This window comes from Acinetobacter sp. WCHA29 (assembly GCF_002165335.1).
Taxonomy (GTDB): domain Bacteria; phylum Pseudomonadota; class Gammaproteobacteria; order Pseudomonadales; family Moraxellaceae; genus Acinetobacter.
The window spans coordinates 115,343-172,720 of record NZ_NHRQ01000005.1; the positions used below are offsets into that span (position 1 = coordinate 115,343).

The following is a 57,378-nucleotide window of genomic DNA, read 5'->3' on the forward strand; positions in this document are numbered from 1 at the left end:
TCTACTTTGACCGTTTATTGCCACGTGCACAAGGTCACGCAGAATCAATGGTAACGACTTCACGTACTTTGACTTCACTTGCTCCAGAACACTTCAGCTTCGATTACTAATCGGAACTGACAAAAAAGAGCGCTTGATGCGCTCTTTTTTTATACTCATTTTTCTATTCCGCCTTTTCAAACACATAGGCTTTTTTAGGAAATGGATATTCCTTAAAGAACTTACGGTTGCGGCCCTGATCCCCATTCCAGATTTTATCCAGATCCATCACAAGATTCTGGTCCTGATTGATCCGATAATATAAATTCACATCCACCGCATCACAGCGCACAACGATCTCTTGTTCTGTGGGCTCAACATGCCACTGCACCTGCTTACAGGTTCGCTCTATTTTGGCCATATTGCGCGATGGATCTGAACCCAAACGCCCGAAACTGGTATTGGTCCAATAAACTGAACCATCTTCTAATAAATTTAAGATATATTCCGCTTCTTTTTCATCTTTGACACAACCAGCAAATGCATCAGTACAAGGAATACGAGCATGATAGCGCCCAACATATTGCATATCTTGTTGAGTCGGTTGCGTCATATGTTTAGAAGCAACATGAGGAACTGTTGCTTGTCCAGCAACCTCAGTCAGTGACATTCCTTCACTTGCACTTGTTCGTGCTTGCTCAGCATCTAACATGACTGGAATAGAACTTTCATCACTAGTTGGCTGCGCTTGGTTTGATGTTTTCATTGAATCTGGATGATAGCTATCACAAGCACTCAAGCCCAAACTCAATAAAAATCCTACACTAACATGCTGTAAGAAGAACCTGAACTGCATATCCACAAATCTCTAATATCAACATCGTTGTCACACTTTTTTCAAAAACATCCGATGGTTCTGCAAAATATAGGAAGCATTTGAATATTCGTCTATTCCCTCAAATGGGTAATTATGGCGGACGTAACTTGATGAAATAGCAAATTAACAAAGCAGTATGCTTTAGGTCGGTGCATTTTAGGCGATACTGTCGTTTTTTCCATCAGCCTTTTACACACCGTAACGATTCTCCCATCTGTTTAAACTTTAAAAAAACCAGTTCATCCCTATCTCATTATTAACAGCGACTTATCATGAATGAACCCTCATTCTGTTGCTGTATCAAATATTTTAGGAGAAAAATTAAATGACCAATTCTGGTTTATATCGCTCAAACCGACAAAGCATAATCGCTGGTGTAATGGGCGGTATTGCGGAACGTTTTGGTTGGAATGCAAATTTATTACGCTTGATCTTTGTAGTGATTTCACTCATGAGCGCAGCTTTCCCTGGTATTTTGGTTTACCTGATTTTATGGCTGGTAATTCCGAAACAGCAGACAGCACGTGTTGAACATGTTCAAGGCTATAATCAGCCCGTAAAAACCGTTTATGAAGACCAAAGCATAAAACGTTAATTTCTTTGCCTCTTTTGGTCGCTACGGTTGAATTCCCCCCTAATACAACCGTAGCTTTTTTTTATTCTGATTGAAGCTTTTGACGATTGAGTTGTTGTTGAAGCGCAGCGATCATATCCGCACGACTAATCATGCCAATCAAACGTTGATTTTCCACGACAGGAATATAATTAAAAGATTTTTCTACAAAATAAGGAATAAGATCTTGAATCGGTTGTAGCGGATCAACCGTTACTACGCGATGACTCATAATTTGATGGACATAGTGTTGCCATGAGTTTCTTGGATCTGTTGCACCTTTAAACCACTCCACAACCTCATACAAAGCAAGTGTCCCGACCAAATTATGCTCTGAATTTACTACAGGCAAACTCATTAAATTTACCGCTTTGAATTTATCTAAGGCTTGCTGAATATCATCATCCTCATGTAGCTTAATCACATCACGACTCATAATATCTTGGCAAACAAATGAATGATTCAAACGTTCATTGGCATGCTCTTGTGCCTCTAAAATGATCTTTTCCAAATCATACTGACTAATATCTAATAATTCCGTGTGGTGTGCTAAAGCATGTTTAATATCTTTCGGTTGAATCGAGACTTTTTGTGTCGGTGTCGGGTCTTTGGAACGCTCATTGACATGCGCTGTAATCGGATAATGACGTCCAATCAAACGATTGAAAAAGACAGCAATCAACAAAAGTAAAATTGAGTTGAGTAATACGGGATATAAAATAAAGTGGAATCCTAAACGGTGTACAGCATCACCGCCTAAAACCGCGGTAATCGCCACTGCACCGCTTGGAGGATGCAATGAATCAGTTGTCATCATCATAAAAATGGCTAACCCAACTGCGACACTAAAAGCAGAGGTTAAATCAGGTAATAACTGTGTGCATGTCACACCAATTAAACCAGCCAATATGTTGCCAACCACAACATTCCACGGTTGCGCTAAAGGACTATTCGGAACTGCAAAAAGCAGTACAGAAGAGGCACCCATCGGGGCGATATACCATGCATTCATACCGCCCAATACATACCAACTGATTAAAGAGGATATTGCTAAACCACAAAGCGCGCCAAATCCTGAAAGTAAACGTTCTTTCAAAGGTAATACTTTGTAATTCGGTTTTAAGAAATTTAGCCAGTCTGATTGGGTTAAGCTCACAATGCACCTTGCTGGAATAGTGTTGTTTCATTGGTTGCAGCAGTATACGCCGACTCAGACTGAAGATGTATTTAAATTACAGTTTTAAATAATAACGAAAACTGATCAAGGTTAATTTAAATACTCCTCCAATTGCTCCAATCGCTCTGCATATTTTTGCATGGGGCAAAACTCATACATCGGCGAACCGATATAAGCACCAGCATTACGGCACTCTTGATCGACAAAATTTTTCCAGAGCTGTTGTGATTTCATGATGTCCTGATAGCGTTCAAGCTGCTTGTATTCCTGACTCTGTTTTTTTATTTGATCCAATACCTGCACAATCTGCTTTGCATATAAAGTTTTGGTTCTGGTGCTACAGATCTCCACCACAGCATTATTGATATTCCCCAGTTTTAGCTGTTGAATGGTGTCATCGACACATTGGCTATAAGGATCTATCGCTTTATCTTGCGTTTTGGCAAATACAAAAGTACTCAAACAAGCCATAATCAGTACTGCTGTTTTTAAAACTAATTTCGTCATGAATGTGCTCTTTTGTTATGTTAGTATTTTTAAAATAATAATCAAAAAAATGCCTTAAACATATTTTTCATTCAAATAACGCCAATAGCGTTTAGGCAAATATTGCACATGCAATTTCACATTCTGACGCTCTTTAATATTGATACTATTGAAATAATCTTTCCAAAGCTGATCATATAATTCTTCTTGTTCATCTAATTCTAATTGAAAGTTTTGACTCGTCCCATTTTCAATATTACGGTCAATCTGATGAGCATCTAAAGACACCTCATGAATCTCGTGTAAGTCATAATACAATCCATATTTGCGTTGTTCGTCATAAATCAACCAACGTTGATCTTGATAACGACGCTTAAAATGCGGCTGTATCAAAGGTAATACATTAAAATCAGGTCGAACTAAACTTAAAAATAAACCATCTGTGGTTTTCTTAAACCGCACAAAAGCTTCCATACGATGCTTTTCTCGCCCGACCTTTTTCGTCCATTGCGATATCGCTAAAACACTAGGATGCGAATAATTCTTCTCAACTGAATGTTGATGTCGAAAGACATAGATACAGTAATTAAATAAATGCTGATAGGCATCCAAAGATTCAGATAAATAGGCAAAATAAAATTGTCTCAAAGATGAATGCGACAATTTCTGCTTTAAGGCTGACCAAACACGTGCTGCATGTTGCTCGTGATTTGGAATTTCAACTACCGTGGCAAATAAACCATGCTGTGCGCCTTGGTTTAAACACAATTGCACGTGGAATTCTTTAAATTGAAAAGCACGAAATACGCAGTTGAGTAAACCGACCATAGAGCCATCAAAATAGTAATAAACCACACCATCACTGAGCATGTTTAGAATCCTAAACTCAACTGAGGTGACAGTTGTTTGACGTACTTGGATGAACCCTGCGTTAATATTTGCTGACGAATATCAGTCGTAGAAAGTTCCTTTTGAAACCTTGGACTGTCTTCACAACGAATAAAAAACTGGGCACGTGAATATGCCACACCGAGTTGTTTCAATAAATCAGTATGTATCTTGCCAAAACGACGCGCTTGCACGATTTTCTTAGCTGACTTCACTCCGATGCCTGGTACACGAAGGATCATGCGATAGTCAGCACGATTTAAATCCACTGGAAACTGCTCAGGATGACGCAACGCCCAACTCAGTTTGGGGTCTACATCTAAATCAAGATGTGGGTATTTTTCATTGACGATTTCATTGACTTCAAAACCATAAAAACGCATCAACCAATCACTTTGATAAAGACGATTTTCACGCAACAAAGGTGGTGCTGAACCGACAGCAGGAAGATAATTATTTTCTGTGTTGATTGGAATATAACCTGAGAAATACACCCGTTTCAGTTTAAACTCCTTGTAATGTCGATCTGCCATTACCAACACATCTTGATCGGTTTCTTGATGCGCACCAACCACCATTTGCGTGGTCTGCCCTGCGGGTACATATTTTGGAACATGCTTAATAATTTGACGTTCATCTTTGAGTTGAATTAGTCGATCACGCACTAAGCCTAAGTCTTTTTGTACTTCTTGATGGGATTTTTCAGGAGCAAACGCTTTTAATCCGATCTCAGTTGGCATTTCTAAATTGATGCTCATACGGTCAGCATAAAGTCCTGCTTCATGAATCAGTTCAGGCGATGCTCCAGGAATAGTTTTGAGATGAATATAGCCATTAAAATTTTCCTCTAGACGTAGTTTTTTCACCACTTGAAGCATCCGCTCCATCGTATAGTCTGCGGATTTAAAAATACCTGAGCTAAGGAATAATCCCTCTATATAATTACGACGATAAAAATTAATGGTCAGATCAACCACTTCTTGTACGGTAAATGCAGCACGTTTGACATCATTAGAACGGCGTGACACACAATAAGCACAATCAAAAATACAGACATTACTGAACAAGATTTTCAGCAATGAAACACAGCGCCCATCTTCGGTATAGCTATGGCAAATCCCTGCCCGACTGGCATCACCTAAACCTTTGTCTTTATTTTTACGGTCACTACCACTAGAGGAACAGGACACATCATATTTAGCTGCGTCCGCAAGAATTTGTAATTTTTCACGAATGCGATCAGACATAGCAAACACCTCAGTGACAACATCATTTCAAAGCTAACATTTCATGATTTGAAAATTAAGATTGGTAAAGATGTTATGCGTCATGAGGTGACGTTTATGTGAATGGTCTTCCATTCAGAACTTTGCCAACTGGGAAAATATGTCGGCTATTGGGTCCGTTTTGAATTAACTCGAAAATTAAACAAAAGCGTTTAAATAATTTATTATCAGAACTTGTCGCTGAAACGCTTGAATCCTTTGCACTGCACCCGAAAATCCTTATACTTAACCACAATTTTTGTTTGATTCCAGTGGATGCACCATGAGTCGTGCTATATCGCATATTGATACATTTCAGGGCTTAATTCTTGCCCTACAAAACTATTGGGCGGAGCAAGGCTGCGTCGTATTACAACCATATGATATGGAAATGGGTGCAGGGACATTCCACACTGCAACTTTCTTACGCGCATTAGGTCCAGAAACTTGGAACGCGGCTTATGTTCAACCTTCACGCCGCCCGAAAGATGGTCGTTATGGTGAGAACCCAAACCGCTTACAACACTATTATCAGTTCCAAGTGGTACTTAAGCCAAACCCAGACAATATCCAACAGCTTTATCTTGATTCGTTAAAAGCGATCGGCATCGATACACTGACCCACGATATTCGCTTCGTAGAAGACAACTGGGAATCTCCAACACTAGGCGCTTGGGGCTTAGGTTGGGAAGTTTGGTTAAATGGTATGGAAGTGACTCAGTTCACTTACTTCCAGCAAGTCGGTGGTGTTGAATGCTACCCTGTTACTGGTGAAATCACATACGGTTTAGAACGTCTTGCAATGTACCTTCAAGGTGTAGACTCAGTTTACGATCTTGTTTGGACCAAAGGTCAATTCGGTACAGTCACTTACGGTGATGTATTCCATCAAAATGAAGTGGAACAATCGACCTATAACTTCGAATATGCGCCAGTCGATAAATTATTTGAATTATTCGATTTCTATGAAGCTGAAGCAGCTCGTTTAATGGATGCTGAACTTCCACTTCCTGCTTATGAGCAAGTGATTAAAGCATCGCATAGCTTTAACTTATTAGATGCGCGTGGTGCGATTTCCGTGACTGAGCGTCAACGTTATATTTTACGTGTTCGTACCTTAGCGCGTTCAATCGCTCAAAGTTATGTGGCTGCGCGCGCGAAACTCGGTTTCCCAATGGCAGAACCACATTTACGTGATGAAGTATTAGCACAGTTAAAAGCACAAGTTGAAGCAGAAGCAGCCCAAGCTGAAAAAGCGAAGGAGAATAAATAATGACAAAGCATACTGTTTTATTCGAACTTGGCTGTGAAGAACTTCCACCAAAAAGCTTAAAAACTTTACGTGATGCCTTAAAAGCTGAAACGGAAAAAGGCTTAAAAGATGCAGGCTTAAATTTTGCTGCGATCGAAGCTTATGCTGCTCCACGTCGTTTAGCGCTCAAAATTGTTGATATTGATGCTGCTCAAGCAGACACACAAAAACGTTTTGACGGCCCTGCTGTTCAAGCCGCTTATGATGCAGAAGGCAAACCAACTAAAGCACTTGAAGGCTTTATGCGTGGTCAAGGCATTACGGTTGATCAGCTTTCGACGTTCCAAGCAGGCAAAGTTGAAAAAGTTTGCTTTTTGAAAGATGTGAAAGGTCAAAGCCTTGATGCTTTACTGCCACAAATTTTACAAACTGCATTAGACAACTTACCGATCGCAAAACGTATGCGTTCAGCAGCAAGTCGTACTGAATTCGTGCGTCCAGTAAAATGGGTCGTATTGTTGAAAGATGATCAAGTGGTTGAAGCAATCATTCAAGATCATAAAGCAGGTAATGTGACTTATGGTCACCGTTTCCATGCACCTGAAGCCGTGACTTTGGCGCATGCAAATGACTACCTTGCTGCTTTAGAAAAAGCTTACGTTGTTGCGAACTTTGAAAAGCGTCAAGCAACGATTCAAGATCAAGTGAAACAGTTAGCTGATGAAGTTAATGCAACTGCGATTGTCCCAGCAGACTTACTTGATGAAGTCACCAGCTTGGTTGAATGGCCTGTTGCATTACGTGCAACTTTTGAAGAGCGTTATTTAGCTGTTCCTCAAGAAGCATTGATTACCACAATGCAGGACAACCAAAAGTATTTCTGTTTGATCAATGCTGAAGGTAAATTACAGCCTTACTTCATTACTATTTCAAATATTGAGTCGAAAGATCCGATTCAAATTATTGAAGGCAATGAAAAAGTTGTACGCCCTCGTTTGTCGGATGCAGAATTCTTCTTCCTACAAGATCAAAAGCAACCGCTTGCATCTCGTAAAGAAAAACTCGCGAATATGGTGTTCCAAGCGCAATTGGGTACGCTTTGGAACAAATCAGAACGTATTGCGAAATTAGCCGTTGCCTTGTCACCAATTACAGGTGCAAATGCAGTCGATGCTGAAAAAGCAGCGTTACTGGCTAAATGTGATTTGACCTCTGAACTTGTAGGTGAATTCCCTGAACTTCAAGGGATTGCAGGCACGTATTATGCTCGCCTTGAAGGTGAGAATCATGAAGTTGCTGAAGCTTTAGGTGAGCAATACTTACCTAAGTTTGCGGGTGATGTATTACCACAAACCAAGACTGGTACAACGATTGCGCTTGCAGATCGTTTAGACACGCTGGTTGGTATTTTTGGTATTGGTCAAGCACCAACAGGTTCGAAAGACCCATTTGCATTACGTCGTTCTGCAATCGGTATCTTACGTTTGATCATTGAAAATGAACTCGATGTCACGATTGAAGAACTGGTTAACTTTGCGCTTCAAGGTTATGGTGACGTGGTTAAAGATCATGACAAGACGCGTGCGGATGCCGTTGCGTTCCTTGAAGGTCGTTACCGTGCTAAGTATGAAGACCAAGGCGTAGCAGTTGATGTGATTCAAGCGGTTCAAGCACTTGCTCCAAAATCTCCTCTTGATTTTGATAAGCGTGTGACTGCGGTCAATCATTTCCGTACTTTACCAGAAGCGGCTGCATTAGCTGCGGCTAATAAGCGTGTTGCCAATATTCTTGCGAAAGAAGCAACACCTGAAGGTGCTGTGGTTGAAGCGAATCTCGTTGAAGCGGCTGAAAAAGCGCTTTATGCAGAGTTATCAGCTTTAACACCAGTGGTTCAGCCTTTACTTGCTGCGCGTAACTACACAGAAGCCTTGTCTAAGCTTGCTGCGCTTCGTGCACCAATTGATGCCTTCTTTGAAGGTGTAATGGTCATGGCAGATGATGCAGAGTTAAAAGCCAACCGTTTACGTTTATTGGCTCAGTTGCGTGATTTGTTCACGGCGATTGCAGATGTAAGTGTATTGCAGGGTTAAGTATTTATAATACTTGATCTTTCAAATAGACCCCGCTATACAATAGCGGGGTCTATTTCATTGAGTAATCATCAGCCAAATTTTAATAAAAATTTCCATTCTGTGATTCATCTGAATATATTACTGGTACTTAACGTTGGAAATCAGACATCCCTCGGCTAGAACGATTTACTAGGAGGCTGGGACCTTGTCCTTGTTGAAGTGCCAGTAGCCTCTGCTTTAACCAACCCACGGCTTGATGATTTGCCCATTCCAAGGAAGGAAAGCGTAGCCAGAAGAAGCATCTTGCAACGCACCTTGAACTTCCATCAGCGTATTGATTTCATCAAGTGCCATTTCTAGATCATCAATGGTTACCTCAAACCGAGCATCGCACAGACTGATGCTTTGTTCATATTCAGTTCCTTCAGCAATCTCTTGGGCCTCTTTGATAACGTGAGGCTCCCGAACCAGAACTATTTGAAATTTCGAAGAGCCGGAACGCTCCACCATCAAAGAGTTTCCATTCTGATGAACTTGCAGGTTGTACGCTCTCAGTTCTTGTTCTGCTCGCTCGAGGGTACAGCTGTCACTACGAAAGAGGATAAGGCACGATCCTTTCATTGGATACTCCAAAGAAGCCAAACTAAAAGCTTAACAGGCAATGCCCCGCAACAAAATCGAAATGTGCAAAGTTGCCAAAATAATCAAAAATTGCCCCGTAATTGGCTGGGGCATTGTCCTTGTTGAAGTGCGAGTTAGGCACTACACAACACAAAAAATTCTAAATTTAAAAACACTTGATATTTTAATAAGCAAAATTTATACATCTAATTCAAAGTTATTTTCTGAAATCCTTTTGATACAAATAGCATAGCAATCAGGTAAAGATGGTAGCTCCATTGTTATAGGATTTTCTTCCCAATAATCATCTTCTTTGTAAATAATATATTCATTATTGAAATCATGATTTTCTGCAATGTAATAACTGGGATACGTTTCGTACAAATTAAAATGTATTGAATAAACATCTAAGCGAAATCCTGACTTTCCACTTTTATCCTGAATTGCCCAATAATCTGGAATTTCACTCCGAGAAACAATCTCTGCAAATTTAACAGCACTTTCAATATCATTCCAAGCTTCCGTTACAACTTCTTGTGCTGCAATAAGATATTTTGTTGGCTGTTCATTTTTTGGATGTTGCACATATATCAATCGTCGCCCAAACTGGAACTCACATTGCGAAATATATTCATTTACATCCCAATGCCCAAGCATAGATTTCAAAAGAATATTAACAACCATTTTGATAACTATCTCACTGCCTAACTAAAAACTTAACAGGCAATGCCCCGCAACAAAATTAACATATGCAAGGTTGCCAAAATAATCAAAAATTGCCCCGTAATTGGCTGGGTGCATGTCGCACTTGAGCAAGAATTAGGCTTTTAATCTAGTTTTAAACTACTAAAATGCCCTTTCAAATCTTTCTTTAACACCACAATATAATGCCTGATATGCACTTTTGTAGATATTTAAATCTTCATGCGTGAAATCAGCATAATCGCTCTCCTGAGCAGAAATTCTAGTCATATTTGCAAGCATTAAAAAAATTAAATACCCATCAACACCATTTGGGAATTTGTTAATACTTCCATACTCTTTTGCTACTTTTAACAATTCAGACATATATTTTTCTAGGTCGCTAATATTAAATTCCGCAACAGAAGATTGATTTGGATAGTTTTCTATAAACTTATCAATATCAATTTTTATTAGAGTATCCATTTGAAGCCTCAATAGCCTTATACAGCAGAAGTAACACATAAGATTCCAAATCCTGCTGCATAAGACACCCAATTAATTAAAAATTAAATAAAATTTATTGATTTGTGTTGAATGAAAATTATCATGAGGAAAACAAGGCGTCAACGATCATAAAATGTCAGATTACCCCCTATCTTCTTGATTTGATGAAGCAGCGAATACGCTAAAGACTTAAGAGCTATAAACTGAATAGGCATAAATTTTACGCACTGTATTGATTTCACATCACCTACATTCTTTTCTTGAACTTGGCGATAAGCTATAAAACTTGAATTGCAACATTATTGCCAAAAGGATAAAAGATGATGAAAAAAATACCTGTACTGTGTTTTGCGACTGCACTGATCGCATCGTCTTCTCTCTGGGCAGCCGAAACAAATACAACTACGACGAATGCAAATACTGCAACGGCTGAAAAAACACTTCCTTATGGTGATAACCCTAGCCTTGGTCGCGTATTGCTATATAAAACAGGCAAAGGCATGCAAAACCTAGGTGAATCCATCCAAGGTGCATCTGAAAACACCTCACAAAAAATGAGTGAGAGGTGGAAAAACACCAAAGAATATACCGCTGAACAATCTGAAATCGTTCAGGAACAAACGCAAAAAGCCAAACAATACACTGCTAAAAAATGGCAAGACACCAAAGATGCTGTAGTAGGTACAAATAATGGAAATGTGCCAATCGAACGAGCTGAACTTAGTCAACCCTCATCAAATTAATACGATTGAACAAAATTTATAGGAATGAATGAAACAATGACAGTTATGCCTTTTAAAACCATTTTGCTTTGTTTAGTCAGTAGTATTGGCTTTACTGCGTGTTCAACGCTCTCTTCTCAAACCGAGCAGCCTTTACAGCAACTGCAACTGGTTCAGAACATTGATGCCCTACCCAATACCAAGACCAATGCGGCATCCTTAAATAAATACAAGAATCATTGCATGATCCAATTTACAGGTTATTTTGATGGTGGGCAGAGTACGGAATCATGGGAATTTAAAGGCAATCAGTTGAGTCGGGCTTTTTCTGAGACCTATCAATATGTGCCGAATCGTTTGTTCAATGCGGCCACTGAAAAACCTGTATTAGATCAGAAAACGCGAAAAACCACAGTATTTGACATTCAGAAACCTGAGGTAAAACATAACTTTGACAAGTTAAAAAGCTACTTTAACCAAACCGTTTTGGACCAATGTAGCTAAGTTTGCCATCTCCACAATTTCTATCCAAAGTGTTTTTAAGCTGTAATCTGGTTGTAAAGTTTTGCTGAAATGCATACATTTCTGCTTTTTGCCCGCTATGATGCAGTTGCGTTGATGAAGTACCCCAAACGGTACATCGCTTAAGGAAATCGCAATGAAGAAAATGATCAAAACAGCTATCGTGACAACAAGTATTCTCGCTTCTGCCTCTATTTTTGCACAAAATGTTGGGGTCAATGCCAATGGCTCAGCTCAGGTTAATGTCCAGTCTGGTGGCTTGATTAGCGGTGTTGCAGGTGCGGTCAAAAATTCTGCTCAGGGCGTAGGTCATGCAGCACATCATGTTGGCCATGCTGCTGTACACACAGGTGTAAATATGGGTTCACAGGTGGTAGACAAAACCACGAAAGTGGTTAAAAACACTAAGGATTATGCGGTAGAGAAAGCTGCTGATGGCAAGGAGTTTGCTGCTGAAAAAAGAGCAGAAGCAAAAAAACGTCATCAGCAACATCAGGCTGAGCAAAAGTCGATTGGCCTGAATACCCAAGCAGGCGTTAACGTTGGAAACTCATCCATTCAGGCACAAACGGGCTTGAATGCAGACAGGAAACAGGCTCAGGCAGGTGCAAATGTTGGCGTGAAAGTATTAGGTGTGAATGCGAATGTAAATACCAATGCAAAAGTGGGTACAAACTAATTTTCGAACCCATCGTAAAAAGCCCTTTGCTTAAGCAAAGGGCTTTTGATTATGTGATTTAATCTATCAATCGTAGTTTGGTCTGCTCATCTGCATGATCTTCAATAAAATGTCCCTGCCCATGATCATCACAACTCAAGGTCAAGTTTTTATAACTGAGTTGATAAAATTCAGGATAGCGTTTAAAAATCAATAAAGACTGATCCAAAGCCAAAGCTTCACCGACTTTAACTAATTTATGAATCCCACGATCATTCATCGTCAAAACATAAGATTCTGCATTTAACTCAAGTTCAACAACAGCATTCGCACTAGCTTTCAATGGCAACAGATATTGTTGATTCGCCTGAATTGCTTCAGCGTTATAAGCCTCTAGCTTTAAGCTAACTAAATTAAAAACTAACCATGTATTTTGAATCGTGCGAATGGTCGGCACTGAGCTGTCCATCTGTTGCATAAAATGCGGATGAATACCTAACTTCCGTAAATTTTGCTCAGTACTCTGTTGTAGATTAAATAATTGTTGAACCAATTTTTGCTTAAGAACAGCATCAAAATAACGTTCATCTAATTCAAAATTGTTATTTTGCAAGATTCGCAATAAAGCCTGATGATGTCTACTCAATAATGCATCTAGTACATGGCGATAGTAGAACTTACTTTGCTTTTTAACCTCTCGAACACGCTTATAAAAATAAGTAATCTCAAAAGGTTGCTCAATAAAATCATTGAGTAATTGCGAACTTGCCAAAACCGAGAGTGCTTCATGTCCTGTAAAAGGCAAATGAATCACATGCATCTTTGGTAATAAGGGCTGTATTTTTAAGAAATGTTCTTTATCTTCTGCATAATATGGATCATAGACAATGATGTATTCACGAGATGAATCCACTTCATCTGCCTGAATCTGCATATTTTGATGAATAGATGCATCAAAAAATTCTGCAAAACGGCGATCATGAACCACATCAGGGTCTATCGAATATTGTGGTACAAAAGCAACGATTTTATGCATATTCAATAAATTAGAATATTTAATCGCAGCATAGCCCCCCATTGATCCACCATAACCCACAATCTGCTCAAACTGTTGTAAGGTCGGTTGAATCTGTCGCTGCATCTCAAGCATGCTGCTTTTAGGAAACCAAGATTTTTGCTTCGGCATAATGCCAATCACATTGTATTGATATTTTATGAGTGATTTTTCAGCATTAATTGACATTCCTTTGGCACGACTAATCAAATCGCCAAACGAAACCACTAAAGTGTCACTTGAACCTTTTAAAAAAATAACGCGAATATGTTCATCTTCAAATATTATTTGCTTATCCATGCTCACACTGAAAAATTAATCCTAGGCTTGTCGCAAAAAGCCATCAAATGATATCTTTGCCAAACCCTATTTGCGGAGTATCTTATTTTATAGAGATAAGACAGATTAAAAAGCGCAAAAAATGACACAATCCTTACATCCTTCGGCTCAAAAAGGCTTTAGTTTAGGGGCTGAACTGTATCAACAAGTTCGTCCCAGTTACCCACCAGAAATCGTCGTTTGGCTGCAAGATCAGCTCAAAGTCGGTGAAAATTCCACTGTTATTGACCTCGGTTCAGGGACTGGCAAATTCTTACCTTTCCTGCTTCAGACACAGGCAAAAGTGATTGCGGTTGAACCTGTGACAGCGATGCGAGAACAACTGGAGCAACGCTATAACACAGTCGAATGTCTACAAACTTCAAGCGATCAACTTCTGGTGAAGGATGAATCCATTAACGCCATTATTTGTGCCCAATCTTTTCACTGGTTCTCAAATATCGAAACGCTCAAGGAAATGTATCGGGTATTAATTCCTACGGGGCATGTTGGACTGCTTTGGAATCAACGTGATATTACTGTTGACTGGGTCAAAGCGTTGGCCGATGAAATCGTACCATTTGAAGCAGATACACCACGTTATCATAGTGAGAAATGGAAACAGGTTTTTGAGCAACAACAGCTCTTTCAATTCAACGGTCTTCAGACCTTTCAACTCAAACATACAGGCACAGTAGAACAAGTGGTCAGCAAACGCTTACTTTCCACGAGTTTTATTGCAGCAATGCCAGAACATCAACAACAGCAATTAAAAGCAAGATTTGAACAAATTGTATTTGATTTTACAGGCCAAACTGCTCAAGATCAGATTGATTTTCCTTATACAACCTTTGCCTACCATTTCCAAAAAATAGCAAAGTAACAATAAATCAGGTGTTTCTATGACCTTTAAATTTAAAACCACGATTGCACTCAGTTGCTTGATCAGCTCTACACTATTACTGAGTGCTTGTAACAAAGATCCTAAAGCACCCTCTCAGCAAGAACAGCAAACTCAAAATTCTAATGATGCCATTGGTCAGCTTAAGCAAATCCCGATTAAGCAGTTCCCTACAACGGCTGACGATGCGCATGATATTGCGATTTTAGATGACTATGACCGTCGTTTTACCGAAATGAGCGACAGCATGGAAATAGAGCTGGCAAAGATGAAAGAAGCAAATACGCTCACTCCAGCGTTTGAACAGCAACGCCAAACAGATAATGTTCAATCGGCATTGAATATGCTGAAAGAGTTAGAACTCAAAACAGAACAAGGTCGATATATTCAAGGACTTTTATATGAATACTGGGATAATCAAGCCAAAGTACTTGAGCAAAGTACCTTAGCGAGTACCATAGAAAATACTGATACGGCCAAACAAGTTGATCATTTAAATGAATATCTACATGCGCAAAGCCAACTACACCATTGGAAAAGTTCTCAACCAACAGAAACTAAAAAGGCGAGCGAGTGATATAAAAAATTGAGGGTCATACGACCCTCTCTTGTTCAACAAGATTAGATTTTTTGTTTTTCTATCCACTGAATTGAATTAACACGGAATAACTCACAAGCACCATCACCCGTATCCGTAGGTGTTAAAGAAGATCGCCAAACCAAATCTTTATCCCGAATCTCAACCAACTCACCTTTCAACTGCACCAAATCCCCACGCTTCACTTGTTTGATTTGCTGGGCAATTTCAGGATTTGCGGGAATAATATGCATATTGGAAACCATTTGCATGGCTTGATTTGCAGGAACAGGTAGCTTATCTATTTTCCAATTCAAATAGCGGTCATATTGATTTACTGAGATTTTACGTGCGATCTCGGGCTTGGCAAACAAACCCCAACTCACGGCATAATCAATCGGAGAAAATTTTGCTTGTTCGTCATCTTGGTACATTTTAGAACCAAGAATACGGAAGTTGCCATAAAAAGGCTGTAACACCGAAATAGACTGATCCTTTGCGATCGGCGATAAACCATTGGCAATGTTATATTCTATTCCGCTGGTCGATGCATGTGTCTGCCCAAGCATAACCACCATGCCTAAACTCATCCATAGACGTTTTTTCATGGCTCATCACCCTCAAAATCTAACTAAATTCTTAGAAAAGCGTATCTCTTCATAGTATGCTTAGACGATGAAAAAAATTACTTTTTTTAGTAACAATCAAACTTACTTTAGTCATATTTTTGTGGCTTTGTTACTGATTTCTCTAATCTGAATCAACGAATGGATCTCTATGATTTATCAATTCTATCAACGTCGAGTTTTCCCACATTTACTCAATCAAGTCATGCAGACTGCAAGTTTGATGGATAAGCGTCGTGAATTATTGGTTCCTATCGAAGGTGAAGTCCTCGAAATAGGTTTTGGTACAGGTTTAAATATTCCTTTCTATGGCAATGTTGACTCACTTTATGCTTTGGAACCCAATCCAGACATTTATCATCTTGCCGTTGAACGAGTTCAGCATGCGCCTTTTTATATTAAGCATGTACAATCCAGCGCAGAAAAACTTCAATTTGCCGATGCAAGTTTAGATCATATTGTTTCCACATGGACTCTCTGTAGTATTCCAAAACTTGATGTCGCCTTAGCAGAAATTTATCGAGTATTGAAACCTACAGGCACCTTTCATTTAATTGAGCATGTGAAACATCCTGACTCGATCAAATTACAATCCTTACAGACCCTACTCACTCCGCTACAAAAAAGGATTGGAGATGGATGCCATCTCAATCGCGATATTGAACGACACCTTGCACAAGCTAAATTTAAATTTCTTGAAAAAGAATATTTTGATGCAGATGGTATTCCTGCGATTGCACAAAAAATGCTATTGGCTCGCGTGCAAAAGTTATAAATTCAAAGCAATCATTAATTTTCAAAATCAATTCTTAGCGTTTCAAAACGAATACGTCCTTGACGTACTGCTTGAGCAATTGCCTGCTGTCCTTTGCTCAAGCGCGCACCGCCACTTTTAATATCAAGTAGAATCACTTCAATATCGTCTGCAGTCCCATCACCATCACGAAAATCGGTATAGCCATCAAAAACCACGTAATCGACAGGATCACCGAGAAATTTTGCATCACTGGGTAAATACTGAAATTCAGGTAAAATCGGTGCAAACTGTTCTGCCATTTTTCCTTTTAACACCGCACGACTGGTATTTACACTACGTTTCTGTGCATCTAGCAAAGCTTGCTTATGTTCTAATTCTAATTCAGCAATATATTTTTCATATTCCGCCTGAATACGACCATTTCGCGTATTGGACAAAATCAGCGTGGTAATCACAACACCAATACAACCACCAATTAACATTGCAAGCCAAACTGACATAAAACTTTCCTTTTTCTGAATCTGCTATTTAACTGCAACATTAAACTTTTGTCATGTGTCACACACTCTACTGAAAAAGATGCTAAGGTATAGTTGAATACAAAATGCTTGTTAAAAAATCTAATTTCATGAAAACCATATTAATTGCAAATCAAAAAGGTGGCTGTGGTAAAACCATGACAGCCATTACGCTTGCCGCAGCACTGTCACAAAAGGGCTATAAAGTTGCGTTGGCTGATGCTGATAACCAAAAATCATCATTACAATGGTTAAAACAACGCCCTGAAACTGTTGCTGCCATTCAAAGCCTCGACTGGAGGCATGAGAAATCAATTGGTGATGCACCTAAACATCTCGATTATTTAATCATTGATGCGCCTGGTGCACTGTCAGGTGAGCATGCAGAACAACTGGTCAGCGAAGCCCATGCGATTGTGACCCCTTTACAGCCCTCGTTCTTTGATATTGATAGTACGCGTCGGTTCCTAAAACATTTACAAGACATCAAACGAATACGTAAAGGAAAAGTACAAATTCTGTTGATTGCCAATCGCGTGAAAGCGAATAGCTCTAGTTCAAAAGACATTCAAGACTTCTTTAAGAAGATTGAACAAGAGCCTGTCGCATGGATTTCAGAACGTAGTGCTTATGGCACGTTGGCTATGCGAGGTTTAAGTATTTTTGATAAACCACAGAAAAATTTTGTGAATATTCAAAGCCAATGGCAACCCGTTCTGAATCAGTTAGTCGATGATCCAAGTGAATGGTTTTAAGCCGCCTTGCTCCATTAGCAGGATGGAACAAGGCATGAGGCCATTGATGTAACTGCATTAATAAAACTTATCTTTATTTAGGTTCAATGAAAGGTGCGGGATTTTGGCTAGGTTGGTCTGTGTCATCACCCTCATCTTTCAGGTTATGCCTCATTTCATCACTATCGAGGTTTTCCATAGCTTTACGAATGGTCTCGTTACCGTGACTGCCATCATTTGACTGGATTGCCTGTTCACGTTCCGCACCTTGCTCCTGTAGTGCATTTTCAGGATTTTTAGGAATATCTTCCCTTTCTATAGCCTGCTGTAATTGATCACTGTCCGTCAGTCCTTCCACTTGCTGATAACTGAGTTTATCATCGTTCAAGAGGGTAGCCACTGCGCTTTCGGCTTGTGTACCATTGCTGTTATTCGGTTGTGAATGATGGTCCTGACCTGTTTTTGGAGAGGTATTGTCCTGATTGTTTGAATGTGTCATCGAACTGCTCCTTAAATTCACTTTATGGATGTGTGATGAATTCAATATAACAATACGCTTTGTAACTCTTTGCCAACTCTTGTATTAAACTCGATAGCAAATGTTGCTATGGTAAGTTGCTGTATTGCAGTCTTAAAAGTTTCGTAAATGCTGAGATATACATATTGCCGATCACGGGCCACTCCATTGAAAATAATCGGCTGGCTGAAACATGCCAGCGGTTTAGCCCCTGATTCCATTTAGAGATTTCAACGTGAAATTACTGAATGAAAATTTTACTGGACGCATTTTTCAGTTAATATGATTTTATTCAACTTTTAGCCCTAGAGACGGAAGCTTGTGCAACAATACGCTCCCACATTACAACGTGTTTTATTGTTTGGACTGTTCTTTGTCTTAATGTATTTGGGATTCAGCATTCTCAAATACTTTATCGTCCCTGTTCTTTGGGCAGCGATTATTGCTTATATGACATGGCCTGTTTATTTATGGGTACAACGTCGCTTTTTCGGTGAAAATCGACCAACGCTAAATGCAACGATCATGATTACGTTGGTCATTTTAGTGATTGGGGTTCCCTTTGTTTGTGCCATTTTCATGCTGCAACTCGAAGGCCGAAATTTATATTTTAATTTACAAAAACAATTATTTTCAGGTCATATTCAAGTCCCCGAATTTATAAAAACACTTCCGATTGTTGGTAAAGATATCAGTCGTACAGTCAATGAATTAAGTGCCGATCCGAATAGTATTGCGAAGAATGTTGCCGAATGGATACAAGGTCATTTGAGCTATGGCCGTTTTGTACTGAGCGAGATTAGTCGGAATTTAGTTAAACTGACCTTTGCCATCATGACGTTGTTCTTTTTCTATCGTGATGGGCAAATGATTTTATCTCAGGTGAGCCGCGCCTTAGAAAAGATCATTGGTCCTCGCGTACATCATTATCTAGAAACCATTTCAGAAACAACACGCGCTGTAGTGTATGGCGTGGGATTAACTGCTGTGGCACAAGCCATTTTAGCAGGTCTCAGTTACTTTGTAGCAGGTGTTCCTAACCCAATGCTACTCACCATGGTAACGTTTATTTTGGCCTTAATTCCATTTGGAACTCCCATCTCCTATTTGGGGGTTGGTTTATGGCTATTTGCTCAAGGCCAAACTGTCGAAGCCATTGGTGTGATTACATGGGGTGTCTTGATTGTAAGTAGTTCAGATAATGTGATTCGACCTTTAGTTATCTCAGGCGCAACTCAAATTCCATTCATTTTAATTATGTTTGGTGTGCTAGGAGGAATCGCAAGTTTTGGATTAGTGGGCTTATTTATTGGTCCAGTCATCTTAGCTATTTTATTGGCAATCTGGCGTGAATGGCTGCATGAGAATGTTCAGGAGCCAATCGCTGCCATTGAAGCGCCACCTGAAACAAAGTCGTAATCTATTTACACGATTTACCATTTAATCTTACTGACAACTTGCGAGTTATCCCATACTTTATTTGAATCAAACAAATAAAGCTGATAGATAAGGATAATTTGCAATGACTTCAATGATTCAAAAGTTTTCCCTACTGAGTTGCCTCGGCCTAAGTATCGCCGCCTGTTCATCGGTTAATCTGGATAACAACGCAGATAAAATCCAGACACAGCCAACGACAACAGATCAGAAACAACTCATACAAGTTTACCAAGTCGATGCCAAAGGTGTAGGTGCATCCATTGGAACAGTAACATTTAAACAAACAGCAAAAGGTTTATTAATTACCCCCGCGCTTGGAAAACTTTCCCCAGGTGAACATGGTTTTCATATCCATGAAAACGGCTCATGTGAAGCAGCATTAAAGGATGGCAAAATGGGAGCCGCCCTTGCTGCTGGTAGTCACTTCAACCCAGAGAAAGTTGCCCATCACGGTACGCCACTGGATGGACATTTAGGTGATCTACCAGCTCTAACCGTGAATGACAAGGGTTTTGCAACAACGCCTGTGCTTGCCCCACGCCTGAAACTTACCGATATTCAGGGTCGGGCAATCATGATTCACGCAGGTGGCGATAACTATTCAGATTCACCTAAGCCTTTGGGCGGTGGCGGAGATCGGGTTGCCTGTGGTGTGATTAAGTAAAAAGTATTTTAGGCACTGTGGGTATCTAAAAAGATATCCACAGTTTCGTGGATATTTTATGCAGCTACAAATGACTACACTATTGGTTCAGCATATTATTAATTAATTGATCCCCTCGGCTTTACGTTCTTGCATCACTTGTTTGAGCACAGCTCTTGGTTGCATAAACCAAAAACCGATCAAACTGACACTCGCTAATGCAAAAGCCCAAATATGGAAATGCGTATAAAGTACACGCACCAATTCTATAATCACAAAGAAACTCATCATCAATAGCATTGAAACAGCCGCAGCGACTGTCCCTTTGGATACTTCTGAAGACATTAATGCAAAACGATATAAAACTGAAAAACTAATCCCCTCTCCTAAGCTTATTAAGGTCATACCGATCAATAAACACGGCACTAGATAAGTTTGCCAAATCACACCTAATACCAGAAATAAGGTTCCGAGCAACATAATGGGTAGACCCATCAAAATCGTTTTACCTAGAGGAAAACAATCAATAATCTTAATCAGAATAATATTTCCCGCAATAAGCCCGAAAAATACAGGAAATTGCGCTAAACCATATTGCACACTACTGAGCTTTAACTCATCGACCAAGATAATGGGTGATAACGCAATCCACAGCATTAATGGCATCCCAACCAAAGGTAAAGCAATGCTTAACCCTAAGAAACGGCGATTGGTGAATACTTTTTTAAAATCATTAAAAATATAAATAAAAGGTTGTCTCGCTCGACGCTCTGGGGTTGCTGGCATAAATTTATTTAGACCAAACCAACTCAGGAATGAAACGATTGCAATCGCAACAAAACCCCAATACCAAGAGACATAATCAATCAGAAATGCACCAAGAACAGGCCCAAGTAATGGCGCAAGCAAGGAAATATTGGCCATTAATGCCATCACTTTAATGGCATCACGTTCCTCAAATGTTTCCTGAATTGCAGCATAACCCACTGCCGAAATGACCATAAGGCCAATTCCCTGTAAGAAACGTAAAGTCAGGAATTGTTGGATATTCTGCGTCAATAAGATGAGCAAACAACAGATGGTAAAGAAAGCCACGCCTGCCAATAATACCTTCTTACGTCCAAGACGATCTGAAAGAGGTCCAAGCAACCAAGCAACGCTTGTTCCACCCAATAAATAAAAAGACATGGAAGATGGTGCCCATGTTGCACTAACACCGAATTGTTCCGTAATCGCCAACATCGCTGGCTGGATTAAGTCATTACCGATATATACTGAAAATTCGAATAGCACTAAAGCTAATGGAAACATGAGCGTTATACGGTTTAACGTCATGCTTTGATTATTCGTCATCATGTTCTATTCACAAAAATAACCAATTCGCGTGCATCCATTTCCTTGAAAAAAAGAAAATAGATTCCGCACCACGTCATTTTATGGTTCTGATTTAAATTAAATTTTGATTTTCATGCAGTGAGAGCGCATGTAATAAATGTGGAAACACCATATTCACAAGGTGTATAAATTGCGTGAGATTCGTAAATATTTTACCTATCGTAAAAATTTACAAGAGCAACTTTAGCACTTTTTAAAAATGCCTGCAATTTAAGCAATAAAATGAATTGTGTGGATATGTGAATAACCAAAAAGTTATCCACATTTTTGTCTGTATTTTATCCAATACCAAATTACAGCTCAGGTTTAAGAGCACAATTCAAACTGGAATTTATTGGTATTGTCCCCTCTCACACACTGATAGCTTTGTTTTTTATTTACAATCTTCCAGACTTGTTGATCACGCTTTAACTCATATTCGGTACGAATAGCTGCAACAGAATCATCTAACTGCGTTTGCTCTACGGTAATCTCAGCATCTGTAGGATTTTCAGCACGATTAAATTGCTGATCAATTTTGAGATTAGTTTCATCATGAAATAAATTTGGTTGATCGAGTAAAACCGCATGTATTGCTGTACTTTTTTGTACCGCTGCTTGTTGCTGTGACTGTGCAATCGGCTGATTACATGCGGCTAAAAATAAGCTACACCCTAAAACCATCCAAATTTTATACATTTTGTACCTTTCCTATTTACCACATGCATTTATGCTACTATGCAAAACTGGATTTCAAAGCAACAAAATGTATGTGACTTATGAGAGATTTGTTGTATTGATCAATCATTTGAACATCATCACAAGTCAATAAAAAAACAAATTTTATAACATAAACATCACCGCGGATTAGCCATCACCAATGTCAGATTTAGCAAAAAAATTAGCAATTATTTTAGTCCTCAGTAGTACGATTGTCGGCTGTTCGAAAAAAGAAGAAGGTGCTGCAAGCGATGCATCTGTAGCGACAGAAAGTGCGGCGCCCAATAGTGAAACAATTCGAGCAAATGCAGCAAAAAACCCCGAACAGCTGGTAAGCACACAACAAAGTGCTCTCGAACAAAATCGGCAATTAATTAAAAGTGCTGAATTAAAATTTGAAGTGAACGATGTATTAAAAACCACATCTACACTTGAGCAACAGTTATTACAATACAATGGCTATATTGAGAATAAGCAAATTGACTATCAAGTGAGTGACCGTTCTCAACATGATCGTATCGATGGAACCGTGGATATTTATGAAAAAATCACGCCGACAGTACAACTGATGGTACGTATTCCAAATGATCAGGTGACAACATTTCTAAATCATTTACTGCCTTTAATGTTGAACTTTAATACACAAAGCTACGAAGCAAAACGTTATGAATTAAAACTGTTAGAAGAGAAACTCAATACAGCGAACCAAAGTAATAGCGCATCTAATGCAGTAAATAATCAATTACAACAGCTCACTGATTTAGAAGTGAAAGATCGCCTAGCGTATAGCACCATTCGTTTAGAATTTTTCCAACAGCCAAAAGTGCGTAAGAGTCATGACCTCAATATTCATCGTATTGCATCACTAGACAGCGATCCATTACTCACCCGAATAGCCGAAGCATTCAAAATTGGACTATCCTATTTTAAAGAAATGCTCATCTGGTTGATCCAATTTTGGGCGTTTTATATAGTGATTATTGCAATTTGGTTGATCCGTAAAGCTTATAAAACACGAAAACAGAACCCATAATTATTGATTTTTAGTCAATAGTATTTTGCTTATTTATACATTTTTACTCATGAATAGATTCTCTAAAATATATCCAAGTTTTAGAAATCTATTTTTGAGTTTAATTTTATGAGCAATATTTTAATTATTAATGGTGCTAAACAATTTGCTCACTCGAATGGTGAATTGAATGACACCCTGACTGACTTTTCCGAATCACATCTAAAAGCTTTAGGTCATACAGTACAAGTGACACGTACCGACAGTGACTATGACATCCAAGCCGAAATTGAAAAATATTTATGGGCAGATGTAGTGATCTATCAGATGCCAGGCTGGTGGATGGGCGCGCCATGGACCATGAAAAAATATATTGATGATATTTTTACGATTGGTCATGGTTCACTCTATGCCAGTGATGGACGTAGCCGTTCTGATGCATCGAAAAAATATGGTTCAGGTGGCTTGCTCCAAGATAAAAAATACATGTTGTCGTTGACATGGAATGCACCAATTGAAGCGTTCACTGATCCAGATCAATTCTTTCACGGCGTGGGTGTAGATGGCGTGTATTTAGCTTTCCATAAAGCCAATCAATTCTTGGGCATGGAATCATTACCTACATTTATCGTGAATGATGTAATCAAAATGCCCGATGTACCAAGCTACATCGAAGCGTACAAAGCCCATTTAGATCAGCTTTTTACGACGGCCCATTAAGAGAGAAATCCTATGTTGACGATTATTGCAGAAATTCAGACACATGCAGGTGCAGAACATCGCCAAGCAGTTTTAGATGCTTTCCAAAAAATCATTCCAACTGTACTGGCAGAGGATGGTTGTCATGGCTATGCGCCATTGATTGATCACCTGCCAGCGATTACTATGCAGACGCAAGATGAAAATAGCATTGTGATGTTAGAAAAATGGCAAAGTACTGCTCATCTCGAAGCACATATGCAAACTGCGCATATGCAGCAGCATTTTGAAGCAACCAAAGACCATGTTGCTGATGTGAAAATCCGTATTCTAAACAGTGGGATTTAATAGATAAAACCATTAACCTAAGTTCGACATTAAATATAATCTTCAGAAATGCGTTCACTGAATATTTAAGTCGAACTTAGATAATAAATAAGCGAATCATTTTATTAATAATAATACTGCTTCAAATGCCGACTATACTCCGTTAAATAACGCTCTAAGCCCTCTCGACGATCAGCTTTTTGCATCTCTTTAGTAGCCAATTGTTCAATCTTGGTTTCCAATAAATTCAGAATCGCGGCTTGTTCCACTTCAGGAAGTTGAGCTTTCTCTTTCTGCTGTTTTTTAATTTCTAAATAATCCTCTGCCCAATGACGTAATGGATCATGCTCAGAGACTTGCGCAAATAAATCGGTAATCAATAATTCAGGCATGACTTCTTGGGTTGCTAACTCTGCCGACATCAAACCACGAATTGAATAAAATACTTTCTTATAAGTAAAATTATCCGCAGTTTGCATCACTTTTATGCCACCTTTTGCCAGTGATAAATAATGATGATATAGCGCATTATAATCGATTCGCTCAAGTAATCCATCGCGAAAGGTTTTCCATTCTGGAAAAGCATTAAAATAAACGATATGTGCTCTGACCCATTCCAATACCGTTGGGTTACTTTTTGCCAATAAGCCAAACATTTTGTCGAGATCATAAGAAACGAAATCAAAATCACCGTCCATGATTTCAATCAAATCACGATACTTTTTATAATCAAAATATTGGTCTTTACTGGGTAAATGAAAACCACGCACATCATAGTCACTGTCAGGGCTAGCCATACCCCATAGACGACTCCCACTTTCAATATAAAATAGTGGAATATCTTGGCGTTGTTCGAATAGTTTTTCGATTTCTTGGTGAATGTTCATATTTCTCTCTAAGATTCGATTAAACAAGAATTTTATTATTTGTAACCTGTCAATTTGATTCTCTACCCTTAGTTTGTCCAATAAAAAATAGTATTTTTAATTTACTAGCTAAGTTAACCTATAACACATCAGTAAAATAGATAAGTCCTATCCGTTCATTTTTTAAGTTATGGAGCTCGTAATTCTTAAAGAAATTTAATTCTCCCTCATAACAAAGAAAATTTATCTCACAATGAATAAGCTCTCCTAATATCCATGAAGAGAAGTCTTTGAATATAAATGAACCGGAGTAAAATAAATTTCCAATTTTTACTCTCAACATAATACGCATACACTTTATATTATGTTCATTATAAAAATGATCAATATAGTCTCCATATACTTGATCACTCTCTAGATAAATATAAGCTTGAATTTTCATATTGGTTTTATAAAAAAAGCGCATCTTTCGATACGCTTTTAACAGAAATTCTTTTATTTAATCAAGCATTAAAGATCAAATAATTTCCCTGGGTTCATAATCCCATTCGGGTCAAACGCCAACTTCAATGCTTTCATATATTCAATTTCTTCAGGCGAACGTGAATATTCTAAATATGGTTTCTTAGTCATCCCTACACCATGCTCGGCAGAGATCGAACCATCATATTTTTTCACCGTCTCAAACACATATTTATTCACCACCTGACACTTCGCAAAAAACTCATCTTTAGTTAAGTTTTCAGGTTTTAAAATATTTAAGTGCAAGTTACCGTCACCAATATGACCGAACCAGCAGATTTCAAAGTCTGGATAGTTTTGTGAAACGATCGCATCAATTTCTGAGATAAACGCTGGTACATGCGTAATCAACACTGAAATGTCATTCTTATAAGGAATATACGGTGCAATTGACTCTGAAATATCTTCACGTAAACGCCATAAGCTTTGAGCTTGTTCTAAGCTTTGGCTCATTACGCCATCAATCACCCAACCTTGTTCCATACAATGCTCAAAAATCTGCATTGCTTTGTCCATGATCGGCTCATACGGCGCTTCAAATTCGAGTAATACATAAAATGGGCAAGTTGTTTCAAATGGACGTTGTACATGACCACGATCCAATACTTTTTGCATTGCCACTTCACCAAAGAACTCGAATGCAGTTAAGTCGATTTCTTTTTGGAAAGCATGTAATACAGGCATTACCGCTTCAAAGTCGGGCGTACCCAATACCATGACTTGTAGATTTTGTGGTTGACGCTCAAGTTTAATCTCAGCCTCAGTCACTAAACCTAATGTGCCTTCACCACCGATAAACAAATGCTGCAACGCATAACCCGTCGCATTCTTAATCATGCCTTTGTTTAAACGTAAAATATCGCCTTTACCCGTCACAACCGTTAAGCCAAGCACCCAGTTACGTGTCATACCGTATTTGATGACTTTAATACCGCCTGCATTGGTTCCGATATTTCCACCAATTTGACTAGAACCTGTAGATGCAAAATCAACTGGGTAATACATGCCTTGTTGTTCAGCATAATTTTGCAGTTGTTCAGTCACAACACCCGCTTGAACGCGAACCATACGATCTGCTGGCAAAAATTCTAAGATTTGATTCATCTTGTCAAAACTAATCACGATTTCGCCATTGTTCGCTACCGCACCAGCAGATAAACCTGTACGTCCACCCGATGGCGTAATCGCAACATTGAATTGATTGGCAAGTTTTACAATCGACTGAACTTGTTCAGTGCTTGATGGAAAAACGATGACTGATGGGTTCGGATCAAAATGTTTAGTATGATCTCGCCCCCAATTTTCTAAACTGTCAGCATCGGTTTTAATACGGTTTTCACCTACAATTGCCGTCAATTGAGTCAATAATTCAGGTGTCAAAGCGACTAAAGCATTCATCGTTTACAGGCCTAGCAAGAAGTAAATATAGGGCTTTTGGATGACAACATAATATCTTTCAAAACCTTACAAACAAAGGTCTGGAAACATCCAAAATATAGAAACGCTAGCGAAAGCATCAAACTTTCAATTGATCAGTTTGATTATCGTATTTCTTTATTTTACATGTAAGCAAGCGAGGGATAAAGCACAGGATGGCAATAGTGTCATAACAAAATGTGTATAAACCCTAAAATTCATTCGAAACTGAAAAAATTCTCAACATTTATGCTGAGCTAATTTTAAACGAAATATCTATATCTCAAAGCTCTATGCTATGATACTGCAACTAAATTTTGGCCTTTGTAGCGGAGCCGTAATGAGCCAACATCTATCACTACCTAAAGACAAAATCCGTTTCCTTTTGTTAGAAGGTGTGCACCAAAATGCCATCGATACATTAAACGCTGCGGGTTATACCAACATCGACTACCACAAAACTGCACTTGAAGGTGAAGCTTTAAAAGAAGCGATCAAAGATGCTCATTTTGTTGGTATTCGTTCGCGTACTCAATTGACTGAAGAAATCTTTGAAGCAGCGAATAAATTGATTGCGGTAGGTTGTTTCTGTATCGGTACCAACCAAGTCGATTTAAAAGCAGCGATGTCTCGTGGTATCCCTGTTTTCAACGCACCATATTCAAATACACGTTCGGTTGCAGAATTGGTTCTTGCTGAAGCAATTTTATTACTTCGTCGTGTACCTGAAAAATCAAAAGATACACATGCAGGCGGTTGGAACAAATCTGCGGTTGGTTCTTTTGAAACGCGTGGCAAGACTCTAGGTATTATTGGCTACGGTTCAATTGGTTCACAACTTTCAGTTTTAGCTGAAAGCTTAGGTATGAAAGTTTGCTATTATGATGCGGTAACTAAATTACCGTTAGGTAATGCACGCCAAGTGGGTTCATTGGATGAGCTTTTAGAAACTGCTGATGTAGTTTCTTTACACGTTCCAGATGTTCCTTCTACACGTAACTTCTTCAAAAAAGAACAGTTCGCAAAAATGAAAGAAGGTTCGATCTTCATTAATGCTGCACGTGGTACATGTGTCATCATTGAAGATTTGGCAGATGCGATTAAATCTGGTCACATTGCTGGTGCAGCGGTCGACGTATTCCCGAAAGAGCCAAAAGCAAATGGTGAAGAATTCCAGTCTCCACTTCGTGGCTTAGACAACGTGATTTTAACACCACACGTGGGTGGTTCTACGATGGAAGCGCAAGCAAACATCGGTTTAGAAGTTGCTGAAAAATTCGTTGCGTATTCAGATAAAGGTATGACACTTTCTGCGGTGAACTTCCCAGAAATCGCATTACCACTTTCTGATGGTCAACATCGTTTACTTCACATCCACAAAAACGTTCCTGGTGTATTGTCTAAGATCAATACATTGTTCGCTGAACAAGGAATCAACATCTCTGGTCAATCTTTAATGACTAAAGGTGATATCGGTTACTTGGTAATGGATGTTGATGCTTCTGCATCTCAAGAAGCTTTGGATACTCTACATAATGTAGAAGGTACAATCCGAGTACGTGTATTGTTCTAATTTAGACAATTCACTCAAAAGCCACGGCACTTGCTGTGGCTTTTTTATTCGCATTTGAATTATTATGTGAATAATACACCAATTGTTCAAATAATAAGTTGCTTCTCTAATGTTAAAAACCCCACTTCATGCCTTATTGTTATTAATGATTGCCATGTTGTGTGTACAAGGAAGCGGTTCTTTAGCCAAAATTTTATTTCAAAGTTTTCCAGTATTGACCGTATCCGCAATCCGCCTATGTTTTGGTGCGATCATTTTGGCAATTATTTTTAAAATTTGGACCATCAATTTTAAAGCTGTTCGTTGGAAAGCCATTCTCAGCTATGGTTTTGCACTTGCTGGAATGAATGCCTTGTTTTATTTATCACTAGAGCGTTTACCTTTGGGCTTAGCGGTTGCCTTTGAGTTTATCGGCCCTTTAAGTGTTGCACTATTTCATGCACGACAGCGCTATGATTTTATTTGGGTGGGTTGCGCCATTCTGGGTTTGGTATTGCTATTTCCTCTACGACAAGCACAACAACATTTAGATTTAGTCGGTGTATTTTTCGCTGTGGCTGCGGGTGCATGTTGGGCGCTATACATTATCGCAGGTCAAAAACCATCAGGTATTTCAGGTAATCATACCGTTTGTTTAGGCATGAGTATTGGTATGCTGTGTTTATTGCCCTTCGCACTCGCTGCTGGTGCCATCGATCGAGTGTTTGAACTGCCCAATTTATACTATTTTATTGGGCTTGCGATTTTAGCCAGTGCCTTACCTTTTACGCTAGAAATGATTGCATTACGCAGTTTAACCCCACTCAGCTTTGGTACTTTGATGAGCTTAGAACCCGCTGTCGCAGCACTCTCAGGCTTCATCTTTTTGGGTGAAACTTTGCTTTGGAATCAATGGCTGGCTTTAGCAACGATTATAGCTGCATCGATCGGTTGTACATTTACCACTCAACATGCTCGACAGCAAAAAGTGAATAAATAAAATGAAAGCGTTCCATCACGATGTACCGTCTTCAACTTATAATCAAACCACCTATCTTGTAGGTATTTTTTACTTTGCTTTTGTAGATCTTCCATGAAAAATATCCAGTTGGTCGCGGTGCTGTACATGGTTCTTTCCATGGTGTCTTATCAAATCAGTGCTTCATTTGCTAAACAACTGATTGCAACACTTGATCCGCTTACAGTCACAATATTACGCCTGTGTTTTGCGACTATTCTAGTTACCATCATGTTCCGCTCATGGAAAGTGATCGCTAAACTGAAATACCTAAAATGGCGAGATTTACTGCTATATAGCGCTTCTTTGGGCTGTATGAATATCTTGTTTTATAGCTCTTTAGGCAAACTACCTCAAGGGATTGCTGTAGGTCTAGAATTCATCGGTCCTTTAGGATTGGCACTACTATCAATCAAACAGCGCAGTGATTATATTTGGGTGGTTTTTGCTATCTTAGGAATCGCATTAATGGTTCCTTGGCACGATGCGAACTCGGAAAATTTCTCCTATTTTGGAGCTGCTTGCGCTTTAGGTGCTGGACTCTTTTGGGCCTTGTATATTTATTTTGGGCATCGCGTGGTACAACAAAATATTGGGATGCATGCGCTTACTATTGCGATTGGTTTGTCTGCACTGACCTTATTACCATTCGGACTTTGGAACAACACGCCTGCCTTAATCGATACGCAATATTGGGGCAAAGCCCTAGTGATTGCAGTATTAGCCACCGCCATTCCCTATGCACTCGATCTCATGGCACTAAAACGTTTAAGTAAACTCAGCTATGGTACGCTTTCAAGCCTTGCACCTGCGCTTGCTGCTTTAGCAGGACTCGTGTTACTGCATGAACAAATTAGCTTCATCCAGTGGATCGCACTTGCATGTATCATGATTGCATCGATTGGCGTGACCTTACGTGCTGAAAAATCTCGAACACAGTAAGAGCACTCCTTTCTGCTCATTTTCGTTATAACGAAAATGAGCGATCTGCATTTTTATATTTCTGATATTCAGTAAGATATTTTTTACCTAGTTTTTCCTTTTCATCATCCTCTAATATTTTTCCAGCCTGTTGGAAAAATTTATGTTCCTCTTCCTTTAAATGATGATGGACTTTTTCACTTAATTGTTTTGCTGTCGCTAACCAACTCGGATTACTCATATCAGTTTCTTCTAATTTTTCAAGCAGTTCATCCATTTCATGATGCTCAGATAAAGCATGGCGGGTAATGTCTAAACCCACATCATCAAACATTAGAGGAATATATAAATAACGGTCTTCGGCAACTGAATGCGCATAGAGTTCATTCTTAAGCTGTTTAAATAAATCTTCCCTTTCTTGAGTATGTCCGCTGGTCTGAATTAATCGTTCAGCTAAGTTACGTTGTTGTTCGTGGCTTTCTCTGAGTGCCTCAAATATATTCATTCTTTACCTCTGCGATGGCTAGCATAATCAACACTTACTTCAATTCTTATCTAGTTGATCTGTTTGGCTGAGCTTTCATATTAAAAAATGATACTTTTTTAAACAGCGATGTTTGCGTAGGTTTTTGTATGGAAAATTTATTTTTATAGATTAAACTGCAACAAAGATTTGATAAGCCAACCGACAAATTAAAATACTGACCAAAATCAAAAATAAAATACGAATAAAACCACTACCGTATTTCAAAGCCAAACGTACACCCAATAATGAACCTGCAATATTGGCAGCCGCCATCATAAAACCAAGCTGAAAGAAGATATGCCCTGCGGGAATAAAGAAGCTCAGTGCCGCCAGATTAGTCATAAAATTGCCAATCTTGGATAATGCAGAAGCATGTAAAAAATCGACTTGAAGAAAGCGAATAAAAAAGAAGATAAAGAAGCTACCTGTACCTGGACCAAAGATTCCATCATAGAAACCAATCGCTAAACTACCTAATGCGGCAAAAAATAATAATTTTGGTGTGATGTGTTGATCAACATGTACTTGCCCAAATTGCTTTTTCATAAAGGTATAAATCGCAATCACAATCAGCATGACTAAGACAATCGGTCTTAATATATGAGTAGGCACCAATGAAACGCAGGCTGCACCTACATACGCACTGACAAAAGCAAAAATTGCGATCACCCATAATAATGACCACTGCAACTTTACTCGACGTACAAATGAAAAAGCTGCTGAACCCGTTCCAAAAATAGAGGCAAGTTTATTTGTTCCAAATAATGTTGCAGGAGCCGTTTGTGGTAATGCACCCATTAATGCTGGAATCTGAATTAACCCACCACCACCAACTGCCGCATCAATGGTTCCCGCACAAAATGCAAAGAACACTAGACTCAGAATCAGCTCCCATTCCATCAACACTAACTCTATAAATTCAACAAACGTTTTGGCACAAGACGCTTTTTATCTGTAATTTCAGCTAAGCCTAAACAACGCTCACCATCGAATACCAATACTTCAGCAGCAGCTTCGTGCTCAATATTACTTTCTTGACCATTACCAAAATATTTTTCACGCCCTTCGGGTAATTGAACCCGTGGAAAATGCTCAACAGGTGCATAAACAGGCAACAATAATGCATCCCGCTGTTCCTGAGTAAGCCCTTCTAAATATTCGATGGTATAACTTGGATTAATCTCAAAATGACCTGTTTGAGTACGATGTAATTTTGTTAAATGTCCACCGCAGCCCAAAGCTTCACCAATATCTTCACCTAACACTCGGATGTAAGTTCCTTTAGAACACGTCACATCTAAGGTCAAACTGTCTTCTGTAAAACTTAAAAGCTTGAGTTCATAAATAGTGACTGGGCGCGCTTCACGCTCAATTTCAATTCCTTGGCGCGCTAACTCATACAAAGGGCGACCTTCTCGTTTCAGTGCCGAATACATCGGTGGCACTTGCTTGATATCACCACGAAACTGTTCTAGAACCTGTTCAATATTAGCTTCAGTTAATGCGGGCACATCTCTTTGTTGAAGAATTTCCCCTTCAACATCACCCGTAGCAGTTGTTTGTCCAAGTTTTACTGTTGTTTGATAACGCTTGGTAGAATCCAATAAATAATGCGAAAACTTGGTTGCCTCCCCTAAGCAAATCGGCAATAAACCTGTTGCAAGCGGATCTAAAGCACCTGTATGTCCTGCTTTCTGTGCATTAAAAAGTCGACGTACTTTTTGAAGTGCGGAATTGGAACTTAAACCCAAGGGCTTATTAAGCAAAAAAACACCACTCAGATGGCGATAAGAACTTTTTTTCATAAATGAAAAGTCAAAGTATAAAACGGTATTTTATCAAAACTATTCATCGGATTTTTAAAAATTAAACGCTCAAAAAAACAACATTTATGATAAATTCATATTCGTTTCCGAAATTAAAAGCAAATGGATTATGCTTAATGAATAAAAATGGAAAAAAAATAGCATTATTATGTAGCTTATTGATCATTTCAGCAGTCACGCTGAGTGTATTGTATTGGTTATATCCAAATCAGTCTCAGCAATCACTTGATTCAACTGATGAATATAGCAACAACAGTAATCCATCACAGCTGCATAAGAGTCCAAAGAATATCAATCAACTCGATACTTCTTTTAATAGCACCAGCCAAATGGATACTGAGATTGACTGCAAATTACAATTCAATAGCGCTCAGCATTTAATTGTGAATGAACGCACGCGGAATTGTTTTGAGTATTTTATTTCTCAATACGGCGAGCGAAATATTGATGAAATTCGGCATAACTTTCAGCTTTATATCGCTAAAACATTTCAAGCTTCACAACAACAGCAGATTTTAGCCTTGTGGTCACGCTATGTAGATTATCGCAAAGAGCTGAGTAAGTTACAGGTGCAACAGCCTGCTCAGGAAAGCTATCAATATTTTCAAACTATTTTTAATTCGATGCATGATTTAAAGCAGCGTTTTTTTTCAAATACCGAAATTGAGGGACTGTTTGGATCAGAGGATATCTATCAACAATACACCCTTGATCGCATGAAAATTCTAGAAAATAACGGATTAGATGCATCAGCGAAAGCAAAACAACTACAACAACGTTTTGAGCAGCTTCCTCAAGATTGGCAAGATAACCTCAGAGATTTATCTAAGCTCGATGATTTACATTCATTAACTGCACAAATCAAGGCCAGAAATGGTTCAGCGCAGGAACTTCGGGATATGCGGGTCAATCTGGTTGGAGAGGCAGCCACCCAACGTTTAGAGCAGCTTGATCAACAACGTTCTGACTGGAAGCAACGCGTACAATCCTATCTTGATGAGCGTAAAACCATTGTAGATAGCAATATGAGCACTTCAGCCAAGGATCAAGCCATTCAACAGCTCAAACAACAACAGTTCCAGTCTCCACAGGAACAGCAACGTCTACAAACATTTGAAACGGTTCATGACCAAGGAGGAACCTTACCTTTTAGCAACTAGGAACACGTAATACAAGACATTGAAATAATGCGATTTAGCAAGGATGCAATGTCAGTTCGCAAGAACATCAAGACCCTGATGAAAACAAAAATCGAGAGAAATATCATGCAAAAACTAATCCGCTGTCTTGCACTATCTATGATAGCAATGAGCGTATCAACAAGCTACGCATCAAACGCAACACAAGTTACAGGTACGGCCTCCTCTACTTATGCAAAAACCAAATATCCGATGGTCTTTGTACATGGTGTCGCAGGTTTTTCACGTGTAGGAAGTGATCCTCTAGGAGTTGATTACTGGCATCAAATCCTACCTGACCTTGCTCGTAATGGTGCAAATGTCTGGGCGACAAGACTTTCACCTTTTAACTCAAATGAAATTCGTGGTGAACAACTCGCGCAACAAGTTGAAGAAATTATTGCAATTACTGGACAACCTAAAGTTAATTTAATTGGTCATAGCCAAGGTGGTCCAACGATCCGTTACGTGGCTGGCATTATGCCAAATAAAGTTGCCTCATTAACCAGTGTAAGCGGAACCCATAAAGGCTCACCCGTTGCCAGTTTGATTATGAATGTAGATGGTACTATCTTAGGTACAGCTGGCTCTGCCGTCGTGAACTTTTTCTCAGGAGCGATTACATGGTCACAAGGACTTAATCCAAAAAGCTATCCTCACGATGCTTTAGCCGCTGGACGTAGTATTTCAGTAGAAGGTTCAACCAAATTCAATACACGATTCCCAATGGGCGTACCAACTACAACATGTGGCGAAGGTAATTATCAAGAGAAAGGAATATATATGTATTCATTCTCAGGGACTCAAGCCGTCACAAACATTCTTGACCCTCTTGATCCCCTATTTGCAGGTACGAGCCTAATTGTCGATATTAAAGGAGATAATGATGGTATGGTAAGCCGTTGTAGCGCTAAGTTTGGACGTACAATTAGAGATAATCTCCCTTGGAATCATGCAGATGAAGTGAATCAGGTTTTAGGTTTGAAATCACTGTTTGCACCTGATCCAATTGATATTTATCGTCAACATGCCAATCGACTAAAATTACAAGGACTATAGAGCAGACATAAAAAAATGCGCCAAAGGCGCATTTTTTGCTTTACAACAAAGTTAAAATTAACCTTGTTTACGAGCTGGTAACTTTTCACGAATACGTGCAGCTTTACCAGACAACTCGCGTAGGTAGTAAAGTTTAGCACGACGAACGTCACCACGACGTTTCACTTCGATTTTAGCAACGATTGGAGAGTGAGTTTGGAAAACACGCTCAACACCAACACCGCTAGAAATTTTACGAACTGTGAAAGCAGAGTTCAAACCACGATTTTTCTTCGCGATTACAACACCTTCAAATGCTTGAAGACGCTCACGGTCACCCTCTTTTACTTTTACTTGAACGATAACAGTGTCACCAGGAGCAAAAGCAGGGATATCAGTTTTTAACTGTGCATTTTCAACAGCTTGAACTAAAGGATGTTTACCACTCATTGTGGAATCTCCAATATGTGCGGGAGAGAAGAGGTCTCTTACACCGCTGAGGATAGAGGCTAAAACGCATATCGCTCGTTTAACTTTCCCTTTAAAGCAAAATTACCCTAAAGAGCCTATTTTCAACTTAAACTCAGTTTAAGTAGTAACTCGAAGCAAAGCTTCTCGTTTGGTATGAGGGAAAACAACATTTATATTTGTTTATCCCCCTGCAAAAGCATAGCTTTTGCCTTGCGCTCAGGCAAAGCGTCGCTTTCCTAATCTTTGCTCATTAGCCATTTTTTTTGCTGTTTAGTCAACTCAACTTTTTCCACCAACTCTGGTCGACGATCTAAAGTTCGTTGATAACGCTGTAAAAAACGCCATTTCGCAATATTGGCATGATGTCCTGATTTAAGTACCTCAGGCACATCCAACCCTTCGAAATGGTCTGGCTTGGTATATTGTGGACAATCCAGTAAACCATCCACAAAAGAATCTTGGATCGCAGATTGCTCGTCAGACATGACATTTGGCAATCGACGAATAATACTATCAAGCAACACCATCGCTGGCAGTTCACCACCCGATAAAACGTAATCCCCAATTGACCATTCTTGATCAACATAATGCTGGATTAAACGCTCATCAACCCCTTCATAACGCCCACACAATACAATCAAACCGTCATAATCAACGAATTGTTGTACTGCCTGTTCATTTAAGGTTTTGCCTTGCGGTGACATATACACCACTGGCGCTTGAACACAGCCTGCTTGTATTGCAAGTTGTTTAGCATGGGTAATTGCTTTTGCCAAAGGCTCAGCCATCATGACCATACCAGGACCACCACCGAAAGGACGCTCATCCACTCGTTTGTAGTTGCCCTCTGCAAAATCTCTTGGATTTATGCAAGTGACTTGCACAATATCTTTTTTTGTTGCTCTTCCGCTAATGCCATATGCCGTAATTGCTTCAAACATTTCAGGAAATAATGTGATGACTGCAAAAAACATCGCAGACTCCTCTATTCCTGCTGCGCTACTATTCCAAAAAGGATTAGTAGTCTACGCCCCAATTGACGTAAATACGACCAGCTTCAAGATCAACGCGTTGTACCACATCTTTATGCCAAGGAATCATTCGCTCTTCAGCATCAATGCTATCAGGTGTCGCTTTCACAACCATGACATCATTAGCACCGGTTTCAAACAGTTCGTAGATTTGACCGAGATTCACTTCTTGTTCTTCATCATCAAGACCTAAGACTGTTAGACCTTTAAGATCAGACCAGTAGTACTCGTCTACATCTGCTTTAGGAAGCTGTGATTTGGCAATCCAGATATTTGCACCAACTAAGTTTTCTGCACCTGTGCGATCATTCACGCCTTTTAATGCAACAACCAAGCCTTTGCCATGTGGTTTCCAACGTTTTACATCTATGGTTTGCCAACCTGCCTTGGTCTCAATATACCAAGGAAGGTAGTCAAACATATTGCTCATAGGTTCAGTATTGGAGTAAACCCAGAGCCACCCATTCAATCCATAAGCTGAACGTAACTGTCCAATCTGAATACGATCTTCTGGCACATTCTGTGTTGATGTCATGGGCTACCTACTACAATTATGCAGTAGTTGCAGCTTTTTTAGCTTGAGCAGCTAAAGAAGCAACACGTTCTGAAGGTTGAGCACCTTGAGAAATCCAGTGTGCAAAACGGTCAGCATCTAAACGAACTTTTTCAGCTTTACCTTGTGCAGTTGGGTTAAAGAAACCAATACGTTCGATGAAACGACCGTCACGTGCGTTACGGCTATCAGTCACAACGATTTGATAGAATGGGCGTTTTTTTGCACCACCGCGCGCTAAACGAATAACAACCATGAGAACAACCTTATAATTTTTACGGATTATCCCTGCGCCGACCATCGGCAACACTTCAAACCCCTTTCATAGAGGGCGGTATTTTACGTTATATTTGCTCTGAAAGAAAGATTAATTTTAGACTTATCCACAACCTTGAATTTAATCTTTATGGTATTTGCATTTACCAGTCTTCCGAATTGCTGCCACAATCATTGGCCGTAATACTGGCTGCTGTCTTGGTTTTGCATTTAAAGCCTATACTTGTTAATAATGCAGAATAATTTCGGGGGCTTTCGCGTACAGCTTTTAGTGACCAATTTTGTGAGTTTATAGTGAGGGTCAATGTAAATTTCTGATCGCTCGTTAATTTGTTCAATGGCAGCAATAAGTCGTATTGGTCGCATTCGGAACATCAAAATAAGACCCCTTGTGGTCGATGTGCCTTTTAGCACAAAGCCATCATAGCTAAAGTTACGTGCACGGTGCTGCTCTAACAGGGCAGAAATTTTTTGCATTTCCTGTTGTGCCGTGGATAAGTCTGCACGGCGGATATAAGTGTCATAACTTGGGATCGCAATCGCCGCGATAATCGCAACGATTGCAACCCTGATCATCAACTCTATCAGGGTAAAACCTGAAGCTTGATTCAATCGAAGCATGCTCCTATCCAGTGAATTACGCTCATCAGGACAGAAGCACTGTTCGAAAGAGTAATTCTTATTCATTACAGAGAGCTACTTAAAACTAACTTTTCGACGAACCTGTATTTTATTCCAGCTCATAGCCCTGAGTTAAATCGAATCGAGATGGTATGGAAGCAGATGAAATATTATTGGCGAGATTTTCAAGTCATGACAGCTGATAAAATAGAGCAATGGGTGCAGAAAGTATCAAACCAATTCAGAAAAGAATACATGTTTACTTTTTAATGACAATTTACTGGCATCTGTTAGATAATCAGGTGTAATTGCTTTCAAACTTTTGCTTTCGAACAGGAGCACTTAAATTTGCTTTACGAATGTCATCAATAATATAGTTTAAGCCAAAACTTGCAAGAATCCCATTAAAATGAGAAAGGCGAATATTTATAAATACTCGCCTTTCTCATTTTGATAGAACCTTTTGAATTCAACACTTATAAATTAGCGACCGTCCCAGTTGGATGTTGCGGATAAACTGCATGAGTTTACACCTTTTGCCCATGATCTTTGTCCTTGGTCGTTTAGACAAATCCATCCATTATTTGCTTGTGCAGTTCCAGTTTTGGGCTTAGCAATCAACAACCATGTCCGCACTTCCGCAGTAGCTACTGTAAGTGCAGTTCCATCTGCATCTGTCAAGGTAATATCATATAAAGGCTGTGTTCTAGGTATGGTTGTTGCCCCATAGACATTCAGTGCTGTTCTTCCTGCATAATTATTATTTGCCATACGAAAGTTTGCCAAAGTACGTGCGATCCCGATCATTTCAGCCTGAGCGTCTGCACGATCTGTTCTAACTTTATAAGCGACATATGAAGGATAAGCAATTGCTGCTAAAATGCCAATAATCGCAACCACAATCATCAGCTCAATCAGTGTAAAACCTTGCTTATACATATTTACCATTCCTCCCTACCTGCTGAAACTGAACCACAACCTGTATAAGTTACGAGCGATTTGGTTTTATTTTTACAGCGTAATCCAGTACTTGTCATTAATAAGTCATAATTTCTGGTATCACTTCCTTCTGCTTTCATCGCCCAGGCCCGTGCTCTTATAACTGGGGGAATAGATGCATCTGTTAAAAGTTTGGTTGGATCTTCAGCATCCCGAATGGTAATGGTATATTTAATAGCTGAACCTGTTGCCCCTCTGGGCAAAGTCACTGAATTCAATGGGGTTCCTGCTGGTACGTCGTAAATATAATTAGGATCAAAGTCCCTATAAGTAAAGTTTTTTGATTTATGTCGCTCCAACTGTTCTGCAATTTTCTGCATTTCTTGCTGCACCGTTGAAACATCTGCTCGTCTAGCATATTCCTGATAGCTAGGAATGGCTATCGCAGTAAAGATTGCAATGATCACCAAAACAAACATCAATTCAAATAGAGTAAAGCCTTTGGGTTGATTACCCAGCTTACTTGCTTTGCAAGTAGGCTGGGTAAATAATATGGATATTTTATTTACTTGATCCATTTTTCATACCACCGTGTTGGGTTAATCTGTCCTATACAATCCCACTCACCAGGACCAGCAGACAATCCTTTCTTACAGACACTTCCACTTCCTGTTCCTCCTTTTGGAACTAAAGCAACACCGCGAATCCCTCCACCAATTGGTGTAGCATTACATTCTGCAACTCCTAGTGGGCAATCGGTTGTTTTTGTCAAGAAACCTGTATATTGCTCTCTACTGCTATCAGGGGTATTGTCTGACTTCAAATACACACCAAATGGAATACCAAATATCTGACGATCTGTCTCACCCACCACACGAGGTAAGCATGGATTCTGTGGTGTAATGCCTGTACCCTGAGGATCATAGACGGGAACGATTAAATTACCTGCAATTGCAAGAGGCTCTTCAAAGGCTTTCATCCCCCCTGCAACACGGAATCCAGGTGTTGTTTCTGTGCCATCACTCTTACTTGATAATGAACGATACCATCCATCTTTGGTTGCCGTTGCCCCAACAAACACCGCAGGAATATTACCTGTAAGTTTTTGAGGATCTTTTTGTAGATGGGATAAAGTTTTGTCTTTTGTTGATAAAGCAAAAGCCGATCCATCAGCATTATTTTCTTCAGTGATCAGATTATTTTTAGCAAAATCACGGTCAATAATGCCATACACATTGTTCACTAAACGATCTGTAAGTGCACTACTTGGCAGCATCCCATCACGTCCAACAGTTGGATAAACGTCCAATGGCGTACTACGATTTCCTGATGCCACGCCTACCAGCATAAAAGTATATGCATCCTGACGATGAATGGTGACCGTTGGCGCTTCATAGAAACGTGGATTTTTTCCAAGTGTTAAAGCAGCCCCTGTATCAGTTGTTGCTAAATTTGCCAAACGTACCACGCGCTTACCAAAGTTTGCAGTTGAAGTTCCGATTGTATTATTCAGATCTGCACGGAATACTTGGCCACCCAAATCACCAAAATAGAGGTGATCTGTTAAGCCATCACCATCACGGTCAATGGCACTGATACGACTCACAATACTATGTTTCATATTACTATTCGAAGTATTTGCACCTGTAGAGCTACTCGCCCACCATAAACGCGCACCCGTTTTTGCATCAATAATATAAACAGCATTTCCTTTTGCCTCAGTGCGATTATCACAAGAAGCATCAGGGAAGTCACTTGGTACTGTCGCGCCACTTGCATTGGTCACAGTAGACAATACTTTACCAAACTCAAAACGTGGGTTTTCATAACATTGATCATAGCCTCCACCCACAATCATGACACGGGTAATTTTGTTGTTATAACGAATATTAGTCAGTACTGGTTTGGACCATGACTGTCCCATACGATTAAAATTTGTTTGGTCTGATCCCACTCTAAATAACAACTTCGGCGTTTTCGGATCTAATACGTCCAAACCATAATAGCTTTCACCACTCATTCGTAAGCCACCATAGACATTCATTTGACGTGCTTTCATCAAACTGTCACCTGACCCACTCGACTTTTGGGCTTTATAGGCAGGATCAGCAACCCATGCCCCATCCAGACCATGTACAGGTGCATTCACATCATCTTGCCCTTTAACCAAAGCTTTGGAAGCAATGGTATTGTTGAGCAATTCAGCAGGAACGAAGACCATTTGTTCCTCACCCGTTTCATTGTCCACAATATGCAAACCACCATCCATTGTGCCATACAACACAGATTGGCTACGGATATTAGTCAGTTTACCTGTAGCATCCAATGTTCCCGAATAGGTTAATTGAATAGGGAAAGAGTGAATACTTCCTCCCATTGCCAGATTAGGGGTATTTGGAGTAACTAGTGAGGTTGGCAAAGCGGTTGCCGTTTGATCTAATGGCACGGCATAACCCAAATAATTCAGTAATTTTTGTTTTACCAGTAATGGGAAATCTTTGAGTATGGTTTGCGTACTAAATTTACCTAGAACATAGGCAGCCACACCTGTTGTTGGCGCGCCACTTTCTGGAATACGTAACAGACTTGCACCATTTGCCGCACCTGTCAGTGTTGCGCCATCTGTTGCAGCGACATCCGTAAATAGCGTACGTAAAGCATTAGGCGTTTCAGTGAGTGCATATTCTTTCGGATTCTTGGTTAAATCCTGATTCTGCCCATTGATTGGCATTGGAACTTTGGAATAAGCCCCCCCTAAATTAATAATGCCCCCATCATCATAACTGGTGTTTTTATAGGCACTCGCACTATTCCATAGGTCTTTGGTATTGGTCTTAAATGCACCATATTTATCATAGACCAAGGTTGTACCGTTCGCTGCGGCGAATTTACCTGCATCTGCGCCTGTTAAAACCACTTTATATTTTTTTAGGTTTCCCGTCCAAATTGCCTTATTACTTTGTGGATTAGGTTCTAAAGCACGTAAGTAACCATAAGGTTGCAAACCTGATGGATTTAAGTCATCAAGCGGGACAGAAATGGCTCCTGTAGTCAATGGTTCTAAAGGCGCCGCCCCCAAGTTATTAATAAACGCAATAACACTATCGGTGACACCCTGCGCTGTTTTAGTTGTAAAGAACCCACCATTTCCATAGCCTGGAGCATTTATAGCATGAGTCCCTTGTCCTGGTGAACAAGAATCATTACCTGTACGATCACTTTGAGTACGTGAACTCAATTTACATGCTTGCTGAACATGAGTTGCTGTTAAACTATTAAAGTCACTCCCAAAACCTACAAAAGCTGTTTGAATAGAAACTCCTGCTGGGTTTGTAGCTTTATCAAATAGTTTTTTTGCAAACTCGCCCATACAGTTCCATGACGCTGACTCACCCGTATTGAGGCCTCCACTACTTGGACAGGTAAAACTAGCACCATCAAGAGCGGCTGACATAATTGATTTAGCACGTGCGTTACTTGAGTTGTTAGCTTCACCATCAGATAAAATGTAAACACCTTGCCCATCACAACTAACACGATCAGTTGCAGGAGGTAGAGGTGAAATATATTTCAAACCATCTTTAGAATCAGCAATTGATTTATCAAAACCACTATCAGCATTTGGCCCAAGTTGCATTTCTAAAGTATATGAATATAAAACACCAGAAACAGTTTCTGTTCCATCTCCAGCAAAGTCAGAAGGCTGCGTATTTCCTAGATTTTGCCAATAAGAAGTACTCGTACTTGTTCTTTGACTTGTTGAACCAGTGCCACAATATTGAACACCATTGGTAAAATCTGTTGTCCGCCAAGTCAAACATTTATAATAAGTATCTACAGGTAAATAGACCGCTGTTGCATTCTCGGTATTACCAGAAAAATTCTTGTATTGATAACACCTATTGGTTGTTGTATCTAAATATGGATAGGAGCTGCTATTACATACCTTAGGCCGCGTAGCAGTTATATAACTACCACCACTTGCTCGGTTATAACATCTATTTGTACTCCTTAAATAAAGATATGGGGATTGTGTACACTCGTAACTCCCATTTGAAGCAGATTCATAATTACCAGAAAAACCTGTGTTGTATTGATAACAAATATTATTTGCAGAATTCAAATAAGGTCTTGAACTATTTTGACATTCATATTTATCCAAAACCTGGGTCGTGATCTTTTTATATAAATCTTTTTGTATTTCCGCTTCACTTCGTGTAGAGGTCCCCATCAAATATGCAGCGGCTTCAGCATAGGCATGGGCTGTTGGTGTTCCACCTGTTGCAGTCAACCCATTCACTGCATTTTTCAAAGCAGTACGTTGAGCAGACCCTACTGGGCCAAGTTTTTCTGCCTTTACTAAAATACGACTTGATTTACCATCTCCACCTACAGAGTAATGTCCTAGACCAACACGCACTTCGTCTAATGTAGGATTATTACTATTAAGAAAAGTATTCATACCTGCTTTTAGGCTAGCAATTCGATCCTCTCCATAACTGTTTTGGCTTGGATTCATCGACCCAGAAGTATCCAGCATCATGACAATGGTTTTCTTTCCTGCGGTCGGCACTGCATAAATCTGCAAATCACTGGCCTGTGCAATGGATGAAGCAACCAACATCGTTCCTGTAAACGCCCATACAAACGATACACCATACTGAACATGGTGAGCATGATTCTTTGAAATTAACCTATTTTTGAATTTTTTCATTATCATTCTCCAATTTTTATGATCATGGTGACCATGCCGATGCTGGTGAAGTGTTTTCAGGTTCAAATTGACGTAAAATAATTTCCTGTACTTGCACATTGACAGGAATACCATAACTCGCCAAACAATCTGCTACCGTTCTTTTACCAGTTGTACCTGCAACTCCCTCGTCCAAGGCATCATTGATATAACCTACAGATGAAGCATCACCAATACAGTCTTCTTGCACTTTCGCCAAATCAGCACTGGCATAATTAGGTAGAATAGAAGTCGTTGTTACTCGCACCCGTGTAATTGGTGCCTTACTACTTTGTGCAACTGAATTGAGAGACAAATCACCGCCTGTTTCTAAAAGTGCGCCAGCTTCCAAACTTTTGTCTGCATCAGTCGGAATTCTGACAGCGACCTGAGTGACTACAGCTTCACGTGCACTACCGAAATCCTGCTCCAAATTACAAAAACCATTTCGACTCGTCTGCGTTGAATCTATAGTCGCCTTAGTATCCCACGCAGCATTTGCATCAGGAGGAATTAAAACAGTGGCATCCATAGTTGCTGCTATTTGTTGGTTCGATGTTGGCTTATAACAGAAAATATATTCTTTGCCTGGTGTATCCAATCTGGCTGCACCAATTACCAAATCAGCTGCCATTAATGTTTCGTAACTTCCCACATTAAGGAATTGATTGGTTGGGGTATCACCTGTCTGTACAAGCAGTTGTCCAATTTGACTATTGGTTGCAATGTTGAGTGAAGTTATCGCTGTACGTATAGCCATAATACCCACAATCGTAATGAGCAATAATACAAACAGCACAACAATCAGGGTTGCGCCTTGTTGTTGATGGCGAGGTGTTGTTATAGACTTCATAGTCTTTCTCCCAAACCATTGCGAAGAGCAACCGTGGTGCTATATACACGACGTGCATATTTGGTATCTTTATCTTTTAACTCAACTTGTTGGTTTAAAATATCAATTTTCTTCGTTGGATCAATTGCGTTATTTCGGGTGTTATCCATAGAACGAACCAAAACGCCCAGTTTTACGGAAACAATTCGGGGTGGAACTGTAGGTGGTGCAGCCGTACGTGCTGCGTTTGCAAGGGTTCGATACTGGTTCACTGTATAATAGGCAAGGTTACCATTTGCTGCCCGTGTACCAAGCTGTATCGTAAAGTGGTCCACTCGAGGCATAATCACCTGACCTGCATCACCAAGACCTGTAGGTACGGTTTTTAGTGGATCTGGTTTTGATAATGGTGCTGGGGTATTTGCATCACAGGCCAAACCATACTCTTTACTTGTTGTACTATCAGGATTATCAGCAGGGCGTAAAAAATAACGCTGAATCACATAATCGCCCTCTTGCACATTTGTCCCTTCACAATTCACCATCGCATTTGGCGCAATAAATTGAATCGTAAGTTGATCACTGGATACGTCAACATTTGACAGACCACGCCACTCATTCTTGACTGTACTGACAGTTTCAGTTGACCCCACGCTATGTGTGAGTAAACCATTTGAAATAAAAGGTGCTTTATCTGGAATGGGAAGATTAACATTTGTCCCCGTACCAGTACGGGCAGTTAATACAATTCCTCCCCACGGTGTTTGCTCAGTTAGTGCTGGATTATTAATGTTGGTATAATTCGCCAAACGAATATCACGAGCCACATAGTCCAAACCGAATACACCACTATTTTGTAGTTCCGCATTTGCTTCCTGCATTCGGGCATTCAGAAAGCCACCTGTAAATAGTTGTATTGCCGCAGCAGTAATGATTAAACCTAGTACCAAAGCCACCATGAGTTCAATCAAGGTAAAACCTCGTTGCTGCATTGGCTTATGAGAAACAGCATATGGAGCTTTCATTAATATGCCTCCATCATTAAACATTTAGAACCATTTACATATACACCCGTTGCGCTCATGCATGCGCTTACATTCGCAGCTGTATTAGTTGCACTAATTGCAGTGCCCCCCCAAGCGGCATATAGGCATTGTCTTTTTACTGGCGCAGACGCGACTCCAGGACAATTATCCATCGTAATATTCATGCCAAGATCAAAGGCAGATTTTGCAGCCATAAAGGCATCGTAAGTTGCCATTTGTGCTGGTGTACACGTTGCAGTGGCTGCTGGATTAAAACAAACTCTTGTCGGGGCTGTAGGTGTCGCAGTTATATTGGTATAGTTTCTTACAGCAGCAGGATAACTATTCTGAGCAGCGGGGTTGGCTCGCATATTCTCACTAAGTCCACGTAATACCATAATCCCCTGCGAACGCATTAAAGCCTCACTAGAAGCATCAACTGCCCGAAGTTGTAAAATGGTATATCCCAATACCCCTACGGCAAGCAGCAATAAAGCAACCAACACCTCAACCAATCCAACACCTTTTTGATTTTTATAGGTATTCATTAGCATGTCCCCGATGTTTTTGTAACATTTCCAAACCTTTCAACCTGTATACTTCTTTTCTTGGCCGATTTGCAAAAACTAAATGTTGGTGTTGTAGTCGCACTGCCTATTTCAGTAAACAAAACCCCTACCGCACTTGCAGATTCAACGACGATTTGCGGGTCAATCTGCACAGAAATTACACGATTTTGTTGAGCTTTTACTTTTTCTGCTGCTGACATGGCTGCATAACCAGGAAGCACAACTGCTGTTGCACATTCGTCTTTGGTAAAATCATTATCTGTATTGGTTTTATTTAGGCAGAGTGCTACAGTTGTTTTCATCATTGCAGCTTGGGATTTTGCCTGATTAATGGCAAGTCCCAATTCACGTGTTGATGAATTTAGTTTTTGCTCTGTCATCATACCGCTAAAGGATGGAGCGGCCATCATTGCAATAATCGCAAAAACAGCAATCGTCACCAACAACTCAATTAAGGTGAATCCCCGATTTTCCCCCATCACTTACACCCAACTCTTTTAAAATTCCTTACTCTATATTAAATTGTATTTTTACAGAACCAATACAAAGCAGATAAGCACCCAAAAAAAACGGATGGAGTGTTATCCATCCGTTTTGAGTTCACATTTTTCTATACAAATTAGGCCTGTATCACCTGTATTCGTAACTCTTTAGGTAGGCTAAAAGTAATATTTTCCTCTCGTCCCTGAAGTTCTTTCGGTGGGGTTGCACCCCAATCTTGTAACCGTTGAATCACTTGTTTGATTAGTATCTCTGGTGCAGATGCACCGGCAGTCACACCGATTTTACTTTGCTGCTTAAACCATTCTTTTTCAAGCTGATCAGCATTATCCACGAGATAAGCAGATTTACCCATCCGCTCGGCTAGCTCACGTAAGCGATTTGAATTCGATGAATTCGGAGAACCTACTACCAACACTACATCACATTGTTCCGCCAAATCACGTACGGCATCTTGACGATTTTGAGTGGCATAACAAATGTCATCTTTCCTCGGACCTTGGATATTAGGAAATTTTGTTCTTAAGGCATCGATGACCTTAGCCGTATCATCAATCGAAAGCGTCGTTTGAGTGACAAATGCAACTTTATGAGGATGCTCAACCACCAAAGCTTCAACATCTTCTTCATCTTCAACCAAATAAATCTTTCCACCACCAGATTTATCATATTGCCCCATTGTGCCTTCAACTTCAGGATGCCCCTCATGCCCAATTAAGATTGCTTCCGTTCCTTCTCTGGCATATTTCGTGACCTCAATATGTACTTTAGTCACTAAAGGACAAGTTGCGTCAAATACTTTTAGACCTCGACGATCTGCTTCTTGTTGTACCGCTTTTGAAACACCATGAGCACTAAAGATCACAATAGAATCATCAGGAACCTGATCAAGCTCATCTACAAAAACAGCACCACGCTGACGTAGATCATCAACCACAAACTTGTTATGCACCACTTCATGACGGACATAAATTGGCGGATTAAAACATTCTAGTGCACGATTGACGATTGCTATCGCACGGTCAACACCAGCACAGAAACCTCGCGGATTGGCCAATACAATTTCCATAACATCCTCTCTTATCACCTGAATATTTATGCCAAACTATTTCGTTTAATAGCACGCTACACTACAATAGCCAAGATATTTTATCATATCAGGAAAAATATCATGTCGGGTCTATTGTTTGTCGTTTCTGCGGCATCAGGAACAGGCAAAACATCTCTCGTTAAAGCCCTACTCGATCGAGTCAGCAATTTACACGTTTCTGTCTCTCATACTACACGTGGTCAACGCCCTGGTGAACTTGATGGTGTTCACTATCATTTTACTGATACTGAAACTTTTTTAGCTCAAGTAGAACAAGGTGGTTTTATTGAGTATGCAGAAGTATTTGGTAATTACTACGGTACATCTCAAGCCAAAGTCAAAGAACAATTACAACAAGGTCATGATGTGTTACTCGAAATTGACTGGCAGGGTGCCGATCAAGTTCGTCGACTTTTTCCTGAATCAAAACAAATCTTTATCTTGCCGCCAACTCAATATGATTTAAGACAACGATTGTCTAATCGCGGAACAGATTCAGTTGAAGTAATTGAACATCGTTTAAGTTGTGCTGTAGAAGATATGCGTCATTTCGCAAATTTCGATTACATCATCATCAATGATGATTTCAATAAAGCTGTTCATGATTTAGAAGCAATTATTACAGCAAATCGTTTAGTCACCTTACAGCAAAGTGCTCGTCACCAGCAATTAATTGAAAAGTTAATCACCCTTAATCGCGAATAACTTGAGTCTTATTTAAAAGCCTTTTATACTATTTAGTCTTTTCAAATGTAATGTTCAAACGAGACAACTTATGGCACGTGTAACCGTTGAAGATTGTTTAGACCACGTAGATAACCGTTTTGAGTTAGTACTGGTAGCGAGTAAACGTGCACGTCAATTGGCACGTCAAGGTATGGAACCAACTGTAGAATGGGATAATGATAAACCAACAGTCGTTTCATTACGCGAAATTGCGGCAGGTCATGTCACTAAAGAAATTTTGAAACAACGCGATCAAGATTATCAGACTTCAAATCTTGATATGGTGTTGTCTACAAACTCATTAAATTTAGAAGGCTTCTCTTTCTAAATTTGATTTGCTTTGTCTAAAAGCCCATTGTGAATACACTGGGCTTTTTTGTTTGTTGAAAATTTCAGTGCTATATTGGTAAAAACAATATATTTCATTGAAAAAATTTACGAGTTTTTCTAATGAACAAATTGACAAGTTTCACAATATGCTTTTCATTAGAAGCTAGTCTTATTTATTCCTGAATTCATGTTATAAAAGGTGTTTTATGCCAGGCGAAGAGGTCAGCCAAGCCAAGCAACAACTCAAGGTCATTATTGAAGCCTATCTCAAAGATAGTGATATTCAGAGTGTACTTGCTGCCTGCGATTTTGCTGATTTAGCACATAGTGGTATTACGCGAAAAAGCGGTGAACCCTATGTTCTTCATCCTATTGCTGTGAGTTGCATTCTGGCGCATATGCGTTTAGATGCCGAGACGCTTATGGCAGCTTTATTACACGATGTCATTGAAGATACCGAATTTAGCAAAGATGAGATTGGTGAAAAATTTGGATCTGTCGTTGCCGAACTTGTTGATGGTGTGACTAAACTCAGCCACTCTAGTGATAAAGAATATAATAAGGCAGCATCATTCCGCAAAATTCTACAAGCCACCTTACAAGATCCACGTGTCATTATTATTAAATTAGCAGATCGCTATCATAATATGACGACTTTAGGCGCATTACGTCCAGATAAACGAGCACGTATCGCGCAAGAAACCTTTGATATTTTCGTACCTATGGCACGTTTAGTCGGTATGAATGAAATGGCCGATAACCTAGAACACTTATGTTATCAAAATCTTGATTTGGACATGTTTAATGATGTGCAAGCCGCATTATTAGAAACCAAACCCAAACGTTGTGAATACCAAGCAGTATGGGAGCAAAAATTATCAGATTTGCTTAAAAAATATAATCTACAAGGTCGTATTAAAAAGAAAAATAATAATATTGAATTACTACGTCATTTCGTAAAAAGTGAAATTGATTTAAATGAGCTCAGTCATAGCCATGCCTTTGAAATTATTTTAAATAGCATTGCAGACTGTGATCGTCTCGTTGAAGCATTAAAAGATAATTTCCAAGTTTTACAATATAACGATTATATTCGCCGCCCATTACCGGGTGGTAATCAATCATTAATGATTAAGCTAAAAGGTGAAAAAACAACATTATCTTTGACGATCCAAACCGAATTAATGCGTAAAGCTGCTCGTTTTGGTGTAGTACTCGGGGAGAATGCACCTCAAGCATGCCGTTCGGCAATTCAAGCTTCGATGCAGAACCTAAATACGCTCATAGACAGTGATTGTGCAAAAACCACTTTTAGCGATTTACTTGATTATTTACATCAGGAAAAAATTTGGGTCTATACGCCACACGGCCAATTACATGAACTTCCTCAAGGCGCGACTGTCGTCGACTTCGCCTACTCAGCCAGCCTGTTTTTAGGCAATCATGCCGTTGGCTCAAAAGTGGATGGTGAAATTCGTCCTCTTTCAACCCCATTGCATAGCGGACAAGTAGTTGAAATTATCACAGACGTATTAGCAACACCGAATCCAGATTGGCTCAGTTTTATTAATACTCAAAAAGCACGCCGTGCATTACAGAATTTGTTAAGAGAACAAGACATTGATGAGCAACGTCTTGTCGGTCAACAAGCACTTAATCGCGCTTTAAAACTATTTCATCGCTCTATAGATGACCTTTCAGCAGAAGACTGGATTAGTGTACTTGAGTGGCGACATTTAGCTAATAAAGATACGCTATTTGAACAAATCGCAGTTGGGGATTTATTACCTCAATTGGTTGCAAATCATTTATTTGCTCAAGATTACCATTCTCAGCATCATGAAACTTCTGATCGCTTGATTTTAGGAACTGAGGGTGTTGATGTAAAATATGCACACTGTTGCAATCCTGTGCTTGGCGATCCAATTCAGGGACATTTATCTCGACGTGGTTTAATCGTACACCGTTCACGCTGCCGTAATTTACTGCATGAACAGCACCTCCATCCTGAAAACATTATGCCCTTACACTGGCAATCAGAAGAAATTGATGATGTTCGCTTTAGTGCTTTCTTATGTATTCATATGACGATGAGTGACGAACAAATTTCTGACCTGATTTATCAATGCCGAAAGGCCAAAACAGGCGTAGAAATGGTCTATTCACAAGACCAGAAAACCTATGTGAATATAGTCGTGAGCAATCGAAATCAAATTGCCCAAATTATTCGTGATTTACGCATGCATTTTGGCTTCCCACGGATTGAACGATTAAATATGCCAATCGCCCAACCAGAGGTTGCAAAAGTCAGTTAATCGTTTAATAGACGATGTTCACCCAGACCTAAAATTGAAAGATTCCTTATTCTTAAAGCTAATGAATCATTTGCAAACAATTGCGACTAAACAGTATTCGACCGTTTCGGAGCCAAACTTTTGTGTTAAAGTCACATTGTTTAAGATAGAAACAATGACATAGGAGAGCTTAATGTCACGTCAAGTTATTCATACTGAACACGCCCCTGCTGCTATCGGAACATATTCTCAAGCAATTCTTGTTGGCAATACGCTCTATCTTTCAGGTCAAATTGGCTTAGACCCATACAGTATGGAACTTGTAGAAGGTATTGAGGCTCAGATTCGTCGTGTATTCGACAATCTAAAAGCAGTATGTGCAGCCGCAGGTGGCAGCTTAGCAGATATCGCTAAATTGAATATCTTCCTTACAGATCTTTCTCACTTCCAATTGGTGAATCAAATTATGGGCGAATATTTTGCCCAGCCCTATCCAGCTCGTGCAGCATTGGGTGTCGCAAGCCTACCTAAAGGTGCATTAGTCGAAATGGATGGTATTGTTATTATTCCAACACAGAATTAAATGCGATATTTATCAAATAGATAAAATAAAGAAAGAATACTACCGATCAGGTGGTATTTTTTTATTCAAATTCTCAATAAGAATATATTCACTCTAAGAATGAAATTCATTGACAAACGATAACAATTATCAATAATATCAATTATCGCATTAATATTTGTGGATCACTCCCATGTATGTCTGTTTATGCCGTGGAATCACAGATCAAGATATCAAAGACGCTGTTGCAAACGGCGCTGAAAGTTATCGTGAAATTCGTGATTTACTCGACTTAGGCACTTGCTGTGGTCGTTGTGCACCCGAAGCCCGTTCTATTATTAGTGATGAGCTCGCAGAAATAGCTGCTCGTATTTCAGTTGCTGCATAATCTAAATTAATCCAATATCTCAACAACCTCATTTAACGATCTGTTTACGACTACGCCGCTTCTTGTCGAACTTTAACCATTCCTCAGATAAGCGGTTTTTTTATTTCAGTGATTCACTTTAGTACGAATCCAAAATGCTTTTCGTATTTTGATTGTGATTTTCATTTGCCGTTCTATAATTTACTCGTCAGATTATTATTTGTTGATTAAAATCATATAAATTGCCTTAAAAACTAGGGCATCATGGTGTTATGGAGTAAGTGCAATGAAAGGCAATCGAGACGTGATTAATCAACTGAATCAGGTGCTTTATCACCATTTAACTGCAATTAACCAATATTTTTTACACTCTCGTATGTTTAATGACTGGGGAATTGAAAAACTTGGCTCCGCTGAATATAAAGAATCAATTCGTCAAATGAAGCATGCGGATAAGGTCATTGAACGAATCTTATTCTTAGAAGGCCTACCTAATTTACAGCATCTAGGTAAATTGTATATTGGGCAACATACCATCGAAGTCCTCAATTGCGACATTCGTAAAGTAAAAGAAAACATTGAAGCGATTAAACAAGCTGTTGAACTTGCTGAAGCACAACAAGACTACGTTACACGTGATTTAGTTCAGGAAATTTTAGAGAAAGAAGAAGAGTATTGGGATTGGCTCGATACACAACTTGATTTAGTTGAAAATGTTGGCATCGAAAACTATATCCAAAGCCAAATTTAAAGCATGTCATCTACTTTATCCCTTAAAAGATAAAGTAGATGAATTTTACAAGTTTATTTATTATTTAATTCCATAATTTCTGCCAAGCTTATTTTTTGCTTATACAATTGTTGTAAAACAAATAATTGTTGCTCCGCTTCATCAAGCTTATGATTGTAAACAAGTAATTGTGCATATTTTTTTAAATTATAAGGTGTAGCCTTATTTTTAACCATTTCGCCAATTACGCTAAGATCTGAATCAGACATCAATGTCTGAGGCTTTAAAGCAATCCAATCTAATCTTTGCTGAAATTGAGTAAGTATCAATATTTTAGAACTTCCCAATATTTCTTCTGAAACTGGTTTTTGCTTAAAAACCAATTTACTATTCTCTTGGAACAGTTTGTAATCTCGCCAAATCAACAGTAAGACAATCAGAGAAACGAGCCATACACAACGAATAATATTTCGATGTAAGCTAACACCGTTTAAATTTGGCGTTTGAGCTTGAATTAACCCCAACAAAAAACCCATTGGCAATAAAAAGTAAGCATAACGCTGCGGAAACTCCAACATCGCATGCATCAAAATTGCACTCACCATCAATATTGCCACAATCGAAATTGTATCTTTTGCATTTTTACTTAACCAAAATAACCAAATCGCAAAGTACGCAATAATTAAAAAGCCTAATGGCAAACCATTCCAAACCAACAGATCTAACAGGATATTATGCGCGCTATTAAACCAAACTTGTACGGTATTAAAATGAATACTTTCCACAACCGCGACACTTGTTTGATTCCAGCCATAACCAAACCACGGACGCTCACCTATGGCATGTATAATTTGCATCCACATCCCAAGACGCTCATGCCCTGAACCTGCACGTTCTGCTAGTGATGCTGTATGGGTTACTGCCTCTCCAACACTTGTCGTCATGACTTGTGCGATAATAGGCAATAAATAGCCTGCAATTAGAAAATAAGTAGCAGCCCAACCAAATAATTTAATAAAATTAAGCCTTGGTTTATTCTTATATTGCTTAATCACCCAATAGATACAAATAAAAATACAGACTAGCCAAGAAGTCCGTGACTGCGTTAAGCAAATCGCAAATAAGATAGATAAGCTTGATGGAATAAGTAGCCATAAAGATGCTTTATGCTTTTCATATAAGAACAATGCACCCATTAAACCTATAATCAAAAATGTAGCTAAATTATTGGGTTGACCAAAATTTGCATATGGGCGGTTACCTTTGAGCTGAATAACCCAATTAAAGTTTGACTCTAAATTCAACCATTGAACAATCGCAATCAAACTACTTATAAAAGCAACGCTCAGTACGATATAACTCAACCCTTGCATAGAGCGTTGACGATTTTCAGATGTAGAGGACAGGTTATATCCACCTATCATCATCAACCAAAACATAAAAACATATGAAAAACTGAGCAATGCCACACTAAAATCTGGAACGAGTCCAAATAGCCATTGAAATACAGGAATCAAAAGCAACGGCAACATCAAAAGTTGTGGTTTAGGAATTCTAATATTTTGTTTGAGCAGAACACCCAGTAACGCCAAAGCAGCTCCGAAGCTTGCTAGCTCACTGGAAAATGTCACCCAGGGATAGGTATGAAATGGTGACAGCCAAGCAAAACTAATCAGCAAAGCTGCAACTACACTACAAAGAATTTGCATATCGACATAAAAAAATGAGCTTCGATAGATTATACATCGAAGCTCATTTAAACAAATTTTCAAAATCGAATAAATTTAATTTAATTTCCAAGGTCGTAAATCTACAATTTTTACAACCTCACCTTTCTCTTTATTGATGAGAACCGTCATGTCTACTGTATTAGCTTTAAGAGGTACAAATGCGTTTGCTTGGGGATATTTAGCTAAAGTTTCTTTTACTACTCTTGGATCATTATATTGGTTTAATAAGGTTATGTCTTGCACTCGCTTCTTAATTTGGTCAGTTACTTTCGACAACTCAACATAACGTTCTGGACGTTGTGATATTTCAATTTTCCCTAGAATTTCTTCAAACATATCCTGATTACGTTGCTTTTGATCTTTTGCAAACTTTATTGCAACATATTGAGGACCAAACCAGGAGGGGTGTTGATACATTTTATTTGCTTGTTGAATATTCTTAGTATAAATTTCATTATTTCGGACGACTTCAAAACGATCTACACTATACACCAACCATACCGGTCGACCTTCTGTAATATGATAAATTCCATAAAAAAGAGCAGAGATTTGAATGAGAATAATGACCGTTAAATCAAATTTAAGTGTTTTCTTCCCCTCTTTGTAAACCAACCACGTCAATAATGGACCAAGAACTAAATCAATACCTACCATCATCAGAAAAATATGGGTAACTCCTGTCGCTTTATTTAATGGCAAGGGATACCAACATAAAAATACAACCACAACTACCAGTAAAGCAATAAGAATTGAAATACCTAAATGTATGGTAACAAATGTAGCCTTTGCAGATCTCATACTATGTTTAATTCCCAATATCATGAGCGGAATATTATCATTCACCTACATGCAGATGGTACATATTTTGGCTGAATTGTACCCAAAGTTGCTCCTAACATCCCCATCGCTTTAGCGGTTTCTTGCGTTTTTGAAGAACATGCCCAATCCACCGTTCCATTATCACCATTTATCAAAGCATTCTTTAGAGTCACAACTGTAGTATCATTCAAATGGATATAAGGACTGAGAATAAGTGTATTTTCCGTTGTTGCAATTCCAACCATAGCACTTGTGAAAGTTGTGCTAATTTCACCACTTTGCGAATCAATTAATACACTTTCGACATATTTACTTGTTGCTCCCTTATTATTTGCCTGCTTATTCCATGAAGTTGCAACTACTTGTAAATCGAGTGGAGAAATGACAGCTTCAGCAGCAATAGCTGACTTTGCACTATTTGCAAGACTTAAGCCTTCTAAAACACGAGTACGAATCGTATAATCCTGATATGCAGGCAATGCAATTGCCGCTAAAATACCAATGATTGCCACAACAATCATCAGCTCAATTAATGTAAATCCCCTTTCCACTGTATGTCTCCATCTCTCACCTCATTCAACTTACTCATTTATATTCAATAACTGTACCAACTTATTTTTTCAATTAGAACAATAACCTACAAAAAAAAAATATCTAGTATTGTCAAAAAATGTCATATAATTCTTATTTTAACCAATATATACAAACCATTAGACAAAAAAAAGCAACCCTTAGGTTGCTTTCCTTTAAATAAATATTAACGGCAAGAAGCAGGAGCGTATTTAGCTAATAATGTACCTGCAGTCAAACCAGTGAAGCTTTGAGCTGTTGCTGTCGCATTAGTATTAGATGCACACGCCCAGTCCATAGAACCTGTTTGACCAGCTGCCAATGCTGTTGCCAATGCCACAGGTGCTGTTGCAGTACCAGCAGCACCTGTTTGGATGTATGGATTTAAAGTAAGTGTATCTTGACCAGCTTTAATACCAACATTAGCTGCAAGATACTTAACAGTAATCACACCAGTGGTATTGACTGCTTGAATTTCTTCTACATATTTACTTTGAGCACCACGACCATTTGCTTGCGCATTCCAAGTGTCTACTGCAACTTTTAAGTCAGTAAGAGAAGCTGAAGCACCAATTTGCTTTTGCAAATCGCCTGCCATTGTTAAACCTTCAGTTACACGAGTACGAATCGTATAGTCTTGATATGCAGGAAGTGCAATCGCTGCCAAAATACCAATGATCGCTACAACAATCATTAATTCGATAAGAGTAAAACCCTTTTGCATTGATTTCATAACATTTCTCCAATGTATTAAATTTTTATAAGCCTTTTCAGCTACTTTGTATTTAGCATATTGTATGCCAATCCTTAGCTTAGCCAATTTTAGCTCAAAAAAACAGAGACTTAAAAGAATATTATTGCAGATTAGTTTTAATGCAATTATCACTCTTTATGGCAAAAAATGACAAAAAATGTCAACTTTCGCTTTTTATCTTTAACGTATTAGGGGTTCAACCTTGATTATTTTCTACTTGTTTTAAAAATGAGCGAAACAAATCACAAAAAAAATCTTTATAAAGCTAAAAATTTAATCAACCGTTTATCGGAATAAAGAGAATATTCTCTAGGGTTTGTTGAGAATTACCGAGAGTTAATTAAACTCGCGCACAATTGAATCATGGCTTCAAAACTCGTATCTGTTTTACAACTACGCATCGCTATACGTTTAAATTCTTTTAACTTACAGAAATAGTTTTCAATGAGATGACGC

The 57,378-nt window shown here is 39.1% G+C and carries 62 protein-coding genes and 3 pseudogenes (1 of these 65 running past the window's edge); 28 read left to right on the forward strand and 37 right to left on the reverse strand.

The annotated features are described in order from the left end of the window. A protein-coding gene (locus tag CDG59_RS05740; protein WP_087544130.1) for an acyl-CoA dehydrogenase C-terminal domain-containing protein crosses the window boundary here: on the forward strand, positions 1-110 show its end. The gene continues 1,714 nt to the left of window position 1, outside the view; 110 of the gene's 1,824 nt are visible here — the last part of the coding sequence; its start codon lies off the left edge, out of view; the stop codon is at positions 108-110. 53 nt (positions 111-163) lie between these two features. Here the strand turns inward: CDG59_RS05740 and CDG59_RS15280 are convergent, their stop codons facing one another. Next, positions 164-835, reverse strand: coding sequence for a hypothetical protein (locus CDG59_RS15280; protein ID WP_087544132.1), 672 nt, complete (start codon positions 833-835; stop codon positions 164-166). 346 nt (positions 836-1,181) lie between these two features. On the opposite strand from CDG59_RS15280, the gene CDG59_RS05750 reads away from it, so the two are divergent. Then, the gene (locus tag CDG59_RS05750; protein WP_087544134.1) at positions 1,182-1,451 is read left to right on the forward strand and encodes a PspC domain-containing protein; all 270 of its coding nucleotides are present in this window, start codon (positions 1,182-1,184) and stop codon (positions 1,449-1,451) included. Between the two features lie 61 nt (positions 1,452-1,512). On the opposite strand, the gene CDG59_RS05755 is transcribed toward CDG59_RS05750, so the two are convergent. From CDG59_RS05755 to CDG59_RS05770, 4 genes are all read right to left on the reverse strand, one after another. Continuing rightward, complete coding sequence (locus tag CDG59_RS05755) at positions 1,513-2,625, reverse strand: HPP family protein (protein WP_087544136.1); 1,113 nt, start codon at positions 2,623-2,625, stop codon at positions 1,513-1,515. A gap of 111 nt (positions 2,626-2,736) precedes the next feature. Continuing rightward, complete coding sequence (locus CDG59_RS05760; RefSeq protein ID WP_087544138.1) at positions 2,737-3,153, reverse strand: lysozyme inhibitor LprI family protein; 417 nt, start codon at positions 3,151-3,153, stop codon at positions 2,737-2,739. A 54-nt stretch (positions 3,154-3,207) separates the two neighbouring features. Then, positions 3,208-4,002 (reverse strand): TIGR03915 family putative DNA repair protein, encoded by a 795-nt coding sequence (locus CDG59_RS05765; RefSeq protein ID WP_087544140.1) that lies wholly within the window; start codon positions 4,000-4,002, stop codon positions 3,208-3,210. Positions 4,003-4,004: 2 nt separating this feature from the next. Beyond that, positions 4,005-5,267, reverse strand: coding sequence for a putative DNA modification/repair radical SAM protein (locus CDG59_RS05770; RefSeq protein WP_004964424.1), 1,263 nt, complete (start codon positions 5,265-5,267; stop codon positions 4,005-4,007). A gap of 301 nt (positions 5,268-5,568) precedes the next feature. Here CDG59_RS05770 and glyQ point away from each other — a divergent pair, with 301 nt between their 5' ends. Continuing rightward, a complete protein-coding gene (glyQ, locus tag CDG59_RS05775) occupies positions 5,569-6,558 on the forward strand; it encodes a glycine--tRNA ligase subunit alpha (RefSeq protein WP_004964427.1) in 990 nt (329 codons plus the stop codon). Continuing rightward, positions 6,558-8,627, forward strand: coding sequence for a glycine--tRNA ligase subunit beta (glyS, locus tag CDG59_RS05780; RefSeq protein ID WP_087544142.1), 2,070 nt, complete (start codon positions 6,558-6,560; stop codon positions 8,625-8,627). The genes glyQ and glyS overlap by 1 nt, the downstream gene beginning before the upstream one ends. A gap of 219 nt (positions 8,628-8,846) precedes the next feature. Here glyS and CDG59_RS05785 read toward each other — a convergent pair whose 3' ends face one another. The 3 genes from CDG59_RS05785 to CDG59_RS05795 all read right to left on the reverse strand — a co-directional run bounded on the left by CDG59_RS05785 (position 8,847) and on the right by CDG59_RS05795 (position 10,397). Next, the gene (locus tag CDG59_RS05785; RefSeq protein WP_087544144.1) at positions 8,847-9,230 is read right to left on the reverse strand and encodes a hypothetical protein; all 384 of its coding nucleotides are present in this window, start codon (positions 9,228-9,230) and stop codon (positions 8,847-8,849) included. Between the two features lie 198 nt (positions 9,231-9,428). Beyond that, positions 9,429-9,914 (reverse strand): hypothetical protein, encoded by a 486-nt coding sequence (locus CDG59_RS05790; protein ID WP_087544146.1) that lies wholly within the window; start codon positions 9,912-9,914, stop codon positions 9,429-9,431. A gap of 162 nt (positions 9,915-10,076) precedes the next feature. After that, positions 10,077-10,397, reverse strand: coding sequence for a hypothetical protein (locus CDG59_RS05795; RefSeq protein ID WP_087544149.1), 321 nt, complete (start codon positions 10,395-10,397; stop codon positions 10,077-10,079). Between the two features lie 344 nt (positions 10,398-10,741). On the opposite strand from CDG59_RS05795, the gene CDG59_RS05800 reads away from it, so the two are divergent. From CDG59_RS05800 to CDG59_RS05810, 3 genes are all read left to right on the forward strand, one after another. Then, a complete protein-coding gene (locus CDG59_RS05800) occupies positions 10,742-11,161 on the forward strand; it encodes a hypothetical protein (RefSeq protein ID WP_087544226.1) in 420 nt (139 codons plus the stop codon). A gap of 36 nt (positions 11,162-11,197) precedes the next feature. Then, on the forward strand, positions 11,198-11,644 hold the full coding sequence (locus tag CDG59_RS05805; protein WP_087544151.1) for a hypothetical protein: 447 nt from the start codon (positions 11,198-11,200) through the stop codon (positions 11,642-11,644). Positions 11,645-11,798: 154 nt separating this feature from the next. Then, positions 11,799-12,341, forward strand: coding sequence for a hypothetical protein (locus CDG59_RS05810; RefSeq protein WP_087544153.1), 543 nt, complete (start codon positions 11,799-11,801; stop codon positions 12,339-12,341). Positions 12,342-12,399: 58 nt separating this feature from the next. Here the strand turns inward: CDG59_RS05810 and CDG59_RS05815 are convergent, their stop codons facing one another. Then, positions 12,400-13,674, reverse strand: coding sequence for a hypothetical protein (locus CDG59_RS05815; RefSeq protein WP_087544155.1), 1,275 nt, complete (start codon positions 13,672-13,674; stop codon positions 12,400-12,402). 121 nt (positions 13,675-13,795) lie between these two features. Between CDG59_RS05815 and CDG59_RS05820 the strand changes: the two genes are divergently transcribed. After that, on the forward strand, positions 13,796-14,575 hold the full coding sequence (locus CDG59_RS05820; protein ID WP_087544157.1) for a class I SAM-dependent methyltransferase: 780 nt from the start codon (positions 13,796-13,798) through the stop codon (positions 14,573-14,575). Between the two features lie 19 nt (positions 14,576-14,594). After that, a complete protein-coding gene (locus CDG59_RS05825) occupies positions 14,595-15,170 on the forward strand; it encodes a hypothetical protein (RefSeq protein ID WP_087544159.1) in 576 nt (191 codons plus the stop codon). Positions 15,171-15,214: 44 nt separating this feature from the next. On the opposite strand, the gene CDG59_RS05830 is transcribed toward CDG59_RS05825, so the two are convergent. Beyond that, positions 15,215-15,778, reverse strand: a complete 564-nt coding sequence (locus CDG59_RS05830; RefSeq protein ID WP_087544161.1) for a hypothetical protein — start codon at positions 15,776-15,778, stop codon at positions 15,215-15,217. Positions 15,779-15,947: 169 nt separating this feature from the next. Between CDG59_RS05830 and CDG59_RS05835 the strand changes: the two genes are divergently transcribed. Next, positions 15,948-16,571, forward strand: coding sequence for a class I SAM-dependent methyltransferase (locus tag CDG59_RS05835; protein WP_087544163.1), 624 nt, complete (start codon positions 15,948-15,950; stop codon positions 16,569-16,571). A gap of 14 nt (positions 16,572-16,585) precedes the next feature. Here the strand turns inward: CDG59_RS05835 and CDG59_RS05840 are convergent, their stop codons facing one another. Continuing rightward, positions 16,586-17,053, reverse strand: a complete 468-nt coding sequence (locus tag CDG59_RS05840) for a Holliday junction resolvase-like protein (RefSeq protein ID WP_087544165.1) — start codon at positions 17,051-17,053, stop codon at positions 16,586-16,588. Positions 17,054-17,181: 128 nt separating this feature from the next. On the opposite strand from CDG59_RS05840, the gene CDG59_RS05845 reads away from it, so the two are divergent. Next, positions 17,182-17,826 (forward strand): ParA family protein, encoded by a 645-nt coding sequence (locus CDG59_RS05845; protein WP_087544228.1) that lies wholly within the window; start codon positions 17,182-17,184, stop codon positions 17,824-17,826. A 73-nt stretch (positions 17,827-17,899) separates the two neighbouring features. Here the strand turns inward: CDG59_RS05845 and CDG59_RS05850 are convergent, their stop codons facing one another. Then, entirely contained in the window at positions 17,900-18,304 is a 405-nt protein-coding gene (locus tag CDG59_RS05850; protein WP_087544167.1) for a hypothetical protein, read from the reverse strand. Between the two features lie 339 nt (positions 18,305-18,643). On the opposite strand from CDG59_RS05850, the gene CDG59_RS05860 reads away from it, so the two are divergent. Both CDG59_RS05860 and sodC read left to right on the forward strand, forming a co-directional pair. After that, positions 18,644-19,741: an AI-2E family transporter gene (locus CDG59_RS05860; RefSeq protein WP_087544172.1), complete on the forward strand. Its 1,098-nt coding sequence runs from the start codon at positions 18,644-18,646 to the stop codon at positions 19,739-19,741. 103 nt (positions 19,742-19,844) lie between these two features. Continuing rightward, the gene (gene sodC / locus CDG59_RS05865; RefSeq protein ID WP_087544174.1) at positions 19,845-20,426 is read left to right on the forward strand and encodes a superoxide dismutase family protein; all 582 of its coding nucleotides are present in this window, start codon (positions 19,845-19,847) and stop codon (positions 20,424-20,426) included. A gap of 102 nt (positions 20,427-20,528) precedes the next feature. On the opposite strand, the gene CDG59_RS05870 is transcribed toward sodC, so the two are convergent. Continuing rightward, the gene (locus CDG59_RS05870) at positions 20,529-21,758 is read right to left on the reverse strand and encodes an MFS transporter (protein ID WP_171294997.1); all 1,230 of its coding nucleotides are present in this window, start codon (positions 21,756-21,758) and stop codon (positions 20,529-20,531) included. A 348-nt stretch (positions 21,759-22,106) separates the two neighbouring features. Continuing rightward, complete coding sequence (locus CDG59_RS05875; RefSeq protein WP_087544176.1) at positions 22,107-22,478, reverse strand: hypothetical protein; 372 nt, start codon at positions 22,476-22,478, stop codon at positions 22,107-22,109. A gap of 181 nt (positions 22,479-22,659) precedes the next feature. Between CDG59_RS05875 and CDG59_RS05880 the strand changes: the two genes are divergently transcribed. The 3 genes from CDG59_RS05880 to CDG59_RS05890 all read left to right on the forward strand — a co-directional run bounded on the left by CDG59_RS05880 (position 22,660) and on the right by CDG59_RS05890 (position 24,558). Continuing rightward, the gene (locus tag CDG59_RS05880; RefSeq protein ID WP_087544178.1) at positions 22,660-23,532 is read left to right on the forward strand and encodes a DUF4349 domain-containing protein; all 873 of its coding nucleotides are present in this window, start codon (positions 22,660-22,662) and stop codon (positions 23,530-23,532) included. 108 nt (positions 23,533-23,640) lie between these two features. Continuing rightward, positions 23,641-24,231 carry an NAD(P)H-dependent oxidoreductase gene (locus CDG59_RS05885; RefSeq protein WP_087544180.1) on the forward strand — a complete coding sequence of 197 codons (591 nt, stop codon included), beginning with the start codon at positions 23,641-23,643 and terminating at the stop codon, positions 24,229-24,231. 12 nt (positions 24,232-24,243) lie between these two features. Then, a complete protein-coding gene (locus tag CDG59_RS05890; protein ID WP_087544182.1) occupies positions 24,244-24,558 on the forward strand; it encodes a putative quinol monooxygenase in 315 nt (104 codons plus the stop codon). Between the two features lie 104 nt (positions 24,559-24,662). On the opposite strand, the gene CDG59_RS05895 is transcribed toward CDG59_RS05890, so the two are convergent. Continuing rightward, positions 24,663-25,424 carry a DNA polymerase beta superfamily protein gene (locus CDG59_RS05895; protein ID WP_087544184.1) on the reverse strand — a complete coding sequence of 254 codons (762 nt, stop codon included), beginning with the start codon at positions 25,422-25,424 and terminating at the stop codon, positions 24,663-24,665. A gap of 489 nt (positions 25,425-25,913) precedes the next feature. Continuing rightward, positions 25,914-27,323, reverse strand: coding sequence for an FAD-binding oxidoreductase (locus CDG59_RS05905; protein WP_087544186.1), 1,410 nt, complete (start codon positions 27,321-27,323; stop codon positions 25,914-25,916). Between the two features lie 358 nt (positions 27,324-27,681). On the opposite strand from CDG59_RS05905, the gene serA reads away from it, so the two are divergent. The 3 genes from serA to CDG59_RS05920 all read left to right on the forward strand — a co-directional run bounded on the left by serA (position 27,682) and on the right by CDG59_RS05920 (position 30,853). Then, positions 27,682-28,914: a phosphoglycerate dehydrogenase gene (serA, locus tag CDG59_RS05910; RefSeq protein ID WP_005156478.1), complete on the forward strand. Its 1,233-nt coding sequence runs from the start codon at positions 27,682-27,684 to the stop codon at positions 28,912-28,914. Between the two features lie 109 nt (positions 28,915-29,023). Further along, a complete protein-coding gene (locus CDG59_RS05915) occupies positions 29,024-29,893 on the forward strand; it encodes an EamA family transporter (RefSeq protein ID WP_087544187.1) in 870 nt (289 codons plus the stop codon). A 93-nt stretch (positions 29,894-29,986) separates the two neighbouring features. Continuing rightward, entirely contained in the window at positions 29,987-30,853 is an 867-nt protein-coding gene (locus CDG59_RS05920; protein ID WP_087544188.1) for an EamA family transporter, read from the forward strand. A gap of 25 nt (positions 30,854-30,878) precedes the next feature. Here CDG59_RS05920 and CDG59_RS05925 read toward each other — a convergent pair whose 3' ends face one another. The 3 genes from CDG59_RS05925 to truB form a co-directional block, all read right to left on the reverse strand. Further along, positions 30,879-31,337, reverse strand: a complete 459-nt coding sequence (locus CDG59_RS05925) for a hemerythrin domain-containing protein (protein ID WP_087544189.1) — start codon at positions 31,335-31,337, stop codon at positions 30,879-30,881. A gap of 150 nt (positions 31,338-31,487) precedes the next feature. After that, entirely contained in the window at positions 31,488-32,258 is a 771-nt protein-coding gene (locus CDG59_RS05930) for a sulfite exporter TauE/SafE family protein (protein WP_087544190.1), read from the reverse strand. 11 nt (positions 32,259-32,269) lie between these two features. Continuing rightward, complete coding sequence (gene truB, locus CDG59_RS05935; RefSeq protein WP_004660218.1) at positions 32,270-33,163, reverse strand: tRNA pseudouridine(55) synthase TruB; 894 nt, start codon at positions 33,161-33,163, stop codon at positions 32,270-32,272. Between the two features lie 137 nt (positions 33,164-33,300). Here truB and CDG59_RS05940 point away from each other — a divergent pair, with 137 nt between their 5' ends. Beyond that, a complete protein-coding gene (locus CDG59_RS05940) occupies positions 33,301-34,344 on the forward strand; it encodes a lipase secretion chaperone (protein WP_087544191.1) in 1,044 nt (347 codons plus the stop codon). Positions 34,345-34,449: 105 nt separating this feature from the next. After that, on the forward strand, positions 34,450-35,421 hold the full coding sequence (locus CDG59_RS05945; protein WP_087544230.1) for a lipase family alpha/beta hydrolase: 972 nt from the start codon (positions 34,450-34,452) through the stop codon (positions 35,419-35,421). A gap of 57 nt (positions 35,422-35,478) precedes the next feature. Here CDG59_RS05945 and rplS read toward each other — a convergent pair whose 3' ends face one another. From rplS to CDG59_RS15750, 5 genes and pseudogenes are all read right to left on the reverse strand, one after another. Next, positions 35,479-35,850, reverse strand: a complete 372-nt coding sequence (rplS, locus tag CDG59_RS05950) for a 50S ribosomal protein L19 (protein WP_004660214.1) — start codon at positions 35,848-35,850, stop codon at positions 35,479-35,481. Between the two features lie 257 nt (positions 35,851-36,107). Then, a complete protein-coding gene (gene trmD / locus CDG59_RS05955; RefSeq protein WP_087544193.1) occupies positions 36,108-36,845 on the reverse strand; it encodes a tRNA (guanosine(37)-N1)-methyltransferase TrmD in 738 nt (245 codons plus the stop codon). Positions 36,846-36,888: 43 nt separating this feature from the next. Continuing rightward, on the reverse strand, positions 36,889-37,437 hold the full coding sequence (gene rimM, locus CDG59_RS05960; protein ID WP_005156501.1) for a ribosome maturation factor RimM: 549 nt from the start codon (positions 37,435-37,437) through the stop codon (positions 36,889-36,891). 16 nt (positions 37,438-37,453) lie between these two features. Further along, complete coding sequence (gene rpsP, locus CDG59_RS05965; protein WP_087544231.1) at positions 37,454-37,711, reverse strand: 30S ribosomal protein S16; 258 nt, start codon at positions 37,709-37,711, stop codon at positions 37,454-37,456. Positions 37,712-38,243: 532 nt separating this feature from the next. After that, positions 38,244-38,352 (reverse strand): annotated as a pseudogene (locus tag CDG59_RS15750) (prepilin-type N-terminal cleavage/methylation domain-containing protein); the annotation flags it as partial. A 63-nt stretch (positions 38,353-38,415) separates the two neighbouring features. Here CDG59_RS15750 and CDG59_RS05975 point away from each other — a divergent pair. Continuing rightward, positions 38,416-38,622: pseudogene (locus CDG59_RS05975) on the forward strand (transposase); the annotation flags it as partial. 213 nt (positions 38,623-38,835) lie between these two features. Here the strand turns inward: CDG59_RS05975 and CDG59_RS05980 are convergent. The 8 genes from CDG59_RS05980 to ispH form a co-directional block, all read right to left on the reverse strand. Continuing rightward, on the reverse strand, positions 38,836-39,291 hold the full coding sequence (locus CDG59_RS05980; RefSeq protein WP_087544195.1) for a type IV pilin protein: 456 nt from the start codon (positions 39,289-39,291) through the stop codon (positions 38,836-38,838). A gap of 2 nt (positions 39,292-39,293) precedes the next feature. Then, positions 39,294-39,869, reverse strand: a complete 576-nt coding sequence (locus CDG59_RS05985) for a type IV pilin protein (protein WP_087544197.1) — start codon at positions 39,867-39,869, stop codon at positions 39,294-39,296. Continuing rightward, entirely contained in the window at positions 39,857-44,005 is a 4,149-nt protein-coding gene (locus CDG59_RS05990) for a VWA domain-containing protein (RefSeq protein ID WP_227519110.1), read from the reverse strand. The genes CDG59_RS05985 and CDG59_RS05990 overlap by 13 nt, the downstream gene beginning before the upstream one ends. Before the next feature lie 22 nt (positions 44,006-44,027). Then, on the reverse strand, positions 44,028-44,876 hold the full coding sequence (locus CDG59_RS05995; RefSeq protein WP_087544201.1) for a hypothetical protein: 849 nt from the start codon (positions 44,874-44,876) through the stop codon (positions 44,028-44,030). After that, positions 44,873-45,880 carry a PilW family protein gene (locus CDG59_RS06000; RefSeq protein ID WP_087544203.1) on the reverse strand — a complete coding sequence of 336 codons (1,008 nt, stop codon included), beginning with the start codon at positions 45,878-45,880 and terminating at the stop codon, positions 44,873-44,875. The genes CDG59_RS05995 and CDG59_RS06000 overlap by 4 nt, the downstream gene beginning before the upstream one ends. Then, entirely contained in the window at positions 45,880-46,428 is a 549-nt protein-coding gene (gene pilV / locus CDG59_RS06005; RefSeq protein WP_087544205.1) for a type IV pilus modification protein PilV, read from the reverse strand. The genes CDG59_RS06000 and pilV overlap by 1 nt, the downstream gene beginning before the upstream one ends. Beyond that, complete coding sequence (locus tag CDG59_RS06010; protein ID WP_087544207.1) at positions 46,428-46,928, reverse strand: Tfp pilus assembly protein FimT/FimU; 501 nt, start codon at positions 46,926-46,928, stop codon at positions 46,428-46,430. The genes pilV and CDG59_RS06010 overlap by 1 nt, the downstream gene beginning before the upstream one ends. A 140-nt stretch (positions 46,929-47,068) precedes the next feature. After that, entirely contained in the window at positions 47,069-48,019 is a 951-nt protein-coding gene (gene ispH, locus CDG59_RS06015) for a 4-hydroxy-3-methylbut-2-enyl diphosphate reductase (RefSeq protein ID WP_087544209.1), read from the reverse strand. Positions 48,020-48,121: 102 nt separating this feature from the next. Between ispH and gmk the strand changes: the two genes are divergently transcribed. The 6 genes from gmk to bfr all read left to right on the forward strand — a co-directional run bounded on the left by gmk (position 48,122) and on the right by bfr (position 53,070). Continuing rightward, positions 48,122-48,745, forward strand: coding sequence for a guanylate kinase (gene gmk / locus CDG59_RS06020; protein WP_004660188.1), 624 nt, complete (start codon positions 48,122-48,124; stop codon positions 48,743-48,745). Between the two features lie 70 nt (positions 48,746-48,815). After that, positions 48,816-49,094 carry a DNA-directed RNA polymerase subunit omega gene (gene rpoZ / locus CDG59_RS06025; RefSeq protein WP_004660187.1) on the forward strand — a complete coding sequence of 93 codons (279 nt, stop codon included), beginning with the start codon at positions 48,816-48,818 and terminating at the stop codon, positions 49,092-49,094. Between the two features lie 208 nt (positions 49,095-49,302). After that, positions 49,303-51,411: a RelA/SpoT family protein gene (locus tag CDG59_RS06030; RefSeq protein ID WP_087544211.1), complete on the forward strand. Its 2,109-nt coding sequence runs from the start codon at positions 49,303-49,305 to the stop codon at positions 51,409-51,411. A 172-nt stretch (positions 51,412-51,583) separates the two neighbouring features. Further along, positions 51,584-51,973 (forward strand): RidA family protein, encoded by a 390-nt coding sequence (locus CDG59_RS06035; protein WP_004660185.1) that lies wholly within the window; start codon positions 51,584-51,586, stop codon positions 51,971-51,973. 172 nt (positions 51,974-52,145) lie between these two features. After that, positions 52,146-52,340 carry a bacterioferritin-associated ferredoxin gene (locus tag CDG59_RS06040; protein WP_004660183.1) on the forward strand — a complete coding sequence of 65 codons (195 nt, stop codon included), beginning with the start codon at positions 52,146-52,148 and terminating at the stop codon, positions 52,338-52,340. A gap of 265 nt (positions 52,341-52,605) precedes the next feature. After that, entirely contained in the window at positions 52,606-53,070 is a 465-nt protein-coding gene (bfr, locus tag CDG59_RS06045; RefSeq protein WP_005156520.1) for a heteropolymeric bacterioferritin subunit Bfr, read from the forward strand. A gap of 53 nt (positions 53,071-53,123) precedes the next feature. Here the strand turns inward: bfr and CDG59_RS06050 are convergent, their stop codons facing one another. From CDG59_RS06050 to CDG59_RS15460, 5 genes and pseudogenes are all read right to left on the reverse strand, one after another. Further along, a complete protein-coding gene (locus tag CDG59_RS06050; protein WP_087544213.1) occupies positions 53,124-54,758 on the reverse strand; it encodes an O-antigen ligase family protein in 1,635 nt (544 codons plus the stop codon). Positions 54,759-54,833: 75 nt separating this feature from the next. Next, on the reverse strand, positions 54,834-55,577 hold the full coding sequence (gene tfpZ, locus CDG59_RS06055; RefSeq protein WP_087544233.1) for a TfpX/TfpZ family type IV pilin accessory protein: 744 nt from the start codon (positions 55,575-55,577) through the stop codon (positions 54,834-54,836). 41 nt (positions 55,578-55,618) lie between these two features. Then, entirely contained in the window at positions 55,619-56,149 is a 531-nt protein-coding gene (locus CDG59_RS06060) for a pilin (RefSeq protein ID WP_087544215.1), read from the reverse strand. Positions 56,150-56,355: 206 nt separating this feature from the next. After that, positions 56,356-56,892 carry a pilin gene (locus CDG59_RS06065; RefSeq protein ID WP_413772668.1) on the reverse strand — a complete coding sequence of 179 codons (537 nt, stop codon included), beginning with the start codon at positions 56,890-56,892 and terminating at the stop codon, positions 56,356-56,358. Positions 56,893-57,248: 356 nt separating this feature from the next. After that, positions 57,249-57,378 (reverse strand): annotated as a pseudogene (locus tag CDG59_RS15460) (IS5 family transposase); the annotation flags it as partial.

Excerpts from the sequence above, each read along its gene's own strand:
- CDG59_RS05815 (WP_087544155.1), bottom strand. The coding sequence starts at position 13,674 with ATGGATAAGCAAATAATATTTGAAGATGAACATATTCGCGTTATTTTT.
- CDG59_RS06035 (WP_004660185.1), top strand. The coding sequence starts at position 51,584 with ATGTCACGTCAAGTTATTCATACTGAACACGCCCCTGCTGCTATCGGA.
- CDG59_RS05830 (WP_087544161.1), bottom strand. The coding sequence starts at position 15,778 with ATGAAAAAACGTCTATGGATGAGTTTAGGCATGGTGGTTATGCTTGGG.
- CDG59_RS05750 (WP_087544134.1), top strand. The coding sequence starts at position 1,182 with ATGACCAATTCTGGTTTATATCGCTCAAACCGACAAAGCATAATCGCT.
- CDG59_RS05805 (WP_087544151.1), top strand. The coding sequence starts at position 11,198 with ATGACAGTTATGCCTTTTAAAACCATTTTGCTTTGTTTAGTCAGTAGT.
- CDG59_RS05980 (WP_087544195.1), bottom strand. The coding sequence starts at position 39,291 with ATGTATAAGCAAGGTTTTACACTGATTGAGCTGATGATTGTGGTTGCG.
- CDG59_RS05990 (WP_227519110.1), bottom strand. The coding sequence starts at position 44,005 with ATGAAAAAATTCAAAAATAGGTTAATTTCAAAGAATCATGCTCACCAT.
- CDG59_RS05835 (WP_087544163.1), top strand. The coding sequence starts at position 15,948 with ATGATTTATCAATTCTATCAACGTCGAGTTTTCCCACATTTACTCAAT.
- CDG59_RS05920 (WP_087544188.1), top strand. The coding sequence starts at position 29,987 with ATGAAAAATATCCAGTTGGTCGCGGTGCTGTACATGGTTCTTTCCATG.
- pilV (WP_087544205.1), bottom strand. The coding sequence starts at position 46,428 with ATGAATACCTATAAAAATCAAAAAGGTGTTGGATTGGTTGAGGTGTTG.
- rimM (WP_005156501.1), bottom strand. The coding sequence starts at position 37,437 with ATGACATCAACACAGAATGTGCCAGAAGATCGTATTCAGATTGGACAG.
- CDG59_RS06040 (WP_004660183.1), top strand. The coding sequence starts at position 52,146 with ATGTATGTCTGTTTATGCCGTGGAATCACAGATCAAGATATCAAAGAC.
- rpoZ (WP_004660187.1), top strand. The coding sequence starts at position 48,816 with ATGGCACGTGTAACCGTTGAAGATTGTTTAGACCACGTAGATAACCGT.
- CDG59_RS05850 (WP_087544167.1), bottom strand. The coding sequence starts at position 18,304 with ATGACACATTCAAACAATCAGGACAATACCTCTCCAAAAACAGGTCAG.
- CDG59_RS05845 (WP_087544228.1), top strand. The coding sequence starts at position 17,182 with ATGAAAACCATATTAATTGCAAATCAAAAAGGTGGCTGTGGTAAAACC.
- CDG59_RS05825 (WP_087544159.1), top strand. The coding sequence starts at position 14,595 with ATGACCTTTAAATTTAAAACCACGATTGCACTCAGTTGCTTGATCAGC.
- CDG59_RS05795 (WP_087544149.1), bottom strand. The coding sequence starts at position 10,397 with ATGGATACTCTAATAAAAATTGATATTGATAAGTTTATAGAAAACTAT.
- CDG59_RS05945 (WP_087544230.1), top strand. The coding sequence starts at position 34,450 with ATGCAAAAACTAATCCGCTGTCTTGCACTATCTATGATAGCAATGAGC.
- CDG59_RS05820 (WP_087544157.1), top strand. The coding sequence starts at position 13,796 with ATGACACAATCCTTACATCCTTCGGCTCAAAAAGGCTTTAGTTTAGGG.
- rplS (WP_004660214.1), bottom strand. The coding sequence starts at position 35,850 with ATGAGTGGTAAACATCCTTTAGTTCAAGCTGTTGAAAATGCACAGTTA.
- CDG59_RS06030 (WP_087544211.1), top strand. The coding sequence starts at position 49,303 with ATGCCAGGCGAAGAGGTCAGCCAAGCCAAGCAACAACTCAAGGTCATT.
- CDG59_RS05930 (WP_087544190.1), bottom strand. The coding sequence starts at position 32,258 with ATGGAATGGGAGCTGATTCTGAGTCTAGTGTTCTTTGCATTTTGTGCG.
- CDG59_RS05810 (WP_087544153.1), top strand. The coding sequence starts at position 11,799 with ATGAAGAAAATGATCAAAACAGCTATCGTGACAACAAGTATTCTCGCT.
- CDG59_RS05985 (WP_087544197.1), bottom strand. The coding sequence starts at position 39,869 with ATGGATCAAGTAAATAAAATATCCATATTATTTACCCAGCCTACTTGC.
- CDG59_RS05905 (WP_087544186.1), bottom strand. The coding sequence starts at position 27,323 with ATGAATGCTTTAGTCGCTTTGACACCTGAATTATTGACTCAATTGACG.
- CDG59_RS05870 (WP_171294997.1), bottom strand. The coding sequence starts at position 21,758 with ATGACGAATAATCAAAGCATGACGTTAAACCGTATAACGCTCATGTTT.
- ispH (WP_087544209.1), bottom strand. The coding sequence starts at position 48,019 with ATGGAAATTGTATTGGCCAATCCGCGAGGTTTCTGTGCTGGTGTTGAC.
- CDG59_RS05880 (WP_087544178.1), top strand. The coding sequence starts at position 22,660 with ATGTCAGATTTAGCAAAAAAATTAGCAATTATTTTAGTCCTCAGTAGT.
- bfr (WP_005156520.1), top strand. The coding sequence starts at position 52,606 with ATGAAAGGCAATCGAGACGTGATTAATCAACTGAATCAGGTGCTTTAT.
- CDG59_RS05875 (WP_087544176.1), bottom strand. The coding sequence starts at position 22,478 with ATGTATAAAATTTGGATGGTTTTAGGGTGTAGCTTATTTTTAGCCGCA.
- CDG59_RS05785 (WP_087544144.1), bottom strand. The coding sequence starts at position 9,230 with ATGAAAGGATCGTGCCTTATCCTCTTTCGTAGTGACAGCTGTACCCTC.
- CDG59_RS06050 (WP_087544213.1), bottom strand. The coding sequence starts at position 54,758 with ATGCAAATTCTTTGTAGTGTAGTTGCAGCTTTGCTGATTAGTTTTGCT.
- rpsP (WP_087544231.1), bottom strand. The coding sequence starts at position 37,711 with ATGGTTGTTATTCGTTTAGCGCGCGGTGGTGCAAAAAAACGCCCATTC.
- serA (WP_005156478.1), top strand. The coding sequence starts at position 27,682 with ATGAGCCAACATCTATCACTACCTAAAGACAAAATCCGTTTCCTTTTG.
- CDG59_RS06065 (WP_413772668.1), bottom strand. The coding sequence starts at position 56,892 with ATGCAAAAGGGTTTTACTCTTATCGAATTAATGATTGTTGTAGCGATC.
- CDG59_RS05885 (WP_087544180.1), top strand. The coding sequence starts at position 23,641 with ATGAGCAATATTTTAATTATTAATGGTGCTAAACAATTTGCTCACTCG.
- gmk (WP_004660188.1), top strand. The coding sequence starts at position 48,122 with ATGTCGGGTCTATTGTTTGTCGTTTCTGCGGCATCAGGAACAGGCAAA.
- CDG59_RS05895 (WP_087544184.1), bottom strand. The coding sequence starts at position 25,424 with ATGAACATTCACCAAGAAATCGAAAAACTATTCGAACAACGCCAAGAT.
- tfpZ (WP_087544233.1), bottom strand. The coding sequence starts at position 55,577 with ATGAGATCTGCAAAGGCTACATTTGTTACCATACATTTAGGTATTTCA.
- CDG59_RS05760 (WP_087544138.1), bottom strand. The coding sequence starts at position 3,153 with ATGACGAAATTAGTTTTAAAAACAGCAGTACTGATTATGGCTTGTTTG.
- CDG59_RS05840 (WP_087544165.1), bottom strand. The coding sequence starts at position 17,053 with ATGTCAGTTTGGCTTGCAATGTTAATTGGTGGTTGTATTGGTGTTGTG.
- sodC (WP_087544174.1), top strand. The coding sequence starts at position 19,845 with ATGACTTCAATGATTCAAAAGTTTTCCCTACTGAGTTGCCTCGGCCTA.
- CDG59_RS05790 (WP_087544146.1), bottom strand. The coding sequence starts at position 9,914 with ATGGTTGTTAATATTCTTTTGAAATCTATGCTTGGGCATTGGGATGTA.
- CDG59_RS05800 (WP_087544226.1), top strand. The coding sequence starts at position 10,742 with ATGAAAAAAATACCTGTACTGTGTTTTGCGACTGCACTGATCGCATCG.
- CDG59_RS05940 (WP_087544191.1), top strand. The coding sequence starts at position 33,301 with ATGAATAAAAATGGAAAAAAAATAGCATTATTATGTAGCTTATTGATC.
- truB (WP_004660218.1), bottom strand. The coding sequence starts at position 33,163 with ATGAAAAAAAGTTCTTATCGCCATCTGAGTGGTGTTTTTTTGCTTAAT.
- CDG59_RS05890 (WP_087544182.1), top strand. The coding sequence starts at position 24,244 with ATGTTGACGATTATTGCAGAAATTCAGACACATGCAGGTGCAGAACAT.
- CDG59_RS05915 (WP_087544187.1), top strand. The coding sequence starts at position 29,024 with ATGTTAAAAACCCCACTTCATGCCTTATTGTTATTAATGATTGCCATG.
- CDG59_RS15280 (WP_087544132.1), bottom strand. The coding sequence starts at position 835 with ATGCAGTTCAGGTTCTTCTTACAGCATGTTAGTGTAGGATTTTTATTG.
- CDG59_RS05925 (WP_087544189.1), bottom strand. The coding sequence starts at position 31,337 with ATGAATATATTTGAGGCACTCAGAGAAAGCCACGAACAACAACGTAAC.
- CDG59_RS05765 (WP_087544140.1), bottom strand. The coding sequence starts at position 4,002 with ATGCTCAGTGATGGTGTGGTTTATTACTATTTTGATGGCTCTATGGTC.
- CDG59_RS06000 (WP_087544203.1), bottom strand. The coding sequence starts at position 45,880 with ATGAAAGCTCCATATGCTGTTTCTCATAAGCCAATGCAGCAACGAGGT.
- CDG59_RS05995 (WP_087544201.1), bottom strand. The coding sequence starts at position 44,876 with ATGAAGTCTATAACAACACCTCGCCATCAACAACAAGGCGCAACCCTG.
- CDG59_RS05770 (WP_004964424.1), bottom strand. The coding sequence starts at position 5,267 with ATGTCTGATCGCATTCGTGAAAAATTACAAATTCTTGCGGACGCAGCT.
- glyQ (WP_004964427.1), top strand. The coding sequence starts at position 5,569 with ATGAGTCGTGCTATATCGCATATTGATACATTTCAGGGCTTAATTCTT.
- trmD (WP_087544193.1), bottom strand. The coding sequence starts at position 36,845 with ATGTTTTTTGCAGTCATCACATTATTTCCTGAAATGTTTGAAGCAATT.
- glyS (WP_087544142.1), top strand. The coding sequence starts at position 6,558 with ATGACAAAGCATACTGTTTTATTCGAACTTGGCTGTGAAGAACTTCCA.
- CDG59_RS06010 (WP_087544207.1), bottom strand. The coding sequence starts at position 46,928 with ATGGGGGAAAATCGGGGATTCACCTTAATTGAGTTGTTGGTGACGATT.